This window comes from Lysinibacillus sp. NPDC097868 (assembly GCF_044761135.1).
Classification (GTDB): Bacteria; Bacillota; Bacilli; order Bacillales_A; family Planococcaceae; genus Lysinibacillus.
On sequence record NZ_JBIWBS010000007.1, the window covers coordinates 18,258 to 75,928 of the forward strand.

Annotated in this window: 50 protein-coding genes (1 of these 50 only partly in view); 33 read left to right on the plus strand and 17 right to left on the minus strand. The window is 37.4% G+C overall.

Going from position 1 to position 57,671, the window contains the following annotated elements:
- Positions 1-564: 564 nt before the first annotated feature.
- The 8 genes from ACIQXJ_RS22415 to ACIQXJ_RS22450 all read right to left on the minus strand — a co-directional run bounded on the left by ACIQXJ_RS22415 (position 565) and on the right by ACIQXJ_RS22450 (position 11,118).
- Positions 565-1,512 (minus strand): N-acetylglucosamine kinase, encoded by a 948-nt coding sequence (locus ACIQXJ_RS22415; RefSeq protein WP_403057995.1) that lies wholly within the window; start codon positions 1,510-1,512, stop codon positions 565-567.
- Positions 1,509-3,023, minus strand: a complete 1,515-nt coding sequence (gene argH / locus ACIQXJ_RS22420; protein WP_403057992.1) for an argininosuccinate lyase — start codon at positions 3,021-3,023, stop codon at positions 1,509-1,511. Before argH ends, ACIQXJ_RS22415 begins: the two co-directional genes overlap by 4 nt.
- A 26-nt stretch (positions 3,024-3,049) precedes the next feature.
- Positions 3,050-4,771, minus strand: coding sequence for an ABC transporter permease (locus ACIQXJ_RS22425; RefSeq protein WP_403057989.1), 1,722 nt, complete (start codon positions 4,769-4,771; stop codon positions 3,050-3,052).
- A 12-nt stretch (positions 4,772-4,783) separates the two neighbouring features.
- Entirely contained in the window at positions 4,784-5,854 is a 1,071-nt protein-coding gene (locus tag ACIQXJ_RS22430; RefSeq protein ID WP_403057986.1) for an ABC transporter ATP-binding protein, read from the minus strand.
- Between the two features lie 67 nt (positions 5,855-5,921).
- A complete protein-coding gene (locus ACIQXJ_RS22435) occupies positions 5,922-7,709 on the minus strand; it encodes an ABC transporter ATP-binding protein (protein WP_403057983.1) in 1,788 nt (595 codons plus the stop codon).
- 643 nt (positions 7,710-8,352) lie between these two features.
- The gene (locus tag ACIQXJ_RS22440) at positions 8,353-9,459 is read right to left on the minus strand and encodes an extracellular solute-binding protein (protein ID WP_403057980.1); all 1,107 of its coding nucleotides are present in this window, start codon (positions 9,457-9,459) and stop codon (positions 8,353-8,355) included.
- Between the two features lie 180 nt (positions 9,460-9,639).
- Positions 9,640-10,536: an EamA family transporter gene (locus ACIQXJ_RS22445; protein ID WP_403057977.1), complete on the minus strand. Its 897-nt coding sequence runs from the start codon at positions 10,534-10,536 to the stop codon at positions 9,640-9,642.
- 18 nt (positions 10,537-10,554) lie between these two features.
- Positions 10,555-11,118, minus strand: a complete 564-nt coding sequence (locus ACIQXJ_RS22450) for a GNAT family N-acetyltransferase (RefSeq protein WP_403057974.1) — start codon at positions 11,116-11,118, stop codon at positions 10,555-10,557.
- 356 nt (positions 11,119-11,474) lie between these two features.
- Here ACIQXJ_RS22450 and ACIQXJ_RS22455 point away from each other — a divergent pair, with 356 nt between their 5' ends.
- The 6 genes from ACIQXJ_RS22455 (at position 11,475) to ACIQXJ_RS22480 (ending at position 16,261) form a co-directional block, all read left to right on the plus strand.
- On the plus strand, positions 11,475-12,425 hold the full coding sequence (locus ACIQXJ_RS22455; protein ID WP_403057971.1) for a carbohydrate kinase family protein: 951 nt from the start codon (positions 11,475-11,477) through the stop codon (positions 12,423-12,425).
- Between the two features lie 18 nt (positions 12,426-12,443).
- Positions 12,444-12,878 (plus strand): protein-tyrosine phosphatase family protein, encoded by a 435-nt coding sequence (locus tag ACIQXJ_RS22460; RefSeq protein ID WP_403057968.1) that lies wholly within the window; start codon positions 12,444-12,446, stop codon positions 12,876-12,878.
- Positions 12,879-13,236: 358 nt separating this feature from the next.
- The gene (locus ACIQXJ_RS22465; RefSeq protein ID WP_403057965.1) at positions 13,237-13,437 is read left to right on the plus strand and encodes a PLDc N-terminal domain-containing protein; all 201 of its coding nucleotides are present in this window, start codon (positions 13,237-13,239) and stop codon (positions 13,435-13,437) included.
- Complete coding sequence (locus tag ACIQXJ_RS22470) at positions 13,434-14,327, plus strand: ABC transporter ATP-binding protein (RefSeq protein WP_403057962.1); 894 nt, start codon at positions 13,434-13,436, stop codon at positions 14,325-14,327. Before ACIQXJ_RS22465 ends, ACIQXJ_RS22470 begins: the two co-directional genes overlap by 4 nt.
- Complete coding sequence (locus ACIQXJ_RS22475; protein WP_403057959.1) at positions 14,324-15,106, plus strand: ABC transporter permease; 783 nt, start codon at positions 14,324-14,326, stop codon at positions 15,104-15,106. The genes ACIQXJ_RS22470 and ACIQXJ_RS22475 overlap by 4 nt, the downstream gene beginning before the upstream one ends.
- 441 nt (positions 15,107-15,547) lie before the next feature.
- Positions 15,548-16,261, plus strand: a complete 714-nt coding sequence (locus ACIQXJ_RS22480; RefSeq protein ID WP_403080891.1) for a CBS domain-containing protein — start codon at positions 15,548-15,550, stop codon at positions 16,259-16,261.
- Positions 16,262-16,279: 18 nt separating this feature from the next.
- Here the strand turns inward: ACIQXJ_RS22480 and ACIQXJ_RS22485 are convergent, their stop codons facing one another.
- Positions 16,280-17,005 (minus strand): YetF domain-containing protein, encoded by a 726-nt coding sequence (locus ACIQXJ_RS22485; RefSeq protein WP_403057953.1) that lies wholly within the window; start codon positions 17,003-17,005, stop codon positions 16,280-16,282.
- A gap of 115 nt (positions 17,006-17,120) precedes the next feature.
- On the opposite strand from ACIQXJ_RS22485, the gene ACIQXJ_RS22490 reads away from it, so the two are divergent.
- Entirely contained in the window at positions 17,121-18,326 is a 1,206-nt protein-coding gene (locus tag ACIQXJ_RS22490; RefSeq protein ID WP_401013902.1) for an MFS transporter, read from the plus strand.
- A 170-nt stretch (positions 18,327-18,496) separates the two neighbouring features.
- On the opposite strand, the gene ACIQXJ_RS22495 is transcribed toward ACIQXJ_RS22490, so the two are convergent.
- Complete coding sequence (locus tag ACIQXJ_RS22495; RefSeq protein ID WP_403057951.1) at positions 18,497-19,183, minus strand: histidine kinase; 687 nt, start codon at positions 19,181-19,183, stop codon at positions 18,497-18,499.
- A gap of 651 nt (positions 19,184-19,834) precedes the next feature.
- Between ACIQXJ_RS22495 and ACIQXJ_RS22500 the strand changes: the two genes are divergently transcribed.
- The 19 genes from ACIQXJ_RS22500 (at position 19,835) to ACIQXJ_RS22590 (ending at position 40,533) form a co-directional block, all read left to right on the plus strand.
- Positions 19,835-22,246, plus strand: coding sequence for a Na+/H+ antiporter subunit A (locus ACIQXJ_RS22500; protein WP_403057948.1), 2,412 nt, complete (start codon positions 19,835-19,837; stop codon positions 22,244-22,246).
- Complete coding sequence (locus ACIQXJ_RS22505) at positions 22,236-22,658, plus strand: Na(+)/H(+) antiporter subunit B (RefSeq protein ID WP_403057945.1); 423 nt, start codon at positions 22,236-22,238, stop codon at positions 22,656-22,658. Before ACIQXJ_RS22500 ends, ACIQXJ_RS22505 begins: the two co-directional genes overlap by 11 nt.
- 3 nt (positions 22,659-22,661) lie before the next feature.
- Positions 22,662-23,000: a Na(+)/H(+) antiporter subunit C gene (locus tag ACIQXJ_RS22510; RefSeq protein ID WP_139860092.1), complete on the plus strand. Its 339-nt coding sequence runs from the start codon at positions 22,662-22,664 to the stop codon at positions 22,998-23,000.
- Complete coding sequence (locus ACIQXJ_RS22515) at positions 22,993-24,498, plus strand: Na+/H+ antiporter subunit D (RefSeq protein WP_403057942.1); 1,506 nt, start codon at positions 22,993-22,995, stop codon at positions 24,496-24,498. Before ACIQXJ_RS22510 ends, ACIQXJ_RS22515 begins: the two co-directional genes overlap by 8 nt.
- Positions 24,498-24,980 (plus strand): Na+/H+ antiporter subunit E, encoded by a 483-nt coding sequence (locus ACIQXJ_RS22520; RefSeq protein WP_139860088.1) that lies wholly within the window; start codon positions 24,498-24,500, stop codon positions 24,978-24,980. The genes ACIQXJ_RS22515 and ACIQXJ_RS22520 overlap by 1 nt, the downstream gene beginning before the upstream one ends.
- Entirely contained in the window at positions 24,980-25,264 is a 285-nt protein-coding gene (locus tag ACIQXJ_RS22525; protein ID WP_403057939.1) for a Na(+)/H(+) antiporter subunit F1, read from the plus strand. The genes ACIQXJ_RS22520 and ACIQXJ_RS22525 overlap by 1 nt, the downstream gene beginning before the upstream one ends.
- The gene (locus ACIQXJ_RS22530; protein ID WP_340821371.1) at positions 25,242-25,604 is read left to right on the plus strand and encodes a Na+/H+ antiporter subunit G; all 363 of its coding nucleotides are present in this window, start codon (positions 25,242-25,244) and stop codon (positions 25,602-25,604) included. Before ACIQXJ_RS22525 ends, ACIQXJ_RS22530 begins: the two co-directional genes overlap by 23 nt.
- 559 nt (positions 25,605-26,163) lie before the next feature.
- A complete protein-coding gene (locus ACIQXJ_RS22535; protein ID WP_403057936.1) occupies positions 26,164-26,958 on the plus strand; it encodes a transporter substrate-binding domain-containing protein in 795 nt (264 codons plus the stop codon).
- A gap of 80 nt (positions 26,959-27,038) precedes the next feature.
- The gene (locus ACIQXJ_RS22540; protein WP_340821369.1) at positions 27,039-27,698 is read left to right on the plus strand and encodes an amino acid ABC transporter permease; all 660 of its coding nucleotides are present in this window, start codon (positions 27,039-27,041) and stop codon (positions 27,696-27,698) included.
- On the plus strand, positions 27,691-28,413 hold the full coding sequence (locus tag ACIQXJ_RS22545; RefSeq protein WP_403057933.1) for an amino acid ABC transporter ATP-binding protein: 723 nt from the start codon (positions 27,691-27,693) through the stop codon (positions 28,411-28,413). The genes ACIQXJ_RS22540 and ACIQXJ_RS22545 overlap by 8 nt, the downstream gene beginning before the upstream one ends.
- A 539-nt stretch (positions 28,414-28,952) precedes the next feature.
- Positions 28,953-30,089, plus strand: coding sequence for a hypothetical protein (locus tag ACIQXJ_RS22550; protein ID WP_403057930.1), 1,137 nt, complete (start codon positions 28,953-28,955; stop codon positions 30,087-30,089).
- 1 nt (position 30,090) lies between these two features.
- A complete protein-coding gene (locus ACIQXJ_RS22555; RefSeq protein WP_403057928.1) occupies positions 30,091-30,486 on the plus strand; it encodes a hypothetical protein in 396 nt (131 codons plus the stop codon).
- Positions 30,487-30,506: 20 nt separating this feature from the next.
- Positions 30,507-30,968, plus strand: a complete 462-nt coding sequence (locus ACIQXJ_RS22560) for a GNAT family N-acetyltransferase (RefSeq protein WP_403058041.1) — start codon at positions 30,507-30,509, stop codon at positions 30,966-30,968.
- 21 nt (positions 30,969-30,989) lie between these two features.
- Complete coding sequence (locus tag ACIQXJ_RS22565) at positions 30,990-31,502, plus strand: phage tail protein (RefSeq protein ID WP_403057925.1); 513 nt, start codon at positions 30,990-30,992, stop codon at positions 31,500-31,502.
- A 15-nt stretch (positions 31,503-31,517) separates the two neighbouring features.
- Positions 31,518-32,018, plus strand: a complete 501-nt coding sequence (locus ACIQXJ_RS22570; protein ID WP_403057922.1) for a phage tail protein — start codon at positions 31,518-31,520, stop codon at positions 32,016-32,018.
- A 12-nt stretch (positions 32,019-32,030) separates the two neighbouring features.
- Positions 32,031-32,570, plus strand: a complete 540-nt coding sequence (locus tag ACIQXJ_RS22575; protein WP_403057919.1) for a phage tail protein — start codon at positions 32,031-32,033, stop codon at positions 32,568-32,570.
- 5 nt (positions 32,571-32,575) lie between these two features.
- On the plus strand, positions 32,576-36,079 hold the full coding sequence (locus tag ACIQXJ_RS22580) for an InlB B-repeat-containing protein (protein ID WP_403080893.1): 3,504 nt from the start codon (positions 32,576-32,578) through the stop codon (positions 36,077-36,079).
- Between the two features lie 296 nt (positions 36,080-36,375).
- Positions 36,376-38,085: an RTX toxin gene (locus tag ACIQXJ_RS22585; RefSeq protein WP_403057910.1), complete on the plus strand. Its 1,710-nt coding sequence runs from the start codon at positions 36,376-36,378 to the stop codon at positions 38,083-38,085.
- 54 nt (positions 38,086-38,139) lie between these two features.
- Positions 38,140-40,533, plus strand: a complete 2,394-nt coding sequence (locus tag ACIQXJ_RS22590) for an S-layer homology domain-containing protein (protein WP_403057907.1) — start codon at positions 38,140-38,142, stop codon at positions 40,531-40,533.
- A 499-nt stretch (positions 40,534-41,032) separates the two neighbouring features.
- Here ACIQXJ_RS22590 and ACIQXJ_RS22595 read toward each other — a convergent pair whose 3' ends face one another.
- Together ACIQXJ_RS22595 and ACIQXJ_RS22600 are read right to left on the minus strand one after the other, a co-directional pair.
- Positions 41,033-41,734, minus strand: a complete 702-nt coding sequence (locus tag ACIQXJ_RS22595) for a response regulator (protein WP_401013955.1) — start codon at positions 41,732-41,734, stop codon at positions 41,033-41,035.
- A gap of 4 nt (positions 41,735-41,738) precedes the next feature.
- On the minus strand, positions 41,739-44,777 hold the full coding sequence (locus ACIQXJ_RS22600; protein WP_403057904.1) for an ATP-binding protein: 3,039 nt from the start codon (positions 44,775-44,777) through the stop codon (positions 41,739-41,741).
- 270 nt (positions 44,778-45,047) lie between these two features.
- On the opposite strand from ACIQXJ_RS22600, the gene ACIQXJ_RS22605 reads away from it, so the two are divergent.
- The gene (locus ACIQXJ_RS22605) at positions 45,048-45,863 is read left to right on the plus strand and encodes a metallophosphoesterase (protein ID WP_403057901.1); all 816 of its coding nucleotides are present in this window, start codon (positions 45,048-45,050) and stop codon (positions 45,861-45,863) included.
- A gap of 452 nt (positions 45,864-46,315) precedes the next feature.
- Here ACIQXJ_RS22605 and tatC read toward each other — a convergent pair whose 3' ends face one another.
- Genes tatC through ACIQXJ_RS22625 form a run of 4 tightly spaced genes read right to left on the minus strand, consistent with a single transcriptional unit; the run spans position 46,316 to position 49,894 of the window.
- Positions 46,316-47,155 (minus strand): twin-arginine translocase subunit TatC, encoded by an 840-nt coding sequence (gene tatC, locus ACIQXJ_RS22610; RefSeq protein ID WP_403057898.1) that lies wholly within the window; start codon positions 47,153-47,155, stop codon positions 46,316-46,318.
- Positions 47,156-47,165: 10 nt separating this feature from the next.
- Positions 47,166-47,369, minus strand: coding sequence for a twin-arginine translocase TatA/TatE family subunit (gene tatA, locus ACIQXJ_RS22615; protein ID WP_139860418.1), 204 nt, complete (start codon positions 47,367-47,369; stop codon positions 47,166-47,168).
- Positions 47,370-47,421: 52 nt separating this feature from the next.
- Entirely contained in the window at positions 47,422-49,134 is a 1,713-nt protein-coding gene (locus tag ACIQXJ_RS22620) for a GMC family oxidoreductase (RefSeq protein ID WP_403057895.1), read from the minus strand.
- Between the two features lie 19 nt (positions 49,135-49,153).
- Positions 49,154-49,894 carry a gluconate 2-dehydrogenase subunit 3 family protein gene (locus tag ACIQXJ_RS22625; protein WP_401013969.1) on the minus strand — a complete coding sequence of 247 codons (741 nt, stop codon included), beginning with the start codon at positions 49,892-49,894 and terminating at the stop codon, positions 49,154-49,156.
- Between the two features lie 311 nt (positions 49,895-50,205).
- Between ACIQXJ_RS22625 and ACIQXJ_RS22630 the strand changes: the two genes are divergently transcribed.
- Positions 50,206-52,218, plus strand: a complete 2,013-nt coding sequence (locus tag ACIQXJ_RS22630) for a methyl-accepting chemotaxis protein (protein WP_403057892.1) — start codon at positions 50,206-50,208, stop codon at positions 52,216-52,218.
- Positions 52,219-52,488: 270 nt separating this feature from the next.
- On the opposite strand, the gene ACIQXJ_RS22635 is transcribed toward ACIQXJ_RS22630, so the two are convergent.
- Positions 52,489-53,673 (minus strand): alanyl-tRNA editing protein, encoded by a 1,185-nt coding sequence (locus ACIQXJ_RS22635; protein ID WP_403057889.1) that lies wholly within the window; start codon positions 53,671-53,673, stop codon positions 52,489-52,491.
- A 161-nt stretch (positions 53,674-53,834) separates the two neighbouring features.
- Here ACIQXJ_RS22635 and ACIQXJ_RS22640 point away from each other — a divergent pair, with 161 nt between their 5' ends.
- The 5 genes from ACIQXJ_RS22640 to ACIQXJ_RS22660 form a co-directional block, all read left to right on the plus strand.
- Positions 53,835-54,122: a DUF6509 family protein gene (locus ACIQXJ_RS22640; protein ID WP_340821346.1), complete on the plus strand. Its 288-nt coding sequence runs from the start codon at positions 53,835-53,837 to the stop codon at positions 54,120-54,122.
- Between the two features lie 366 nt (positions 54,123-54,488).
- Entirely contained in the window at positions 54,489-55,823 is a 1,335-nt protein-coding gene (locus tag ACIQXJ_RS22645; protein WP_403057886.1) for an FAD-dependent oxidoreductase, read from the plus strand.
- Positions 55,824-55,849: 26 nt separating this feature from the next.
- Complete coding sequence (locus ACIQXJ_RS22650; protein ID WP_403057883.1) at positions 55,850-56,323, plus strand: glutathione peroxidase; 474 nt, start codon at positions 55,850-55,852, stop codon at positions 56,321-56,323.
- Between the two features lie 433 nt (positions 56,324-56,756).
- Positions 56,757-57,524 (plus strand): ABC transporter ATP-binding protein, encoded by a 768-nt coding sequence (locus ACIQXJ_RS22655; protein WP_401013985.1) that lies wholly within the window; start codon positions 56,757-56,759, stop codon positions 57,522-57,524.
- Positions 57,511-57,671: the start of an FtsX-like permease family protein gene (locus tag ACIQXJ_RS22660; RefSeq protein ID WP_403057880.1), read on the plus strand. 1,708 nt of this gene lie beyond the right edge of the window; only the first 161 of its 1,869 coding nucleotides appear in the window; it begins with the start codon at positions 57,511-57,513; the stop codon falls past the right edge of the window. Before ACIQXJ_RS22655 ends, ACIQXJ_RS22660 begins: the two co-directional genes overlap by 14 nt.

Genomic DNA, 57,671 nt, shown 5'->3' on the forward strand with positions numbered 1-57,671 from the left:
TGATTTCCGCTATGGGCGGACGCTTTCCGCGGGCACATTGTAAGCCGCAACCCTCGCTGTCGCGCGGATTGTTGCGTCTTACGTTTTGTGCGTTCCCCCAGGAGTCGCCGCCCTCCGCTCCAATCAACTGAATGTCTTGGTAAATATATTCTATTTAATGACCACGAAGAGAGTAAATCCCAAAAGCTAGGGCTATATCGCCTATAGTTACAGTCTTGTTTTATATAAAATAAATATAGATGACTACTACCGTTGATTTCCGCTATGGGCGGACGCTTTCCGCGGGCACATTGTAAGCCGCAACCCTCGCTGTCGCGCGGATTGTTGCGTCTTACGTTTTGTGCGTTCCCGCAGGAGTCGCCGCCCTCCGCTCAAATCAACTGAATGCCTTGGTAAATATATTCTATTTAATGACCACGAAGAGGATAAACCCCAAAAGCTAGGGCTATATCGCCTATAGTTACAGTCTTGTTTTATATAAAATAAATATAGATGACTACTACCGTTGATTTCCGCTCCAATCAACTGAACACGTTAGTAAATCCACAAAAAAGGCGTATGACATTAACGATTGTCAAACGCCCTTTTTGTTCGATTAATAATGTAATGTATAGGCTGCTGCTGACACAAAGAAACTTGAATTTGTGGGTACATTGAGGTCATTTCCTGGGAAAATGTTTTTAAAATTAGCGGGTTATGCTTTATAGCACCACCATTACAATAAAAGTGAAATGGCTCGCCTTGATAGCCAATTTTCTTTAGTACCGCACAAGCGAGAAGCACTAACTCATGAGCAGCCTGTATAGAAATATGAGTAGCACAAGCATCTTTCTTAGCAACTGCATCGGCTAAAAATGCACCCATTTTTGCTAATTGTGCATTCGTATAAGATGGGCGAAATAGCCATGCGGCTAGCTCCGTGACATCTTGAATACGTAAATAGTTATAGACGGCATCTTTTAATATCGTCGCCTCTCCTCGTCCATCCTCCATGCGAAAAATGGCTCGTAGAACTTCCTGCCCTAGCCAATAGCCACTACCTTCATCGCCTGCACGATGGCCCCAGCCACCAGAACGTGCGATATGGATACCATCGAATGCATATGCAATTGCACCAGTTCCAGCTATGAGTAGTGCGCCTGCTTGTCCAGCAGTGACACCTAATAAGGTAGCTTCAGCATCATTTTCGATAATAAGCGTCTGGATATGTAGCTGTGCCGCTGTAATTGCATCATGGACAATTTCCGTAACATTTTTATGATCATTGGGTGAATCAATCCCGGCCATAGCAAACGTGGCGACAGCGATTTTTGAGTTAGCTTGCGCTTGTAAAAATACACGAGCTTTTGCTAATAATGTTCGTAATATATTCGTAGCAGGCTCCACTCCTATAGCCTGGTAATTGGATCCTCCTAAAGATGTTGTATATTGTATTTCACCTGACTCGGCATGTACGATTGCACATGCCGTTTTAGTTGCACCACCATCAATAATTAACAGCCATTCATTCATTGATCCCATTCCTCTATAAACGAAATTAATTGCTTTTCCGCCTCCGTAATGGCGGATTCCTTTTGCTGAACCCATTCAAATAGGGTGTCTGCCTTTACCTTTGCTCGTTCAATTGATGCTCGCATTGTTTCAGGCGAAGGACCACCTAATAATGTTCGTACACTTACAAAAAACTCGGGTTTTAAGGTGTGATAGAAATCATCTTCAGAGATAATTAAAGGTTTGCCAGTAACCAACTTGGATTGTGTATTAGCTAGCCCCCATGTCAGACTAGCGAGCGATTCTTCACCGTGAGCAAGCAATACTTTAATGCACTTACTGACGATACTATGGGCTTGGCGGAATGAAATATCTTCGGAGCGGACTAATGTATCAGCGAGTTCTGTTACATTTGCAAAACTGTTTTCCGCGCGGTTTCGGAGCTTCTTCTTGTTTACATCCATTGTGACAACGAGTGAGCCAAATAATTTGTAAATACCTATTAATCGATCTATAGCTCGCCATAAATATGGTTGCATATCGTCCTCTGTGTCTACGATATCACCAAACGGTGTATTATGTACCATTTGTAGAACTGTACTAGCGTCTCCGACTACTGCAGATAGTAATGAGCGTGTATGTTCAATGGACACAGGGTTACGTTTTTGCGGCATAATCGAGCTAATTTGAACGTATGGGCTAGCTAGTGTAAATGCGTTAAATTCCTGTGTAGCCCATAATAAAAAGTCCTGAGATGTACGACCGAGGTTAAGGGCGGCAAGCTGTACAATACTTGCTGCTTCAGAGATATAGTCAGCACCAGCAACCGCATCCCAGGCATTTTCGATAATTTCATCGAAAGCTAATAAGTCTCGCATGCGCTCACGGCTAATGTTAAAGCCTGTAGTCGTTAAGGCAGCTGCTCCCATGCTACTACGATTAACTGTTTGATAGCAATGCTGCATGCGCTCAAAATCTCGATCGAGTTGATCGATTACGGCTTTTAAATAATGTGCAAAAGTGGTTGGTTGTGCTTGTTGCGTATGTGTATAACCAATCATAATTGTATCGATATGTTCCTCAGCTGAAGCAATTAAATCACCACGTAATTTAAGTAATTCCCCCATAAGCATTAATAACTTCTTGCGCAATGTCATTCGGTAAATAGCGATACCCATATCATTACGACTTCTACCAATATGGAGATTTCCAGCAACGTCACCAGCAAGTTCTATTAGTTTATTTTCAATGCGGAAAAATAAATCCTCGTATTGCGGGCTATAATCTTCTATTCGATAATAGTTCAAGTCTAGTTTTTTTAGCGCCATAGCAATTTGTTTCGCTTCTTCTTTTTTTACTAGTCCTTGTTCTTCTAACATTTTTAAGTGAGCAATATTAATTTGAAGCATAATCGTTAAAAAGTTTTTCTTCGCTTCGTCATAAGCTGGTTGCAAAACAATTTTCCGATAAATATTTGAAGGGAAAGTCATTCCATCCTCCTGCTGGATTTTGTTGCGGAAATCTTCAAACATATGAATGGCCTCCTATAGGATGACAGTTAGATGGCTGTGCCAGCACTGCCCTTTGATAGCTTTTCGGAAATAATGAGCACAATTAATATTAAGAAAATCTGTAAAACGCCATAAGCACATGCAGTTCCAAATTTAAAGGCATATAATTTTTGAAATATAGCAACAGAAAGCGGGATTGTAGAAGTACTGTAAATAAGAATAGAGGCTACGAACTCACCTAAACTTTGAACAAGTGCTAGCAGAGTTCCAGCTAATATTCCCGAAAAAGTAAGCGGTAGTACGATACGTCTAAACGTATACCACCAATTTGCACCTAGACTTCGCGATGCCTCCTCGATAGACTGATCTAATTGTACGAGGGAAGCTGATGTGGAACGAAAAACGAGTGGTAAATGTCTAATAAAATAAGCTAATGGTAAAATCCAAAATGTACCGATAAGTACTTGGTTAAAGGCGAAAATATTTTCAGTACTAAAGGCGGCAATTAAATTGACAGCAACTACAGTCCCAGGCAATGCCCAAGGAACCATAATTAAAATATCAAGCAATGTTTTACCTTTAAAATTTAGGCGAACCATCGCATAGGCAGCTGCAACCCCGAAAATTACATTACCGAACGTTGCGACGATGCCCATTTGTATAGAGTTCCAAATAGGTCTCCATGTTCGTTCGTCAGTAAATAGCGCTATATAATGGTCGAGTGTGTAGTCGGTGGGGAGAATTTGAGTTTTCCATGCACCATCTACTGAAAAGGAAATTAAAATAAGCACTAATATTGGTAAAATTAAAATAAGCGTACCGCCAAAGGAAGCAATTGTAGCAATCATTTTCATCCATTTTGAGGATACTTCAGAGCGATGAACGCTAATTCCTTTACTCAAATTTTGATAGTTTCTCCGATTTTGGTACCAGCGCATAATGATTAAAAATGAAATGGACACAAAAGATAAAATCATTGATTGTGTAGCGGCCATCCCCAAATTACCATTTGTTCGTGATAAGTATATTTGCATGGTCATTGTTCGTTCTACACCAAACATTAACGGCGCAGTATAGGATGCCATAGATATCATAAATACAAGTAATGCAGATGCAATGATAGAAGGTGTTAGCATCGGTAATATAACCTTTGTCCATACACGAATACGCCCTGCGCCTAAACTAGTTGCAGCTTCCTCTAATGATGGATCCAATCCTTTAATAGCAGCCGAAGCGGTTAAATAGAAGTATGTGTACATCGTAAATGTATGTACAACGATTACACCCCATATGCCTTTTAAAGAAAAGGGTACTTGTTGTAGTCCAAAAAAATGTTGAATCGCACGTGGGAAAATTCCACTCTCTCCGTAAAGAAAAGTAAATGAAAGTACGCCAACAAGCGGTGGAAGAGCCATTGGCACTAATACTAAAATGGATAGTATCCGTCTCCCAGGGAAATTATAGCGTTCCAATAAAAAGGCCATTGTAACGCCAACAATTGCACAGCAAATAACACTAATAATAGATATATATAAACTAGTCCAGAGCGCCTCGAGATTCGCAGGGCTAGCGAGACTAAAAAACTTTTGATAATGAGTAAGTGCATTATCCTCTGAAAAGCTCTGAAGAAACGTTTGATAGAAAGGGTAAATCACATAGGCAAACAACACTAAAAACAATGGTGATATTAATATATAAACAAACCATTTCGATTGTGTTAGCCGTGTCCAAGCATTATTTTGATAAGATTGTACAGGTGGTTTTTCCATATGGTATGCCTCCTATTCTCCTAAAAAATAAAGTGATTCACGAGCTATATTTAATGTAATGTCTTCGCCAATATTTTTTAACTGAGCGTTTGTATTAATTATCATGACTTTCAACGAGAAATCGATGAAATCGACAATATAATTCACGCTTATTCCTGTAAATTCAACAAAAGAAATGGTTCCTGTTAATGTGTTTTCTCCAGGACCTTGATTGACGGTCTCTGGACGAATCGAAATAAACACATTGTCTCCAATCATATGCGTTAAATTAGGGGAGCTGTGTTGCTTTCGCCCAGTTAGCACAAGTCCGCTCTTCGTTTTTACTTGTATTTCATCATCATGAATAGCCATTGTTGTCGCTTCAATTAAATTGGTTTCCCCAATAAAATCAGCGACGAAGCGGTTTAATGGACGATTATAAATCTCCTGAGGTGTGCCAATTTGTTTCACATATCCATTATCCATCACCATAATGCGGTCCGACATAGCCATCGCTTCCATTTGATCGTGCGTTACGTAAATTGTTGTGACGCCTAACTCCGATTGAATTCTTTTGATTTCAATGCGCGTTTCCTCTCGTAATTTCGCGTCTAAATTCGACAAAGGCTCATCAAGTAATAAAATATCGGGCTCAATGACAAGTGCTCTGGCCAATGCCACGCGTTGCTGCTGACCGCCAGATAATTCATTAATTTTTCTATTTCCGTATTGTGTAAGATGCACGAGTCCTCTAATTCGATCGACTTTTTGTTTTATCTCAAATTTTGAGAACTTTCGTACTTGTAAACCAAAGGCAATATTTTCGTCTACAGTCATATGCGGAAAAAGGGCGTAATTTTGAAATACCATACCGATATTTCGTTTGTTTGGCTGAAGCAATGTCACATCACGATCATCGAAATAAATTTTCCCTTCAGTAGGGTAATAAAATCCTGCAATCATTCGTAATGTGGTCGTTTTCCCGCAGCCACTAGGTCCGAGGAAAGTAAAAAATTCACCTGTTTTAATATCGAGATTTAAATCTTTCACACCATGTACTTTCCCAAATTGCTTAGAGACATTTTCGATTTTGACATTTTTCAAATGAAATGCTCCTTTCTATTTTGAAAAGATGGGAATGCTATTGCATTCACTTTCCGCACATAAAAATCTAAGTAGAATACTTATTAGCCTGTAATTGATACAATTCTGAAAAATATCCTTTTTCATTCAATAACTCTTGCATTGAACCTTCTTCAATTATTTGCCCATGTTGAAATACAATGATTCGATCAACCATTTTTAAAGCAGATAATTTATGCGTGATTAATAATAATGTTTTTGTTGCTGAAAGGTCAGTTAATGTTTCAATCATATGGTGCTCACTCCTTGCATCGAGAGCTGCTGAAGGCTCATCTAAAATGAGAAATGCTGCATTTCGGAAGTAAGCTCTTGCAATTGCTACCTTCTGCCATTCACCGCCTGACAGTTCTGTTCCGTTATCAAAATTTTTACTTAAAATTTGCTCATACCCTTGCTCGAAACTTGCAACTAAATCATTAAGAGAGCACTGTTCAGACACGCTAGCTAACCTTTCATAATCACTAGTACTTTCCGTATGACTAATCATTATATTTTCTTTAAAAGTTAACTGATAACGGGAAAAGTCTTGAAACACAATACCGATTATTTGACGATAAGAATCAATATTATATTCTGTAATATCAATGCCGTTTAATTCGATTATTCCTTCGGTTGGCTCATATAATCTTGTAATCAGCTTAACAATCGTGGATTTCCCAGCACCATTTTCGCCGACAAGTGCGATTCTTTCTCCCATGTTTATAGAAAAATTGATGTGATGAAGTATAAATTTAGAAGAATTGGGGTATTTAAAAGATACATTTTTAAAAACTAATGTAAAATTACTTTTTTCTAAGGACAAAATCTCTTTGCCTGATTTTATATCTGATTGAAACGATGTGAATTTAAAATATTTTTCCATATAAATTAATGTGTCATATAGTAAGCTCGAATTTTCGATAAAACCCGCCAAACTTTGCCGTGCAAGTAAAACAGAAGAAGAGAAAATTAGTATATCTCCTGCAGTAAATGAGTTATTAAGTACACCAGTGATCACCCACCAAAAGCTTAAACCAATCGCGACCATGCCAATTCCGACAAATATTATTGAATAGATAGCTTGTTTATATCTGATTTTTTTTACTTCTGTATGAATTTTATTGAACGTCACCATATATTTATTAATAAAAAAGGCGGCCGTGTTATATATTTTCACTTCTTTGATGTGTTCTTTCGAAAGCATTACGGAGCTATAATATTGCATCTTTCTAGCTTCTTGACTATTCATTACAAGGGTTTCAAATGCTTCTTTTTGTAATTTATATGTAACGATAGCCTGTGGAACTATGGCAACAAAAATAATGAAAGCAATCAAAATATTAAAGTTCGTCAATAGCACCAACATAGAAATGCCAGTTATGACACTACTAATCATGCCAGAAGTAAAAACGATGAGGTTTACTGGCCTCCATGCAGCTTCTTGCTCAAGTATTTGTATATCATCATAAAATTCTGGATTTTCGAAGTAATATAGTCCCTTTATATCCGAAGATTTTTCCATTAAGGATTTATTTAAATCGGCAATTAATTTATCAGTCATTAAACCTTGAAAGGTCATTTCAATAGGACCTAATATAGCATTCATAAATGATACTATTATCCAAGATATTACAAAGAATATGATTATAGAATAAACGATAGTGTCGGTAGTAGAAATGGCATCAATTAAACCTTTTGAAAACCAAATAGTAAGAGAGGGTAGTATTGCTTGAAATGGAATTATAATTAACAAAACAATAGAATAAAACTTTGAAGCTCCCCAAAAAAGAGGGAAGGTTTTTAGGGTAAGTTTGAAATAAGAGTAGATTGTATTCATGATTCTTCACCTAATTATATAGTCTATATTTTACTTATATTCCTATTTAATTTAGCGTAAGTGTATTAATCAATTGGCAACGGACTGCAAAGAAATAAGGACGAGTTTTTTAGGCAACCTAAATGAAATGTGCCTCATTTAACAAAGGGTGTAAAAAGTTGAAAATCTCGAGATAAAATAAAAAATCCCCTTTAAGAAATTATAAAAAATAATGTAATATTTACATTTATAAGTTCTAAAAGAGGATATTAAATTACTTAGTTTTAAATCCAATGCTTAGGATTCATAAAATTCATTGCTATAAACCACTATATGAAATCCTCCTTTATTTAGGGTTAAATTATAATTATTATAAACTGAATAATCAGAAATAACAAATTATTATAAAATTAGACAAGGTCAAAAATTTTTAGCAAACTTCCGTTTACTAAAATAAATTATAGTGTAATACTGCTGTTGATTTACGTTGCGTGTGGACGCTTTCCGCGGGCACACTGTAAGCCGCAACCCTCGCTAACGCACGGTTTGTTGCGTCTTACATTCTGTGCTGTTCCCGCGAGAGTCACCGCTCGCCACTCCAATCTACTGAATAGGTAAGGAATTGTTTGAGAAGTGTTTGAGTGCCTGGCACTATTTTTTTCCTCTACTTATTCCCTCTACCTTTAATATTCGTATCCCAGTGCTCCATCCATTCTGCTTCTTTTTCCGACATTAGTTGCCAATCAATATCAAATGTTTTTAAGTCTAATTCTTGGTACCATTCTGGCATTGTCGCCTGATCGATGTCGGAGCGTGTTGGAATTTGGTAGTAATCATTCGCTAATTTCGTCACCATTTCCTTTTCAAATAAAAACTCTACGAACAATTTTGCATTCTCCAAGTTTTTAGCATTGTTAACAACGGCAACACCATCAACTAAAATTGGTGCACCGCTCTTCGGATAAATGTAATCGAACGGATAATCAGTTGTATATTTCTTTAATAAAATATCTTGCAAATTCCATAAGGAAACACTGCCTTCTTGACGTGTGAGCTTCAAATAAAGTGCATTTGGGTCTTGTGTATATTCTTTCGTGTTGGCATCTAATTTTAATAGCCAATCGTAGCCCTTATCAGGTGTAGTGGCATCTTGACGAACAATCATTGAGGAATAAATAGTACGCATTGTTCCCGAAGCTAATACACCACGAATTAAAATTTGATCTTTCCACTTTGGATCTAATAAATCATCCCAATCTTGCGGGCCAGTTTCTTTTGTTAATAAGTCACTATTAATCATGATGACTTCAGGTAATAACATTTCACCGAACCAGCGACCATCTTGATCTTTATAGTTTGCATCAATCGTCCCGATAAAGCTCGGTTGCCAAGCATGTAGTAAATCTTCGTTAGCACCAACCATTAATGCAGATTGTGTACCACCCCACCAGAAATCTGCCTGAGGATTTGCTTTTTCACCGCGTAGACGCTCTAATATTTGCTGAGCACCCATTGTTAAAAATTCCACTTCAATGTCCGGGTACCTCTCATTAAACTGATCGATTACGCCTTGCACCATTTCCTCATCACGTCCTGTGTAAATGACCAGTTTGCCAGATGGAGTTGTACTTTCATCTGCTTTTTCTGAATCAGATGCTTTGTCACCGTTTGTGGCATCTTTTGACGAATTTTTATCATCAGTGTTGCTACAAGCAGCTAAAACGATAAGCATCAGCACAAGAAAAAATCCGAAAATACGTGTTTTTTTCATAATCATCTTCCCCTTCCTTTAGTGAGTTGCTTACATAGTGCAGTATAATACTTAAATAAAGTATTAATGTTAGAATAATTAAAATATTCTAACGTTATTATTATCATAATCCAAAAAAATGACGATTATCAACGATATATATGAAAAATAAAAACTCCTTAAAAATGGCTAAACCCATTTTTAAGGAGCTGTTATTTTTCGGTTAGCAAGCATATTAGGCAGCAACATGCCTAGTATAACGAGAATTATGCCTACAACTTGTAATAAAGTGAGTGATTCGTGCAATACAATAACGGAAACAGTTACAGCAACAGGTAGTTCGATGGCGCTTAATATAGACGCCAGTGCACCACCAACCTTTGGTACTGCAATTGAAAATAAATAAATCGGTAAGATAATACCGAAAAGTCCAAGTGCTAGTCCGAATTTCCATAGCCCTTCAGTGAACAATTTGCCGTTCCATGCAATTTCAGGGTTTAAGAAAATACTGATCATAATAAGTGCAACAAAGGAAACAATTAGAACTCTTGATGTTGTTGTAATCCCTTCCACGGGGCGAGAGTTAAATTGGATAAAGCATGCAAAGGTAAATGCAGCAGCAAACCCAAATAGCCAGCCTTGTATTGCAATGCCACTTAAATCGACATTCAGTACACCAGCTGCCAAAATAGTACCAGCAAATAAAACGATTATCGAAATTACTTCTGGTCTACTTGGTAGTCGTTTATGGAATATGCAGTCTAACAATAAACCAATCCATGTAAATTGAAAGAGCATGACGACGGCAAGAGATGCAGGTAAGTATTTTAATGATTCCCCGTAGACAATACCAGTAATGCCTGTGAAAATCCCTGCACTGACTAAAATAAGCAAGCCATTCTTTGAAAGTTTCGGTAGTTGTCTTTGCGTTATGATAAAGATTGTTGCGACTAGCATAAAGCCAATAATATATTGGCTTGATACTGCCTCTGATGTTGTAAAGCCATGCTGCATAGCTACTTTGACAATTGTTGATAAAATGCCATAGCTACTAGAAGCGATGACTATCAATAGAGGGTAAATTAAATTTGTTTTCATGCTTATTTATTCCACATCCTAAATCTGTTTCACCATATGATGAAAGGGTTCGTCTATGATGGACCATGGTTCAGTAATGACAAAGCCCATACGTTCATATAAGCGACGAGCATCTTCTTTCTGTGTTTCTACATTTAATGATAACTTTGTAAATCCTCGATTTTGCGTTTGCTCGATAGCGAATTGAATTAACATTGTACCGATTCCTTTACCACGAGCCTCTGGCGAAACACAAACTGTATCGATATAGTATTCATCTTCATGAGCCTCTTTATCGATGGTAATAGAAGGGGCATTTTTCTCTTCAAGCCATTTTACGAGATTAGCATCCATTTGAATTGCCTGTGCACCATTGTAGTAAACAAGTGTGCCTAATATTTGTTCACCTTCAACCGCCACAAAAGTATTTAAATAAGAGTGTCTGTTATCTTCACGTTTGAAGAGCACTGTCAGTTCCTGTTCAACTTTTGAAGCTGTTTGTTCACCTGTTAAACGGTTGGCAATATCACCAATCGCATCAATAATTAGTGGAATAACGGCATAAGCATCCTGAGGTTGCGCTTGTCGAATTGTTATACTCATTGTCAAAATCCCTACCTTTCTATAGGCAAGTATAACAAAGATAGATGATGTCTCAAGCTTTTGAAATATTCACTACTTTACTTTTTTAGAATAAGTATAGAGACTATTACGGTTCGTTTAATATTAGAGGACTAATGCTGTTGATTCTTTTTGTGCAGTTGCTTTCTTTGAGGACCTCCTTAGGATGACCATTTTATTAAGCGATATGAATAAAAATTGTTCAACGAAATTTGGCGATTAAGGTCGAAAAAAACCGTGTGTGCTAATACTTTTATTATTTTTCCGAAAGTTTAAAACTTTATAGAAAATCAACTTTCATGTTAATCTATAATGAATAGATTTTCGGGGGGACAACAATGACAAAGGAAGATAAGGATTTTATTTTAGTCTACGGAGATGCTTTTATTGACTATATTGCTGATGATGTAACGAATACATCTTTTACTAAATATATGGGTGGCGCAACGGTAAATGTAGCTGCTGGCATTAGCCGTATTGGTGCTCCGTCTGCACTAATTACGATTACTGGAGATGACGAAGGTTCGCAATTTGTTCGAGATGGTCTTGCACAAGAAGGTGTGAACCTTGACTTTGCGGTATTTGACCCTGTAAAACGGGTAAGTGGCGTTTACGTGCATTTAACTGAAGCTTGCGAGCGAATTTTCAAAGATTATGTCGATGAGACGCCAGATTTACAAGTTGATGCTACTCAATTAGATGATGCTGCCTTTAAACATGCTTCTGCATTAATTGTGTGCTCAGGTACAATGTTTCATCCAACTGCTTTAGCAACTACGAGAGCTGCTGTCGAAAAGGCAAAGGAAAAAGGTGCAATTATCGCAATGGATGCCAATATTCGCCCATTACGTTGGAGCAGTGAAGAAGTTTGTAGGGAGACCATTACTTCATTTTTTGAGAATGTAGATATTTTGAAAGTAACTGATGATGAATTATTTTTCTTAACAGAGACAACTAATTTAGAAGATGGGATTGATCAGTTAAACAGTTACTTAGTACCGATTATTTTAGTAACAGTTGGTGAAGAGGGCACATATGCCGTATTAAATGGGGAAGTTATCCATGTACCAACTGAAAAGGTTGTCCCAGTAGACACTACGGGTGCAGGAGATGCATTTATGGCCGGTGTATTACGCGATGTCCATTACAACGGTTTACCGACAACTGTAGAAGAGCTAGTACGCTGTGTGAGCTTTGGCAATCGATTAGGTGCCCTTGCGGCAACGAAGGCAGGAGCACTAACCGCGCTACCTTATTATGATGATATCAAACATTTATTAGAGAAATAAAAGTTCGGAGCGTGCATGATGGAAAAAAACTATGATGTGTTAGTAAAAGATCGATTATTTTTTGGTGGTGCGCAAGATGCAGATGCTGCTTATGTAAATGAGCAGGTAGATGTTGTAATTGATGTTCGAGTGAATGGATTAACAGCACAAGAACAGCAAGCAGCACACTATAACTATAACCATATGCCTATCGCTGATGAAGAAGCAGAAGTAGCTCATTCTATTGACAAAGTAGCGAAAGAAATAGTCTCTGCATATGAATCAGGGCAGAAGGTTTATTTCCACTGTGGTAGTGGCGGTGGACGAGCTGGAGTAGCAGCGACTGCTGTGTTAATGGAACTCGGCTTAGTAAATTCGCTAGAGTCAGCAGAATCAACCGTTAAAAAAGCACGCTCACAAGTATTAATTCGTCCAAATATGGCAACTGCTTTAAAGAAGTTGTACGAAAAGTAATGCTATTAATAACATGTTACCTCGGTATGTAAATAAGTCTTTATGAAACAATTCTATATGAAGTACGTAGCCTGCCATGTCCTTTGGTGGGCTTTTTTAAATTTATGGAAACGAGTATGGACAGTTTCTTGGCGTTGCCTAGCACATACTATGCAGCAGCTATACAAGGTGGTTTTTGAAGAAAATGTGTTCTCCTACAGGAACAGCACGAGTAAAAGGTTGCGCCGTGACTGCTAAAAGGAGAGCGACTTGAAGGGAACTAAATACCTTGTTATGATTTAGCTTTTGAATTTTGTTCTATACATATTAGAACAAAGTTGTTATAGTAAAGTTAGAACAAAAAGGCGAGGTGTTTTAAATGGAAGAGTTAGCAAAAATCCCTTGGGCGGTTATAGCGCCAATAATCGGAGTACAAATTATTTTAATGATTATTGCTTTATTTGATCTTCGAAAAATCCATGCAACGAATGGACCGAAAATTTTATGGGTATTTATTATATTATTTATTAATCTACTTGGACCTGTTGCGTATTTTATCGTTGGGAGAAAACAATCATGACAACATTACTACAAGTAACGGGTTTGACGAAGCGTTTTGCCGAAAAAACAGTAGTGGATGCAATTGATTTTACATTAGAAGAACACACGTCCACAGCATTAATTGGACCAAATGGTGCAGGGAAGACAACGACCTTATCGATGTTAACAGGCTTATTAAAGCCATCTTTAGGTAGCGTTAAAATGTTGGGTGGAGATTTACGAACAAATATTGGGTTTTTACCTCAATATCCGCAGTTTCAGCCTTGGCTAAGTGCGCTAGAGTTTACTGAAATGGCCGCAAAGTTAAGCGGTGTACCTGCTAAAAAGGCGAGGATAGAGGCTCAAAAAACATTAGAATTTGTAGGCTTAGGAAGTGATCTTCATAAAAAAATTGCAACGTTTTCAGGTGGGATGAAGCAACGTCTTGGTATTTCCCAGGCAATTGTTCATAAGCCTAAATTACTGCTGTTAGATGAACCTGTATCTGCTTTAGATCCTGTTGGACGTAGAGAAGTACTTGATTTATTGAAAGGTTTACAGCAGGAGACGACAATTTTGTATTCAACACATATTTTAAATGATGCTGAGGAAATGACTGACCAATTATTATTTTTGCGGAATGGTCAACTTGTAGAACAGGGAACATTACGAGAAGTGCGCCAACGTTTTGATGAGCCAGCTTATGTCGTAGAATTTAGCACGGTGGAAGAAGCGCAGCATTTTATTAGTCACTCTACATTTAAGTGTACAGTTAACGGTTGCTATGTTTACGTCGACATTCAAGATGAAGAACCGAGCATGCAACAAGTACTTGAACGCCTTACTGCTTATCCATATTTAGTGCGAAACGTAGCACGTCAAACGGCGTCGCTAGAGGATATTTTCATGAAGGTGGCGAAAAGAGCATGAATGGATTTAACGTACTACTTCAAAAAGAATTTCGTGACGCGTGGCGCAGTAGAAAGTTTTTATGGATTCCGCTTGTTTTCGCACTTTTAGGTATGAGTGAACCACTAACCAATTATTATATAAAGGATATTCTAGAGGCTGTTGGCAATATGCCTGAAGGTTTTGAAATGTTGATGCCAGAATTAGTACCTGCAGATCTAATATTAGCTACAATTAGTCAGTTTCAATTAATTGGGTTACTCGTGCTTATGGCTTCTTTTGTAGGATCTGTTAGTAAGGAACGCTCAAATGGTTTGGCTACCTTATTGTATGTACGACCTATTTCATTTGGAGCATTTTTTATAAGTAAGTTTTTAGTTGTCAGTACAGTAGGCTTTGTAAGTATAGTAGCAGGATTTACGGCAAGTGTTTATTATACGGTTGTGTTGTATGGAACATTTGAGGTAGGGACTCTTTTAGCAAGTATTTTTACGTATTTTATATGGGTGTTATTTGTTTTAGCAGTAACACTCATGATGAGTGCGATGTTTAAAACAGTAGTTGCAACAACATGCGCATTTATTTTAATTTTTGTAGGCCAAATTATTGATGGGCTTGTAGGTACATTTTGGACAATTTCACCGTGGAAGTTACCGCTATATGGTGTTCAACTAATACGTGAGACAATGGAGATGTCTGATTATTGGTGGAGCCTAGTTATTACTGTAGTTCTTATATGTGTTTGTATTACTATCGGCGTTTTTTCAATGAAGAAAAACGCTTCAATGGCTAAAATATAACAAGAAAAATCCACTTAGACTTCTGCGGCTTACCCTGTGCCTGCGGAAAGCGAAGTGGATTTTTCCGCAAAAGGAAGCCGATATATGCATAAGAGCGACATACAGAACCACCCTTATATGTGTCCAAATGGCACAGCTAGGAGGGTGTTTTTTATATCCAGTAAAAATCCACGAAGACTCCTGCGGGAACGCACGCAATGTAAGACGCAACAAACCGCGCGCAAGCGAGGGTTGCGGCTTACAACGTGCCTGCGGAAAGCGAAGTGGATTTTTCCGCTTTAGAAAGTCAGATATTTTGAAGCAACAGCTTTTTATATTTTGTATGATGAACCATGTTGTACGAACTTTTCTTGGAATATCCATAACTTAGGAATATAATGTAGCTATAACTTCTGATTTGTCAAATAACTCGAAAAATATAAAATCTTGCTATGAGAGTAGGTGATAAGATTGGCTACACAAAATTCCGATCGCTTTCTCACGGCCTTTAATCGAATCGACCATCGGCTAAGGGATATTATCGGTGCGAAAGATTTTATGCCTTTTTACCGTCTCGTGGACCAGGCGAAAAAAAAGGACGTTTTAGTACGTAAATATGAGGATGATTTACGCTCCTATGCAGACTTACGCAATGCGATTGTCCATCATCGTACATCTATGGAGTATGTAATTGCAGAACCACACGTAGATGTAGTAGAGCGCATTGAATATATGGACGCTACTCTTGCAAAGCCCACACTAGTGGGACAAATGTTTAGAAAAAGGGTGCTTGTATTCCAAGAAAATGATTCATTAAAGCATGTATTAAAGGTTATTCGTCAACGCAAGTTTACACAGTTTCCTGTTTATAATAAAGACCAATTTAAAGGTCTTGTGACGACTGTTGGTATTACGAATTGGCTTGCATCTGTAATGGGAGGCAACCATGTGCCGAAACACGTTCCTACATTGCATGATATATTATTGCACGAAAAAAATAGAGTGAATTACAAATTTGTGAGTAGATACATAACGATTTATGAGGCGGAAGAAATATTTAAACAGGGTGTGGAAAGTGGAAAGCGTTTTGAGGCGTTATTGATTACGGAACATGGGAAAACACAGCAAAAGCTGATTGGCATAATTACACCGTTAGATATTATGAAAATAGAATAGGCAAGACGATACAAGCTGTTAAGGGCTTGATCGTCTTGCTTTATCTTTTAGGCTAATGTATAAGGAGCCATTCGCTTGAACTTGTGCAAAGTAGACATCTTCATAGGATTGGACATTTTGTTTTTTTAGCTTTTTCATTACCCAATCTTCAGTCAATTCAAGTTCCACAATATTTTCTTTAATAAGCTGTCCATCGGATATTACTTCTGTTGGTAAATAAGTAGGAGGAGTGACATCGGCTTTTATATCTTGTTTCGTTGAGGGCTGTTCTGTTGGCTTCAGCAATACGCTTAAATTGCCGGTTGTTTCTAATAAAGCGTATTGTACATCCTGAACGGAAAATACAGATTGTTCACGTAACATCATCGTTAACTCATCCATGTGCAAACGATTTTTCTTTAGTCCTGATTCTAAAATAAGACCATTCTGAATGACAATGGTTGGTTTATCGTCAATCAGCACGCGCGCTTTTTTAGATTTAATGGTAACAATGGTCATGAGATACGTTAAAATGCTCCACCAAATTAATGCTATGAGTCCTTCTAAAAAAGGTGTCTCAGAATGTGCAGCAATTTCTGCAGCGATGGAACCAAACGCGATACCTGTTGTATAGTGGAAAAATGTAAGCTGACCTAACTGTTTTTTGCCAAGTAATCGTGTAACAATAAGTAGTGCAAAAAAGGCAAGGGATGCTCTAATAATCATTTCCCAAAAATTAGCGTGAAAAAATTCATCTACAGTCATACAAATCAACTCCTTAGAACTGCTATCGAGAAATAGCTTGTGCAAAAAAAGGAATTGTATGCGACAATCATTTATAAATTAGGATTTTGAAAAATTAAGGAAGTGTGGTGATAGCATGAACAAACAAATAGAGAATTCTAACAACCCTGTTTTTCCGATTATGATTGCTATTGCCGTTGCCCATCTTATCAACGATACGATGCAATCAGTTATACCTGCGATGTTTCCAATATTGAAGAGTGAGCTCGGTTTGACCTTTACGCAAATCGGGCTTATTTCATTTGTATTAAACATGTTTGCCTCAGCTCTGCAACCTGTTGTAGGCTATGTCAGCGATAAAAAGCCAATGCCATATGCCTTACCTATAGGAATGATTAGCTCATTTATAGGGATTGCCATTTTAGCTTTCACAACGCAATACTGGGTAATTATTATAGCTGTATTATTTTTAGGACTTGGTTCAGCGATATTTCACCCGGAAGGTTCACGCGTTTCATTTATGGCAGCTGGTTCTAAAAGAGGGCTTTCACAATCAATTTACCAAGTTGGCGGGAACTCTGGACAAGCGCTTGCGCCATTAATCAGTGCTTACATTTTGGATATTTTCGGACAGCGTGGAGCAGCTTTTGTGCTAATTGCGACAACGATAGGAATTATATTGTTGAGTAAGATTGCCGGATGGTATAAAAAGCAATTGGAGCTAGAACGTCTATCAAAGAAAAAACGAACTTTAGTATCATCTTTGCCACCACTGACAAAGAAACAAGTGGGAATCGCTTTAACATTATTATTTACTATTATTTTTGCACGATCATTTTATACAACGAATATAACAAGTTTTTATGTTTTTTATTTAATGGATCATTATAATGTTAGTCTGCGACTTGGACAAATTTTGATTTTTACTTTTATGGCTTTTGGTGTTGTTGGCACGTTTTTTGGGGGATCATTATCAGATCGTATCGGTAGAAAAAATGTAATTTTACTTTCAGTTGTTGTGCCAATGCCATTCTGTTTAGCATTACCATATGTACCGTTATGGACAGCAGCAATATTTTTAGTTATTATCGGAACATTAATTATGATTAGCTTCTCTGTAACAGTTGTTTATGCACAAGAACTTGTACCAACTAAAATTGGTACAATGGCAGGGTTAACGACTGGCTTTGCATTTGGTATGGGGGCAATTGGAGCAATTGTAATTGGTGTATTAATGGATCATAAAGGTATTGATTTCACAATGTTGATTGTTTCATTACTGCCATTATTATTACTAGTAGCATTTTTCTTACCGAAAGATAAACCTGCATCTGCTTTGTAAGAAAAAAACACGCCTCTACACTGGAGGCGTGTCGGCTAGGTTTATAATTAAAAAGAGAAGAATGCCGTTTAACGGCTTCCTGCCTTCACATCAATCTAGTCACCGCCGCAATAGAATCAATATTGCTCAAAAAGTAGTAGTAATTAGCATTTTAAATGCGTGATTACAAACTATTGCCGTAATGGAGATGTAAATTCTGCCGGTAACTTTTCTATATCATTTACCAAGCCCTCAGTAATATGGATTTCATGCATTTTATCGTTGTAAGTAAATTTAAATATCCCATTATCAAAATCAGTGCCAATTTCTTTGAAGAAAATACCTTCAATTGAAACATACCGTGGACAAGTAAAGGCTATTTTAAAATTGTCCTGGTCTTTAATCAAATAGGCACGTACACCTTTTTCGTATGTATCATAGGTGTCATCTTCAGTTGGACGTTGGACAGCTACAATGTGGAAATCTACAAAAGGAACCTCTTTTAATAGGACATTCAGGAATGATCCCTTTGTTATTTCTTCCCAACGGCTTTGTGCACTTTGACCGACGATGATTTGAGAAATGCCGTAATTTTTTGCTACTTCAGCAATGACCTTTTGGATAGGACGTTTTTCGTTATCTAGTAAAATGAATTTTTCAACATCAAGTTCTTCGGCTAGGTCTTTCCACTGTTCGATGTAACTAGATTTCTCAGCATCAAAGGCATCGAGGGGTTGTGAATCGACCGAAAGAATATAGAGTGGGCAATCGAGCATCATGGCCATTTTATGACCTCGACGAATTAAGCGTTCCCCATTTAGCCCATAGTAGACACAAACTAAAATACTTTCGTCTAATCTCCCTTTAACATGCTTCATTAAAAAAATACACCTCTTTATCCTATTGTTATTTTGTTATTTGTACTGCAAATTATGAAAAAATTATCCTAAAACAGCTAAAATGAAGGCTGTTACAGTGCATTATGCTTATTTATATTGTATACTTTAAAGTGAATAAAAGTTAATGACGATATACGGGAAACCCTTAAGGAATTCGGCTTATTGCCATGTTCTAAGATTGTTTTGTTTATGCATAATGTGCATTTAAATGGATAGCTTCCATATGCCACATTATTATGCAGTGAGTTAAATAGATAGTCAAGTGTTGATGCAATTAAACATTTATCCAGTGCCTAAGGTTCGATACATGTTCGCTATCCACATCGATTAGTACAGGTAAACATCCAAATTTAGAAGATTTCTGATATATTCATTCAACTTTTTGTCTACTATGTACCTTCTTTCAAGAAGGGGTATAGCAGGCTTGTATTTTACAGTAGTTATTCAAACGCTGCTGAATAACGTTAAAGCACCGGCGGATGTCAAAGATTTTGTAAGGAATAATTTAGGAGCTAGTTTATAGTATGCATTTATGTACTATCAGCTAACTGACCTGTATCATGCAGGCCTAAAAATACAAAATATCAGGCGCAAATTTGCTGGACGAATTTGATTGTAGGAGGTTTTCATTTGGTTACAGTTCTCATTGCGATACTTTTACCATTTGTATGTGCCGCTCTAATCCCTTTGCTTTATAGGCGACTAAGGCGTGTTATACATTTAGGCTGGTTTGTTTTATCCGTTCCAATCATATTGTTTATTTTACTCGCACGGTACATTCCTCAAATTGCCGAGGGTAAAACATTTATTCATACATATGAGTGGATTCCCTCTTTTGATATAAACTTCACGACATATCTCGACGGGCTCAGCATCATTTTTGGTTTGCTGATTACAGGTGTAGGTAGTTTAGTTATTTTATATTCAATTTTTTATTTATCAACGAAAGAATCTCTTCATCATTTTTACTGCTACTTATTACTATTCATGGGCGCTATGCTCGGCGTCGTCTTTTCAGATAATTTAATGATGCTGTATACATTTTGGGAATTAACAAGTGTGTCTTCATTTTTGTTAATTGCATTCTGGCATCATCGTAAAGCTTCACGTGCTGGTGCACGAAAAGCAATGACTATTACTGTTTTCGGTGGTCTTTCCATGCTTGCGGGTTTCCTAATGCTATATGTAGCTTCGGGAACATTTAGTATTCGCGACATAGTAGCTAACGTAGAGGTAATACGAGAACATTCACTATTTGTTCCAGCGCTATTGTTAATTTTAGTAGGTGCTTTTACTAAATCCGCACAATTTCCTTTTCATATTTGGTTGCCTGATGCGATGGAGGCCCCAACTCCTGTTAGTGCCTACCTCCACTCGGCTACTATGGTGAAAGCTGGGATTTATTTAGTTGCGCGTTTTTCTCCAGTATTTGGTGGTGAGGCTATTTGGTTCTGGTTAGTTAGTGGAATTGGCCTTTTAACATTGTTCTGGGGCTCCTTCAATGCAGTACGTCAAACAGACTTAAAGGCGTTATTAGCGTTTTCAACAGTTAGTCAGCTTGGGTTAATTATGAGTTTATTTGGCCTTGGCTCCGTAGGGCATTATTTTGGATATGCTGAAAGTTCAATCATATATACACAAGCGAGTTTTGCCGCATTGTTCCACCTTATTAATCACTCCACATTTAAAGGTGCGTTATTCATGATGGTCGGTATTGTTGACCATGAAGTTGGAACACGTGATTTACGTCGTCTCGGTGGTTTAATGGCGTTAATGCCGGTGACATTTACGATAGCTGTAATAGGCGGATTATCAATGGCGGGATTACCTCCATTTAATGGTTTCCTAAGTAAGGAGATGTTCTTTACTGCAGTGTTACAAATTCGTGAGGTCAATATCTTTTCTATGGATAGTTGGGGTGTTTTATTCCCTATTGTGGCATGGGTCGCAAGTATTTTTACGTTTGTTTACAGCATGATTTTAATTGCACATACATTTTTCGGTAAATTGCAACCTGCTAAGTTGGATAAAAAACCCCATGAAGCCCCGATTGGCATGCTCATTTCGCCAATAGTACTTTGTTTATTAGTAGTGGCAATTTTCTTCTTTCCAAATGTCCTTGGCCATTATATTTTAGAGCCTGCAATGGCTAGTATTTACCCAACATTTCCATCTGCTAGTGAATTAACACCACATATTTATGCATGGCACGGTGTTAATCCTGAATTGTTAATGACCATTGGCGTAATAATTATCGGCATTATTTTATTTAAAACATTAAAAAGCTGGAAGCCACTATATCGTGTTTTTTCACAAAACTATACGTTTAATACCTACTATAATCGCCTTATAGAGTTTAGTGAAAAAGGCTCTATGAAGTTCACTAATCGTTATATGTCAGGCAATTTAACACATTATTTTGTCTATATCTATGTGTTTTTTGTCGCGCTCATTGCAGGATATTTTATATGGTCTGATGCCATGGCATTTGATTTTGCAAAGGATTCACCAGTAGAGTCCTATGAGCTCATTTTAGTGTTTGTTATGATGTTTGCTGCAATATGGATGATTTTCGCAAAGGGACGAATCACGGCTATGCTATTGAACGGCGTTCTCGGCTATTCAATCGCATTCTTCTTCGTAATTTTCCGAGCACCTGATTTGGCTCTTACGCAACTAGTTGTTGAATCCGTGACAACAGCATTGTTCCTGTTGTGTTTTAAATATTTACCGGATTTAATGCCTGAAACCTCACGCAAAAGAGTGAAGTTGTCAAATGCTGTTATTGCCATTTTTGTAGGTGCAACGGTGACATTAGTTGGTTTAGCTGTCGTGCACTATGACCGCTTTGAGACGGTCGCGCTGTACTTTAATGATGCGTATGACTTAGCAGGCGGATCAAATATTGTTAACACTATTTTAGGGGATTTTCGTGCGTTTGATACGATGTTAGAGGTTGTCGTTCTTTTAATTGCTGGCTTAGGCGTGTACACGCTGACAAAGCTCAAGCCACGAAAGAAGGAGGCAGACCATGAAAATTAATGACGTTATTTTACGTACTATTACAAAGGCTGTCGTATTTACTATTTTAACGCTTGGTATTTACTTATTCTTTGCAGGACACCATGCTCCTGGTGGAGGCTTTATAGGTGGTCTCGTGCTTGCTTCCGCCATAGTACTGCTTTATTTAGCTTACGATATTGAAACAGTGCACAAAGGGATGCCGTTTGATTTTAAAAAGGTAGCAGCACTGGGCGTATTATTAGCGACAGGTACGGCCATCGGTTCACTGTTTTTTGATGTACCATTTTTATCACAAACATATACGTATATCGATGTGCCGATTTTTGGAAAAATGGGGTTCTCGACAGTTACTATTTTTGAAGCTGGCGTGGCGTTAACAGTTGTCGGTGTTGTTGTGACAATTATATTAAGTATAAGTGAGGATGAATAGCCAATGGAGTCTTTAATACTAATATTAATTGGTGTGTTAGTTGCTGTAGCGACGTACCTAATCCTCTCAAAGCAATTATTACGTGTGATTCTAGGAACAGCAGTACTTTCACATGCTGCGCATTTACTTATTTTAACGATGGGGGGCCTGAAAAAAGGGGATGTGCCACTCATTGGTGAATCGCCAGGTCCATACGCAGATGCGCTTCCACAAGCATTGATTTTAACGGCTATCGTGATTAGCTTTGCAGTGACGGCATTTGTGCTAGTTCTCGGCTATCGTGCCTATAAAACAAATGGCACCGGGGAATTTGATGAATTGAGAGGTACGTCTGATGAGTAATATGATCGTTTTACCATTAATCGTGCCGGTTATTACGGCTATTTTGTTAGTGTTTTTAAGAGAAAATGTGTTGTTACAACGCATTCTGAGCCTGTGTACATTTGGCTTCGTTGTAATCATAAGTGTCGTACTTTTGTTAGAGGTTCATCAACAAGGTGTGATGCGTATTGATTTTAGTGGCTGGTTACCGCCATTCGGGATATTATTTGTTGCCGATTCCTTTGCAGTACTACTTGTTTTAGTAGCGAATATTGTCGCAGCAATTTGTTTATTATACGCTATCTTCACAATTGGCGAGCACTACGAAAAAATGTATTTTTATCCTTTTGTGCTCTTAATGGTTGCGGGGGTAAATGGGTCGTTTCTAACAGGAGATATTTTTAATTTATTTGTATGCTTTGAAGTGATGCTACTTGCCTCTTATGCACTTATTAGCTTAGGTGGTGGGAAGATACAGCTGCGAGAAGCGCTGAAATATGTACTTATTAATATTGTTGCTTCATGGGTTTTTTTAGTGGCATTAGCATTTTTATATGGAACGATCGGGACTTTAAATATGGCCCATATTTCCTTACGTGTTATGGAAGCTGGAGCTGACCCACTCATTACAACAGTAGGACTTGTGTTCCTGATTGTTTTTAGCTTAAAAGCTGGTTTACTTCTATTCTTCTGGTTACCAGGTTCATATAGTGTGCCACCAACTTCCATTGCTGCATTATTTGCCGCTCTATTAACTAAAGTTGGTATATATGCACTTGTTCGTACATTTACATTATTATTTACAACGAATACAGAGGTAACACATACAATCCTCGGTGTAATGGCAGGATTAACTATAATTGCTGGTTGCATGGGCGCACTTGCTGGCAGAGATGTAAGGACAATTGCTTCTTACAATGTCCTAATTGGTGTAGGTTTTATTGTTGCTGGACTTGCTATCGGTACGGAGTCTGCCCTGCAAGGTGTAACGTACTATTTAATGCATGATATGGTAGTAAAAGCTATGCTGTTTTTAGCGGTAGGGATGATGATTTACGTAACTGGTGAAACCATTATAGATAAAATGAGTGGACTGATTCGAAATTATCCCTTTTTCGGATGGCTATTCTTTATAATGATGTGTTCGCTCGCTGGAATTCCACCATTAAGTGGATTTTTAGGCAAAGTGTTAATTGGACAAGGGGCTATTGAAGGAGGGAATTTTGTGCTACTAGGATTAGGTTTCCTTTCTAGCTTAATAGTTCTCTACTCTCTACTACGCATTTTCCTTTCTTCCTTTTTTGGTGAAACCATTATTAGTATTGAGGATGAAAAACCACTACCGAAGCGGGTAGTGTTACCATTGACTTTACTAACTGTTTGCACACTCGTTTTAGGCATTGGTGCTGAGTGGATGGCACCGTATGTTAAGGATGCGGCAGAAACGCTTCACACACCCTCTATTTATATTGACGCAGTGTTGAACGGCGAACAATGGCAAGGTGAGGTGAATAAGTAATGGCTATGCAGTTTATATTAAATTTATTTATTGCCACTTTATGGTTATTGCTACAGGATGAAATCACGCCCCAGTTTTCCACATTTTTAATGGGCTTTATCGTTGGTATTGGAATTTTGTATGCAATGCATCGTTTTTACGGTACTCAATTTTATTTGCGCCGTGTTTTTTCTATTATTAAACTACTATGGCTTTTTAACTGGGAGCTATTACTCTCGAGCTACAATGTGTTAAAACAAATAACAACACCTAAGTTGAATATTACACCAGGCATTTTTACGTATAAAACGGAACTGAATGGAGACTGGGAAATTACAGCTCTTGCACTATTGTTAACGCTGACACCTGGTTCAGTTGTGATGGAGGTTTCTGAGGATGGAGATATGTTCTATATCCATGCGATGGATATAGAGCAATCAAAAGACGCCGTAGTTCGCTCCATAGGGAAATTTGAAAAAGCGATTATGGAGGTGACACGCTAATGGTAGAAAAAGTTTTACTAGTAGCACTTGCGTTTTTTAGTGTGTCGATAGCGTTGTCGCTATATCGTGTCATAAAAGGCCCATCTATGCCTGATCGTGCGATAGCGCTTGATACGATAGGTATCAATCTACTCTCTGCAATAGCTATCGTATCAATCGTTTTAAAAACTAAGGCATATTTAGAAGCAATTTTAATTTTGGGTATATTGGCGTTTATCGGTACAATCGCCTTTACAAAATATATTGAAAGAGGTGTGATTGTTGAACGTAAATCAAATGATTGAGTGGGCGGCAGTCATCCTAATACTTGTCGGTTCTATCGTTAGTGTTATTAGTGCGTTTGGTATGATTCGCTTGCCTGATGTCTATACACGGTCACATGCAGCGACGAAAAGCTCAACATTGTCTGTATTAAGCTGCTTGTTAGGTGCATTTGTCTACTTTTGGATACACGACGGCTATGTGAGCGTTCGATTAATTTTAGGGATTCTCTTTGTATTTGTAACAGCACCAGTAGCAGGGCATTTAATATGTCGAGCTGCATATCGATCTCGTGTGCCTTTAGCAGAGGGATCAGGAGAAGATGAATTAAAAGCAAAGCTATTTATGGACAAAGACGAATAAATAGCGAAGCTTTTCGTAAGGACACTGAGACATTACTTTAGGAATGGGTAATTTTTTCAATTGTTATAAAGAATATCTTAGCTATTCTTTCTTTTGCAATAGATAAATGAAGAAGATGACATTGGTTGATGGTAGTAAGCCGCTGACTCCAACTGAAGCATCCACCGCAGACTAAAAAATGGAAAAGAGTTAGATTGACTGTAATCAATCTAACTCTTTTTTATTTTGTCCAGCGTCTTTTTCAATATTCATTCATTTTGACAGATGTCCTATGTTTTACAGGCATAAATGATGACAAGAATGAAAATAGTAATGTAATACGTTTGAGAGCAATTAAAAAATAACGATAAAATATAAAAACATTGATTTATTAGAAAATTCTGTGTAAAATATTTTGTTAAAAAATTTCGTGTATAGCTTGAAAATTATTTTGAAAGAGTATATCTTAATTAGCAGATAGATTTTTTATTCTTCTCTATGAATAAATATCCAATCGCTATTTTCGAGACGCAAATGTCTCATATACAATAAAAAATGAAAAAAAAGGAGAAATTAGAATATGAAGAACAAAATTTTCATGCTTATGCTCGTTCTAGTAATCGGTGTACTTGCAGCATGTGGTACTAAAGAAGATAATGCAACAAATTCAAATACGGGTTCAGATACAGCAGAGAAACAAGTACTAAAAGTAGGTACATCAGCAGACTACGCACCATTTGAATATGTTGACGCTGCTAAAGGTGAAGAAATTATTGGTTTTGATATTGATTTAATTAAATTAGTCGGTGAAAAACTTGGTGTAGAAATGCAAGTTCAAGATATGGACTTTAACAGCTTAGTTCCTGCTTTACAGGCAGGTAAAGTAGATGTTGTTATTTCGGGGATGACACCAAATGAAGAGCGAGAAAAGGTCGTAGATTTCTCTGACAAATACAATCAAACAGAACAAGTTATCGTAGTTAAAAAAGATAGCGGTATTAAAAAAGAAGCGGATTTAGCTGGTAAAAAAGTCGGTGTACAAACTGCTTCAATTCAAGAAAATTTAGGTAAAGCTATTGCTGAAAAAGTAGATGTATCGATTGAAGGGCGTACACGTATTCCTGAAATTGTCCAAGATATGATGTCAAAACGCTTGGACGGAGCAATTATGGAAGGTGGCGTAGCTAAAGGTTATCTAAAAACAAACGATAAATTAGCGGCGTTCCCAGTAGAAGTACAACCAGAAGACCATAAAGCAATCGCTGTTCAAAAAGGTAGCGATTTAAAAGATAAAATTAACAAAGCATTAAAAGAACTAGCTGATGAAGGCAAAATTCAACAGCTTGAAGAAAAATGGTTAGAAAAAGCTGAATAATTCATTTGAAATGCGATAGCTCTATTTAGGGCTATCGCTTGTCCATTTCACTAAAAGGAAAAGAGAAAGGAGGGGACGCTGTGAATCTAGATTTTACAGCAATCATTCCCTCTATTCCTTATATATTAAAAGGAATAGGTGTTACACTTCAAATTGCAATCGGTGCATCCATCATCGGTTTTATCGTGGGTATATTATTAGCATTATGTAAAATAGGGAAAGTAAAAATTCTACGATGGCTTGCGGATTTCTACACGTCCATTTTCCGCGGTACGCCACTTGTACTACAATTATTAATTATTTACTACGCAGTTCCACAATTATTAGATATTCAAATTGAGCCAATTCCAACAGCAATCATTGCTTTCGGGTTAAACTCAGGTGCTTATATTTCAGAAATTATCCGTGCCGGAATCAACGCCGTGGATAAAGGTCAAATGGAAGCAGCTCAAGCATTAGGTATACCGTATTCAAAAATGATGAAAGATATTATTATTCCACAAGCAGTAAAAAATATTTTACCTTCTTTAGTAAATGAATTTATTACTTTAAATAAAGAAACAGCTGTTGTAACGGTTATTAGTGCACTTGATATTATGCGCCGTGCCTATATTGTGGGGGGTTCAACGTATCGTTACCTTGAACCTTTACTATTTGCTGGGGTAATCTACTATATTATGACGCTTGTCTTGACGTTCCTTGGTAAACGAATCGAGAAAGGAATGAGAAAAAGTGATTAAAATTGAAGATTTACACAAATCATTTGGACAAAATGAAGTACTAAAAGGTATTTCAACTGAAATAAAAGAAAAAGAAGTAATTGCTATTATTGGACCATCAGGCTCTGGTAAGTCTACATTCTTACGTTGCTTAAATTTATTAGAAGAGCCGACGAGTGGGAAGATTACAATCGCTGGAGATAACCTTACTGATAAAGGAACAAATATTATGAAGATACGTGAAGAAGTCGGCATGGTATTTCAGCATTTTCACCTTTTTCCACATAAAACAGTTTTAGAAAACTTAACTTATGCACCCATCAATGTAAAGGGGATGGACAAGGCAACAGCAATTAAAAATGCTGAAGATTTGCTAACGAAAGTGGGCCTTTTTGAGAAGCGTAATGAGTATCCAAGTCGCCTTTCAGGTGGACAAAAGCAACGTGTAGCAATTGCTAGAGCACTTGCGATGGACCCAAAAGTGATACTGTTTGATGAGCCTACTTCTGCACTTGACCCAGAAATGGTTAAAGAGGTGTTAGCAGTTATGAAAAACTTAGCAGATTCAGGGATGACGATGTTAATCGTAACGCATGAAATGGGCTTCGCGCGTGAAGTGGCAGATCGTATTCTATTCCTTGACGGTGGAAAGCTTATAGAAGATACACCGCCAGAAGAGTTTTTCTCTTCACCCTCTACACAACGTGCAAAAGACTTTTTAGAAAAAGTTTTATAAATTATGAAATGCATTTAGTCTCGTTTATATTAGAGGCTAAATGCGTTTTTTGTTTTAAATGAAAGAAGAATCATCAAATTGTTCTATAAATGCATCAAGCTTGAATAACTCCTCTATATGATAGGTTCCTAATGGATGCTCTTTTTCTAAAAGCTCAGAAGCGACGGCTGCAGTAATATTCGCTGTAACTAATGATTCATCATTAGCAACAAAGGATAATGATATGTATCGTAATGAATTAACATGGAAGATACTCACTCGTTTTAATTAAATAAAATATCCCTATAATCTGTTTATGTTCATCTATGGGAGCATGAGCAGATTTTTTTGCATTATTACAAGATAGTAGGCAGAAAGGTTAAGAAAACTTAACTTAAATTTCGTAGAGGAAAATAGGGAATTTATAATATAATGAAAAACAGTAAGAGAGTCCTAAGAAAATACAATATTCGACACCGTTTTTTAGGTAGTAAGAGATAGCAATTAAATATAAATATGTATTTATTGTTCGGAAAATTCTGATATTAGGAGGAGTAGCGATGGCATGGACTTTTTATTTAAATGTCACAAATGATACAGATCGAGATTTAGAGCTAGTAGAATCGCAATTACATTGGGGCTATTGGAATACAGATGGTGAAGAGGATAAAAAACCTCAAACTATTAAAGCGGGGCAAACAATTCAAGCTGTTGGCGCCAAATCAGCATTTGGACCAAATGGTTATGAATTTTCTTGCTCTTGGAAAGATAAAAATAGTGAAATGCAAGCACCGTACGGGGTAATAAGTCTTTATGTGAATGTTCCTTATAATGATCCTAATGAAGCTAGATGTCGAGCAAATGGATATTTTGAAGTAGCTGAGTGGAAAGACATTACACATGATGGCCATAGCTTTGTTCGAAATATCCGAATTTCTAACAAGCTAGATAAATTGAAACAAAATGAAATAAGAAACAATCTAGAAACAGATTGGTCCAAAATTAACGCATTAGTTGAAATCGAAGATGTGAGAGATATTGATTTAAATCAATATATTCCTAGTGGTGTTCATTTTGAAAAGATGTCGTTATACAAAACACCTATCTTTACTATTTCAAAAAGATTATTTGATGGGGTCAATGATTTAACGTTTGATAGTCTTTATTTAAAGCAACGTGAAGTGCAACAGTATTATTCCGTAGAAGTGACTAGTTTAAGAGCAGATGCGTCTAAAATCGAAACTGTTACGAAAAAAGGGAAAATTACAGTAAAAGATGAGTTTGGATTATCTACTACAAGTAAAGTGGTGGAAGAGAAAGTTAGTACCATTGAAACAGCCTTTAAATTTACTGAAAAGATCTCTGTTTCTGATGAAAAAGTGGTAAAGGCAAGTGTGGCACAGGAACTACAGGCGGAATTAAAAGCGAAGTTTAATATATTAAATGCTGTTACAACAGAGCAACAGCAAACTGAGAAAAAATCGAAAGAAAGAGTTTTTGAAGCCCCGAGTGATAAAGATATGGACGTTGTACCTTGGATTTTTAGTAAAATGATTCTTCTTTATCGAACGGATAACAATAATGTAACAACGTTAATTGGTGCTTCTGAATGGGATTATGCCGTATTACATCGTACGCATCTATACGATGTAATGGATAATACGAGAAATAAAGTAACGACAGGAGGAGCGCACTAAAATGGCGACTTGGACATTTTCACTAATGATTACAAATGCAACAGACCGTGAGCTTGAAGTTTTTCAATCGCAGCTAGCGTGGGGTATCTGGAATACCGATGATATGGAAGACAAGAAGCCGGTAAATATTCCTCCAAACACAACATTACAGGCATTGGGAATAAAAGCATCCACAGGTCCCAATGGATATGAATGCTCTTGCTCATGGCGAGATATAGTCCCACAAGGCGAAAAATCATATGGCACAATCTCGATAGCGCTAGACGTTCCACAAAAGAGCAAAAATCGAGCTGAATGCTTAGCTGATCATCAATTGCACGTCGATAGTTGGGAAGACTTGCCTGACAAAGGACATAACTTTGTACGATCTATCATTGTGACCAATAAGAATGCCTAAAAGAAAGTGGAACATATTTGATGAAAATAAAGCTTAAATCTATCACAAAGGAAGATGAAGCATTTCTCTACGAAATCTATACTTCTACAAGAAATCAAGAAGTAGATTCATGGGGATGGTCAGCTGAACAAAAAGAAGATTTTTTAGCAATGCAATGGAGCGCGCAACAAGCTTCATATAAACGGCAATTTCCAAAGGCAAATCATTGGATTATTGTCGCAGATGCTAAATGTGTTGGTAGGATTCTCACGGAAGAACTACCTGAATACCATCATCTTATAGATATAGCTATATTGCCAAACTACCAGGGAAGATGTATTGGGACATATATTATTGTTCAACTGCAGAAAAAGGCAAAAGTACAAAGAAAAGCAGTTGTATTACACGTTCATAAAACTAACATAGCAAGATATCTCTATGAAAGATTAGGGTTTCAAGTTATTCAAGAAGACGAGATTTATATGAAAATGTTATGGAAATAAAAAGAGAAGGAGTGTGTTGGTATGTCAGATGCGTACCTAGGTGAAATTCGTATGTTTAGTGGTAAGTATGCTCCAAGGGATTGGGAGCTATGTAATGGACAATTATTATCAGTTAATGAGTACCAGGCTCTTTTTTCGTTAATAGGAAATAAATATGGTGGGGATGGGGTAACAAATTTTGCGTTACCTGATTTACGTGGAAGAATCCCGATACATAAGAGTCCCGAATATCCTATTGCAAGTAAAGGCGGAGTGGAGACAGTGACATTAACAGAAGCCAATTTACCAGCTCATACGCATATTGTTACTGCAAATAATGAAAAAACAGAAACAACAGAAAGTTCACCGGCTAATAATGTTTGGGGAGTAGCTGATTTAAAGAATTATCAAACAAGTACAACTAGTGATATTGTGCAGATGGATAGCAATTTAGTGTCGTCTGTAGGTGGCAATCAGCAACATGAAAATGTCATGCCTTCATTGGTTATTAATTTTATTATTGCAACGCAGGGTCTGTACCCATATTTTTCTTAAAAGGGAGGAAGTACATTGGCAGAACCGTTTGTAGGAGAAGTACGACTTTTTAGTTTCGACAGAATACCTCAAAATTGGTTACCGTGTGATGGACGCCTATTGTCGGTAAATCAATACATAGCACTTTATTCTTTGATAGGAAATAAATACGGAGGAGATGGTAAAACAACATTTGCCTTACCCAATTTGCAAGGTAAAGTACCGTTACATAAAAGTGACGAAATTGCCTATGCATCAACAGGTGGTGAAGCAACACACGCATTAACGATAAATGAAATGCCTAATCATACTCATGAAGTTTATGCTAATGAGGATGAAACAAATAAAGCAACACCAAAGAGTAACGTATGGGGAAAAGTGAATGGTAATAATATGTTTGCTAGTAATCTAAATACTGCAATGAGTGCAACAGCGATGACAGTCACTGGACAAAATCAGGCACATAATAATATGCAGCCTTATCTAGTCGTATCGTTTTGTATTGCAACAATGGGGATTTTCCCACCACGAAGTTAGGGAGGAACGAAAATGGCAGAAGCCTATACAGGAGAGATTAGAATATTCGCTGGCAATTATGCACCAAGTGATTGGGCTTTTTGTGATGGAAGTACATTACTTGTTAATCAGCACCAAGTGTTATTTTCAATTATTGGTAATAGATTTGGTGGCGATGGCAAAACAGACTTTAAGTTGCCAGATTTAAGAGGTAAAGCGCCCATGCATTACGGAACGGGCACAGGACTTACAACAAGGGAATTTGCCACAGAAGTAGGTGAAGTAAGTGTGTCATTAAGTAGTGAGCAAATGCCTGCTCATAAGCATGAAATGCAAGGGAGCACAAAAACAACGGGTGGAGTTAGTAGTCCCGAAGGTGCTGTTTGGGGCGCTATAGGAGGATTTAATCCAAAGAAGATATATAAAGAATTTACACCAACTACAAAAGTAAGTATTCATCAGCAAGCGATTGAACCAACTGGAGGAAATATGCCGCACAATAACATGCAGCCATATGTAGCATTAAACTTTATTATTTGTTTGTATGGTGAATACCCAGTGAAAGAAGGGTGAGATAGATGAGAAACTATAAACGGATAAATGTTGTACTTATGTTGTTTGCAATGTTACTCATCATTGTACAACCATTTTTAGAAATACAAGTTGCGAGGGCAGCAATTCCAGCTATTGAACCTATTAATATTGTAACGGGAACTGTTTCTAAAGATATACCAAATAAAGTTGACATAATGATAGGCGATGTGATGGCGGCTGGTGGTTGGGATTCAGGTGATAAAATATACACTACTTATTTAAAATTTAGCTTACCATCTGGTTCTGACTATTCTAATGCTAAGTTAAGTCTTACGCCAATGAATTATACGGGTGGGGGAGATATATCCTCTTTGACAATTAATATTGGTAGCTCGGACGATTGGACAGTTACTGAAGGAGATGGATATCCCCTATCTGTTTTTCCGAGTAAATATGAAGGTGTCGAGAAGGGTTTTTCTAAACCATCTTATATATTTAATAAATTCGAAATACCTATTCTGTTACCCATCGGTGACTTACTTACTGAACAGAATATAAATGATATTGGTAGTGAAAATATTATTACATTAATTCTTTCTTCGCCAAATATGATAGATGACTATGCAGTTTTTGGAGATATTTCATTAGTTGATTTTAATACCTCCCCCCCTGTAGAAGTGAAGCATAAAGTCAGCTTTGATGTAGATGGGGGGAGTCTAGTACCAGATCAATCCATCGCACACGGAGAAAAAGCAACTGTGCCAACAGCACCAACAAAAGCAGGATACACATTTGAAGGCTGGTATACAGATGATGAGGGAACGGAACAATTTGATTTCACCAACAATGTCATTACAGCCAATACGACACTTTACGCGAAGTGGCAACCAGTTGGTTACACAGTGAATTTTGAAGTAAACGGTGGAAGTGTAGTACCAAGTCAATCTGTAGCACATGGCAAAAAGGCAACTGTGCCAACAGCACCGACAAGAGCAGGATACACATTTGAAGGCTGGTATACGGATGATGAGGGAACAGAACAATTTGATTTCACCAACAATGTCATTACAGCCAATACGACACTTTACGCGAAGTGGGAACCACTGAAGTATACTGTTAGTTTTGAAGTAAACGGTGGAAGTCTAGTACCAAGTCAATCCGTAGCACATGGCAAAAAGGCAACTGTGCCAACAGCACCGACAAGAGCAGGATACACATTTGAAGGCTGGTATACAGATGATGAGGGAACAGAACAATATGATTTCACCAACAATGTCATTACAGCCAATACGACACTTTACGCGAAGTGGGAACCAGTTGGTTACACAGTGAATTTTGAAGTAAACGGTGGAAGTGTAGTACCAAGTCAATCCGTAGCACATGGCAAAAAGGCAACTGTGCCAACAGCACCGACAAGAGCAGGATACACATTTGAAGGCTGGTATACAGATGATGAGGGAACAGAACAATATGATTTCACCAACAATGTCATTACAGCCAATACGACACTTTACGCGAAGTGGGAACCAGTTGGTTACACAGTGAATTTTGAAGTAAACGGTGGAAGTGTAGTACCAAGTCAATCCGTAGCACATGGCAAAAAGGCAACTGTGCCAACAGCACCAACAAAAGCAGGATACACATTTGAAGGCTGGTATACAGATGATGAGGGAACGGAACAATATGATTTCACCAACAATGTCATTACAGCCAATACGACACTTTATGCGAAGTGGGAACCACTGAAGTATACTGTTAGTTTTGAAGTAAACGGTGGAAGTGCAGTACCAAGTCAATCCGCAACATACGGAAAAAAAGCAAGTAAACCAACGCCAGCGCCAACGAAAGCGGGCTATACATTTGGAGGTTGGTACACAGATGTAACGCTTACAGAAACTTATGATTTCAACAATGAAATCACAGCCAATACGACACTTTATGCGAAATGGAAACCGGTTACTTACATGGTTAATTTTGAAGTGAATGGTGGGAGTCTAGTACCAAGTCAATCGGTAGCACATGGACAAAAGGCAAGTGAACCAACGCCAGCGCCAACGAAAGCAGGCTATACATTTGGAGGTTGGTATACAAGCAGTACACTGGAAAAGCTATTTGACTTTAATAGTAGTTCCATAACAAGAATTGTTACAATTTATTCCAAATGGATTAGAGTTGTATCACCACCTACTAATAATGATAGTAACGAAAGCTCTACACCATCAACAAATACTGAACACATTGTTGTGAATGTTGAAGGAGAAAATGGTGTGAATTTAACGAAAACACCAATTATTCGTACGACGATGCCAGATGGAGTAATTAAAGATCATGTTTCGATGTCGGAGGATATCGCTAAGGAAACAATTGAAAAAGCAAAACAACTGGGTAATGATACTGCACGTATTATTATTCCTGATGCAAACGATAAAGTAAGTGAAGTTGTCGTTGATATTCCTAAATCTTCAGTAGCTCAAATAAATGCTGGAAACATAAATTTGGAAATTGCAACTATGAATGCTATAATTTCTATTCCAAATGTATCTATGTTGAACTTTAGTAATGATTTATACTTCCGTTTGGTGCCTATCAAGTCATTGGAACAGCAACATCAAGTGGAGGAAAGAATACTAAAAGAGGATATAATTAAGGATACATTACAAAGTGAAAAAGTGAATTTAATAGGTCGTCCAATGACGATTGAAACGAATATGCAGAATCGTCCTGTGACTTTAACATTGCCATTACCGAAGAATATAACACAAGAACAACTTGATAATTTAGCAATTTTTATTGAGCATAGCGATGGTACAAAAGAGTTATTACGCGGCAAAGTTGTAGATTATCAAAAAGATATGCTAGGTGTACAATTTGAGGTTACGAAATTCTCTACTTTCTCGATTCTCTATTTACCAGTAGATGAGGAACCAACGACTGACGATATTACACATACACCGTATATTCAAGGCTATGCAGATGGCACATTCCGTCCGAATGCATCTGTAACTCGCGCACAGATGGCAAGTATGTTCGCTCGTCAATTAACAGGTAATGCAATTCCGCAAGCGCAGGCAACGTATACAGATACAATGCAACATGACGCAAAAGATGCCATAGAATTTGTGAAGGATGCAGGTTTATTTAATGGTGTTACGGAGACAAGCTTTAATCCAAATGGCTTCATTACGCGTGCCCAAATGGCGGCAGTAGCCGCTCGTTGGATAGAGAAGCAGTGTTCGGACAATCCAAATGCAGAATTTTGTAAAGCAACCTCACAAGATATAGATTTCAAAGATGTGAGTAGTAGCCATTGGGCTAATAAAGCAATTGCTACTGTGAGTGCATTGAGAATTATGACTGGGACGACGGCAGACACATTTAATCCAGATGGTAATTTAACTCGTGCACAAGCAGTGAAGGTACTAAATCACTTGTTTGAGCGTCAAGCGCCAACAGAGCATCAAAGTCCAATTTTTAAAGACGTCCAAAGTAATCATTGGGCATTTTATGAGATTCAAGAAGCTGCAGTAAAACATACTCATAATAGATAATGAATTAGTTAAAAAGGCTGAATGAAAGAATTTTTGCCAATGAAAATCCCGAACTTTTTTGAAAACACTCTAATTTAGTGTTTTGTAATAGTTCGGGTTTTTTGTTTTGCCGTTTAGTAAATTTCAACTATATAACAGATAAAATAAATTATGTAATTTCCACTTTTATATCAAATAAAGGTTAAGAAAAATTAACTTTTGTTATTGTGATATGTCGTAGTTAGGATTTTAGTACTGATATATAATGAGGGGTGAGTTATAAGTCATTACATAATTTTTAAAAAGGAGGGGTCACTTTGTATCGAAAAAGAGAATGTCTTATGATAGCCATTTTACTAACTTTAATCTGTAGTTTTTGTGTTCAAGAAAAATCAGCCTATGCAGCTTCTGGTAATCATCCACCTGTTGTTGTAGCTTCTGAAATAATTCCAAAGCAATCAATGACACTTGGACAAGGAAAAATTGTTATTGATTTAAGTAAGTTATTTTATGATGCAGATAACGATCAGTTAATACTTAAAGCTATTACTGAAACTGTAGGTATTGTAACAGCAGATTTAAATTCAAATTTATTAACGATTGAGGTACTTTCACCTGGGAAGACACGAATAAAGATTAGTGCTGATGATCGAAAGTTAGGGAGAGCAAGCAGTAGTTTTGAAGTAGAAGTCTTACCTACGTTGAATAACATACCAATAGTTACTCAAGTAATAAATGATCAAACTGGGCATGTTGGAGATGCGCCAATTCTAGTTGATGCAAGTAATGTTTTTGCTGATGTAGATAATGATATTTTAACGTTAGAAGTTAGTTCCAGTGATGAATCTGTTGCTACAGCTCAATTAAATTCTCAAATGATTACTATCGTACCTGTAGGCATAGGTCAAAGTATAATTTCAGTAAAAGCGGATGATGGTAACGGGGGTAGTGAAACTACAACATTTGCTGTTACCGTAACTAGTCCACCGAACCAATCTCCCGTGGTTGCGCAATCAATTAGTAATAAATCAGGAATAGTGAATGATGTCATCACTATAGACGGTAGTGGTGTTTTTTCAGATGCAGACAATGACGTTCTTACGATAAATGTTAATTCTAGTGATGAATCTATTGCTACAGCTCAAATTAATGGACAAACAATTACTGTTTTGCCGATAGCAGCAGGCGTAAGTACTATTACAGTCCATGCAGATGATGGAAAAGGTGGGCAAGTATCTACAAGTTTTATAGTTACTGTATCTAACCCAACGTTTAACCATGCCCCAATGGTTGCTAAAACAATTAGTAATCAAAGAGCAACAATAGGAGGAAAGCCTTGGGAGATTATAGTAAGTGATGTGTTTACAGACGATGATAACGATACTTTAACGTTAACTGTAAGTTCTAGTAATAGCGGAGTAGCAACTGCTAGTCTGAATGGTTCGTCTCTTAAAATTACACAAAATGCATTGGGTACAAGCGTAATTACTATTTCAGCAGATGATGGAAAAGGTGGACTAGTATCAACAAGCTTTCTTTTCAGTGTAGAAGCCCCAGGACTTTTTATATCGGATTTTGTGCAAAATGGAGAATATAATGATGTGCTAGAAATATATAATGCAACAATGGTTCCTCTATCAAATTATAAAATAGAAATTCAGCAATATAATTTAATTTTAAAGCAGCATAGTATCAAAACAATAAATATACCTTTAGTTTATCCAAACACAAACTTTGTGTTAATCCATACTTATTTTTATGACTTTTTTGATATTACTACTTCACAATACTTCAATGATGATTTTATTTTTAGAGATGCCTCTAAAATAACGGTTTCAATTACATTAAAAGACAGTAATGGCATTGTAGTAGATACGATTGGGCTTAGGGATTCAATCATCCCGATATTGGAAAGTAGCGGTGGTTATATAAGAGATAAAAGGCTACAATCTGGTTCATCAATTTTCAACAAATCAGAATGGATATTATTACCTAAAAACGATTATTCTACAATTGGTCACTATTAAAAAGAGAGGGCGATTTTTATTCAATATTCTATAAGAAAAGTAATAAATTTATTTATGCTAACTATCTTAGTAATTATTATGATGCCTGTGACTTTTGTAGCAGCGAAAAGTGATTTTTATTCATTTAATACCGCAACTAATAAAGAAGAAATGAAATTGGCAATGACTACGGATTGGAGTGTAGTACATTACTCAGCTCAAGGAAATGATTTATTTCAAAATTTTAAAGTAGCAGATCAAAATTATTTGGCAAATAAATTATTAATTGAGCGACCACAGACAGGGTATACTTCTACAAGTACTTTACGGCAAGTATATTTAAATGCTGTCAATGATCGATCCTATCTTATAAATGTTAACAATGCGACAGATGCACTTACACTATGGACAATTTTTATGGATGATTATCATTTAAATTATAGTAACTTCAATGGCCTGACTATAGAAGATCAAGATAAAGTCTGTCAGCAAATTATTATGGCACGTCCTAGTCAAGGTTTTGATTCTATAGAAACTTTACAATCTGTGTTTGACAGTGAAGTTAATGGTATTTTTATTAACAAAGTACAACTTGATAAAGATGCTCTTACTATTCAATATGCTCAAGATGATACTTCAGAAAATGTAACGAAAAATCTTGTTCTACCTATTATTGGAGATAATGGTGCATCAATAACTTGGTCATCTGACAAGCCAGAGGTAGTTAAAGGGAATGGCGAAGTTATACGCCCATCTGCAGGCAAAGGAAATGAAAAGGTTACATTGACTGCTAAAATTTTCATCGGTGACTATGTGGAAACTAAAGTCTTCTCTATTAATGTAAAAGCATTTTCACCGAGTCAAAATGCTTTTTTAAAGGAGTTAACGATTTCATCGGGCAACTTCAATACACCATTTGATAAGAAGATAATGTCTTATACGGCCAAAGTTCCACATATAGTAGATAGTGTAAATATTAGAGCTATAGCTGAAGACGATAAAGCAAATGTAACAATAAATAGTAAGACAAGTACTGAAGCAATAAAGCTAGTAACAGGTATGAATACAATAAAGATTTTAGTGACTGCTGAAGATGGTAGCCCTAGGGAATATACAATTTTGGTTACTAGGGAAAATGCTCCTATTAATAGCGGGGATACAACTGTCTCTGAATCTACAGAAAGTTTTACTGTGAATATAGAATCAAGTAGTGGAGAAGCTGTTTCTAAAACGACAATTAAACGAATAATTAGTGAAGATGGATCGATGAAAGATGAAGTGGTTTTAACAGAAAAAAGTGCATTGGAAACTATTTCTAAGTTGAAAGAAGTAGGTTCAGATCAAGCACGTATTGTTATTCCAGATTCACAGGACAAAGTAAAACAGGTTGATATATCAATACCTAATAATATTGTTAGCCTGTTGAAAAACAATCAATTAAATCTAACTATCCAGGCTTATAATGTAAACATCGATGTTTCAAAAGATTCATTGGCAACATTTAATGATAATTTATATTTCCGACTAATACCTTTAAATGAACAAAACGAGCAATTAAAAATCGAAGAGCGTGCGAAACATGAATTGATTGATAAAGATATAACTGATAGTTCAATTAGTAAGTTAATAGGGCGTCCAATGAAGATTGAGACCAATATGCAAAATCGCCCAGTAACATTAACCTTACCTTTGCCTAATAATTTATCCCAAGAACAGCTTAATAATCTAGCTATCTATATCGAGCATAGCGATGGAACAAAAGAGTTATTACGCGGGAAAGTTGTAGATTATCAAAAAGATATGCTAGGCTTGCAATTTGAAGTGCAGAAATTTTCTACTTTCTCCATGCTCTATTTGCCAGACAAGGGTGACGATGTTAAATATACACCTTATATTCAAGGCTATGCAGATGGTACATTCCGACCGAATGCATTTGTAACGCGCGCACAGATGGCAAGTATGTTTGCCCGACAACTAACTAGTAATGCGATTCCAAAGTCTAATGCGACATTTACAGATACGGCTCAACATGATGCAAAAGATGCAATCGAATTTGTGAAGGAAACAGGTTTATTTAAAGGTGTTACGGAGACGAGCTTTAATCCGAACGGTTCCATTACACGTGTACAAATGGCAGTAGTAGCAGCTCGTTGGATAGAAAGACAGTGCAAAGAAAATCCTAATGCAGATTTTTGCAAACCAACATCAGAAGGTATCATTTTCAAAGATGTTAGTGATAGTCATTGGGCTGTAAAAGCGATTAATACTGTCAATGCATTAGGCATTATGACTGGCGTAACGGTAGACACATTTAATCCTGAAGGTTATTTAACACGTGCCCAAGCGGTGAAGGTTCTAAATCGTCTGTTTGAACGGCCAGTAACAACAGAACATCAAGAGCCAATATTTAAAGATGTCCCAAGTAATCATTGGGCATTTTATGAGATTCAAGAAGCGGCAAAAAAATAAAGCGAACGGGTACCAAAAGAGAAAAAGTGTTAGATTGACCGCAATCAATCTAACACTTTTTACTATGTCGTTGATGTCCGCTATGGCGGTTGCTTTCCGCGGGCACACCGTAAGCCGCAACCGTCGCTGTCGCGCCGCCTGTTGCGTCTAACGTTTTTTGCTGTTCCCGCAGGAGTCACCGCCTTCGCTACCATCAACTAGTGTATTCTTCTAATCTTTAATTATGCATAGTAGTAATTTGCTAACAACTTTGTCCGTTTTTAAAGTTATATCTCATTCTCTGTTTGTGATTACGTTGATGTCCGCTACGGTGGATGCTTTCCGAAGGTTTACGGGCGATTTGCAGAATGTTAGCGGCGATAACTGCTGACGTACAGGCGATTCACGGGCTTTTGCCTGCGATTTCTCTAGGTATACCGTAAGCCGCAACCATAGCGCGTGGTGCCCTTGTCTTACGTTCTAAGCAGGGGGCACCGCATCTGCTACCAAAAAGAAAGAATTACTCAAATAGGAATTGATAACCAGAACCCCTTACAGTTACGATTTTAGCACGATGGCCAGAGATGGATTCCAGTTTTTTTCGCAAATTACTGATATGTACTTTTAACGCCTGTGTTTGTCCGATACTATCTTCCGCCCAAATGAGCTTATACAGGTCAGATGGATGGAAAATTTCCCCTGGACGCTGTGCTAAAAAGTACAGTATATGAAATTCCTTAGTGGATAAAATTAAAGCTATCCCATCGATGTAAACTTTTCCTGAGTGAACATGGAAGTGAATATTATCAATGACTTGAACATCCTCATTGCGTATATTTCCGTCTGTTAATTGCATATTTCCCTTCCGAAGAGAAATTCTTTCAATTGTTTTCATTAAGCGAGCTTTATCAATGGGCTTCAAAATATAATCAATAGCTTGAACAGAAAAGGCATCAATTGCATAATGCTCATACGCAGTTACAAAAATAATATCCAATACATGTGTTAAACCTTCTAATTTACTAGCAACATCAATCCCATTCATCTCTGCCATCTCAATATCTAAAAAAAGAATATCTGGTTTGAGTGCGGGGATGTTTGCTATTGCGTCTAAAGGGTTTAGAAATTTTCCGATAACGTTAATTGTTCCATTGTCCTTTAACATCGTCTCTAGTAAATTGATTGCTAAAATTTCATCGTCAACAATGATAGCTTTTAACATTCCTTCACCTCTTTTCATCCAAAAATAGCGGAAATTTTAGTATCACGGTCGTTCCCTCACTAACAATACTTTCAATATGGAAAGTAGTCTTCTCGTATTTTTTTAAACGTTTAGTGATATTGCGAATCCCGACGCTCTGATGAGCGGATGGCTCTCCCGATAAAATGTTTTCTATTGTTTCTTGTGTCATACCTATACCGTTGTCCTTAATTTTAATAACAATCATTTGTTGATCTTTTTTAATAGTCATTGTTACTTTTCCATTTACTCGCTTGTTTTTCAAGCCGTGAAAAAGAGCATTTTCTACTAAAGGCTGAAGTAGCAGAGGGGGGATTAGTATATTTAAAGGCTCCTCCATCTGAATTTCCCATTCAAGCTGATCTGGATATCTAGTCTGGTGAATATTGACGTAAGATTGAATTAACATGAGCTCCTGTTCTAGAGGAATAAGGCTATTTGTATTCTCAAACGAGAAGCTGCTTCTTAAAAATGTAGCAAAATCTGTTATCATAATACGGGCTTTATCCAAGTCTAAATAGCTTAGCGATAAAATCGAATTTAAAACATTGTAAATAAAATGGGGTTTAATTTGTGCTTGTAAAAATGCAGTCTCCATTTTAATTGCAGTTTCAGCCGATTCCTTTAGTAAGATAAGATTTCGTACCCTTGTCTTCAATTCAGCAGTATCTAATGGCTTGTGTAGAAAATCATTCGCCCCAGATTGGAATGCTGCTAGCATATCCTCAGGACGGATGGCTGCTGTAAGCATTAAAATCGGTAACTCTGCAGAAGAATAGTTTTTCCTAATTTGTTGGCAAACTTCATATCCAGAAAGGTTTGGCATCATAATATCTAAAATCAATAAGTCTATATCTGGATGCACTTGTAATTGTTCGAAAACCTGCTGACTATCATCAACAGCGATAATAGAATAGTTCTCTTTCGCAAGAATATCGATTAGTACTTTGAGGTTAATATGATCATCATCAGCAATCAGTATTTTTTTGCCCATTTTTCTTTCCTCAAAATAAGGAAATGTTATCGGCAAATAATCTTTAGTTAATGTGATTTTATTCCGTTGTTGTTTATCTTGCTGGACTTTCTTTATTGTCTGCAAAGGTAATTTAACAAAGAAAGTTGTTCCCTGATCAATAACAGAATGGACCGTAATTTCGCCACCATGCAACTTCACAAGCTCTTTCGTCACATTTAGCCCTAGCCCCGTTCCTTTACTTGCGTCTTCTAACTGTCGGAATGGTTCAAATATCGACTCCAAATGTTCTGGAGCTATGCCTCGCCCAGTATCACTTACTTCAATAGTAAGGAATCCTTGTTCTTCGTAGCATGAAATTTCTACTTTTCCATGCCTAGTATACTTAACAGCATTTTCTATTATGTTATAAAGAATTTGACGCAGTCTATCCTCGTCAGCTACTATAAATTTTCCTCGTTCAATGTAATTGTAAATCTTTACGTCTTTATTTCCGATGTACGACAATATTTCAACGATGACATGGGTCACAGAATAAAGATCAACGTTTGTAAGACGAAGCTTTAGTTCGCCTTCTTTTAACTTTGAGAAATCTAGAATGTCATTCACAAGATGTGATAACTTTTCTGTAATATTAAATATGAGCGATATTTTTTCTTTTTGTTCCATTGTTAATGTAGAGCTTTCTTGAGGCTCTAACATGGAATGAGATATGGCAATCACACCGTGTAACGGAGTGCGAAATTCATGTGAGGTTTTTGCAAGAAAGTCATCTTTTAATTTATCCACTCTAATTAAAGCATTTGTTAATCTACCTTTTTCTAAATAAGAATCTGTAAAACGATGAGAAATATAAAGAGAGAGCATCGTTAAACAAATAAAAGGAAGCAAGGGAGGTAAAGAGTAAATTTCTAGATTAATATTGAGATTTAAGGTAGCGACAACCATATAGATAAGAATAGCCATAGTACTAAGCCATAAATAAATAGCTCCTATTAATCGTTTAAAGATTGCAATCGTTTGAATATAAAGCAAATAAAAGATATTTATTAAAATATAAATAGAGTGTACTGTTTGTAAGTATGAGCTAATGGATATTGGGAGCATTACTGTAGCTAATAATATAATGCCAATAATACAAAGTGCTTTCACAAACTTTTTATGTGAAAATTGCTGTAGGGCATGGTAAAAATACAGTAGCATAAAGATACCCGAACCGATACTTGAAATGATTTGGACTCTTATCAGGAATTCATAGCTAATAGGGAGTAATGACATTAATATTTTTTCTCCATGAGATAGACTGTATAAACCAACCATGAAGCAGAATAAAGAAAAGTAGAGCTGCTCAATTTCGAGCTTGGCATATAGATAGGAACCAGCAAAATAAATAAACATTGTAAAAAAAGCAGCAAAGGTTATTAAATCATAGAAACGTGAACCTTCTCTTAATTTACTAATACTCGCTTGATCCCCGATAAAGATGGAACCAATAATTCCTCCGCCTGATGCATAATCAAAATTAGCTACATGAATGATGAGGTCAAGTTCATTATTGTCAGGTGAGAAATATGCAACATACGGTACATTCTGTTGAATATACGTCGAATCTTCTGCAGGCTCTCCACTTTGTCCAATACGTTTTTCATTTATGTAGATAGCATTCGACATCCGAATATTACCTGTTTTTATGCCCAATATAGTATCTGTATCATTAATTAAAATTTTTAAACGATAGGTACCGCTACCCAGTGTAGTAAAATTTTGATCATCAAGCTTGTACTTAGACCATAGTGATGGGACATTTACTGAATAAGAATGAGAGTTGAATAATTCAGAATTATTCAACAATTTATCGGGGACAAAATCCCATTCTCCATCCAAGCTTACGGTGTTTTTGTGCAAATCATACTGTCTAAGATCTATTACTCCTGCAACGGCTTTAGGAGCATTTTGGCTTTCATTATTGAGTAATCGAGATGTCATCCCAATCATCATAATACTAATAATGACCATAAAAATAAGTAATAACTTTCTCATTCTCACTTTCATTCTTGTTCTCTCATTCTTATATTATTTTAAGGTATTGATATTAAAAGCGTAGTAAATGAATATGAAATTATACCCATATTATATCATGTGAAAGTTGACTAAGAATAGATGAAATGCACATGATTTCCTATAAAAGATGGATGAGCATGGTTGGATTTTGTGCATTTTGTGTAATTAAAGCGCATCTACTTACAATCGCTCTGTTTTTTGCTTATAATAGAAGGGTAAGAAGTTTTTCTGAAAAAGTAGCCACAAAGTGAGCGATTGCGATTGAAAAAATTATTATACGTAGTATTTTTTCTTGTTTTTATAGTCATTTTTTTGTACGTAAACAATCACTGGCTGGTTGTAAGTAAGCATGTATATGAATCTGAAAAAGTGCCTGTCAGCTTCGATGGACTACGCATTGTACAAATATCAGATTTACATGATGCACTCTTTGGTAATAACCAACAGAAACTCATTGCAAAGGTTAAGGCTACAAATCCAGATTATATATTTATTACAGGCGATGTTATTGATAGTAATCGCTTTAATTTGGAGCAGAGCTTACTGGCGGTGAGAGGGTTAGTCGAATTAGCGGATGTTTATTATGTACTTGGAAACCATGAAGTTGCGACGAATAAGGTTAGTGAAATTTATGAGGCGCTGTCATCGTTAGGTGTACATGTGTTGGCCAATGAATCGACCGTGTTAGAGCGCGACGGGGAGCGCTTGGCGATTGTTGGTATTGAAGATCCGTTAATGGGTAGATCAACTGAAGAAATGCTGGACATGGCGACTGCTTATGTTCCAGAGGACATGCTAAAGCTGTTGCTGGCGCATCGACCAGAAGTGTTTAGTACGTATGTAAATCAAGAAATAGATTTAGTATTCTCAGGCCATGCACATGGTGGTCAGGTTCGAATTCCTGGCATGGGAGGGCTTGTCGCTCCAGGACAGGGACTGTTTCCGAAGTTCACGGCTGGTGTTTACGAGGAAGGCAAGACCAAGATGGTAGTTAGTCGAGGGTTAGGGAATAGTAGTGTGCCTTTTCGAGTTTTTAATCTACCAGAAATTATTGTTATGGATTTAAAGAGAAAATAAACACTGGGTCCTAGTTGCCCAGTGCAAAGAGACGTTGACAAAAGGCAACAAGAAGTTCACTCTTGTTGCCTTTTGTCTTTTTTTATTCTTTTGATGGTCATAAAGTGGAATTTCTCTGCAAACATGTCCAGTTGAATTGGAGCGGATGGCTGGTGCCGAGGGCCGGTGCCAGGCACGCAAACAATTTACCTTGCATTTCATGAATTTTAAGACTATCCCAGGAAAAATCCACGAAGACTCCTGCAGGAACGCACGCAGCGTAAGACGCAACAGGCGGCGCGTCAGCGACGGTTGTGGCTTACGTCGTGCCAGCGGAAAGCGAAGTGGATTTTTACGATTTTAGGAGCCGAAGTGCCAGGCACTAAAACAATTTACTCTAGTTGATTGGAGCGGAAAGCGTCCGCCTGCAGCGCAAATCAACAGCAGTAGACTCTCTAATCACAGCGTCTTAGCTAAGCAGTGCTTTCTATTTGTTTACGTTCCATACGTTTAACAAGATGAATACTTATTTCATATAAAATAATCATCGGTATTAATACGAGTAACTGACTAATAAAATCAGGTGGGGTAATGACTGCTGAGCCTACGCCCATTGCGATATAGGACCAGCCGCGTATTTTTTTCATGGATTCAGCAGTAAGTACACCAATGGACGATAAAAAGAGCGCAACGATGGGTAGCTCAAATAATAATCCAAGTGGCACAGTTGTCATAATTAAAAAATGCATATATTCACTGGCAGAAACCATTACATCAAAATTAGCTGCACCTAAGCTTACTAAAAATGAATAGCTAAGTGGATTCACAACAAAATAGCCGAATGCTACGCCCAGTAAAAAGAGCATAAACATAACGGGTGCATAGAGCCCGAGAAAACGGCTCTCCTCTTCTTTTAAGCCAGGTTTAACAAAGCTCCAAAGAAAGTGAACGAGAAAAGGCATAGAAAGACCGAATGCTAAAGTAGTGGAAATGGTCATATAAAACTTAACGACCTCAAGAGGCCCTAAAATAATGAGTGAATGACCACGCGTAACATACGGAAACCAAATATTAATGGTAGAGAATGCGACAATAAAAAATAAAATAAAGACGACAAGTCCTTTAATGATTTGTTTCCTTAGTTCTGCAATATGCTCAAATATTGAATCTAAAGGAAGGAGCGGTTTATCCTCAACTACTGTCTGTTCAATATCATTGAGAGTAATTTCAACAGGAGCCTCCCGCAACGATGGAGGCTCCTCTTGTTTTTTATCAAGTGGACTTAAATAATTTTTTTCTTCATAAGGATCCATAGGAAACCTCCTACGAAACGTCAGATTTTTTTTCTATTTTTTTCGCAGGCTCTTCGTCGTCATCCATTAACCCTTTTGTTGACTTTTTAAATTCTGCGAACGTCTTTCCAACTGCACCACCAATTTCTGGTAATTTTTTTGGACCAAAAACGATTAGTACAATAACCAATATAATAATTAAACCAGGAACTCCGATTGCTCCAAGACCGCCCATGGCGTCATCCTCCTATTAAATATAATTTTTCTGTTGCATTAAATGACAAACATTACACTAAAGAACCACCTGATTTGCTATATTTCAAAATACCTTCTGCACAGCGATAAGCTAGTGCGCCAAGTGTACCTGTTGGATTGTAGCCACTATTGTGAGCAAAGCTTCCGGAACTTAAAGCGAAAAGATTTTCTACGTCCCAATGTTGTAGATAGTTGTTCACAACGCCCTTATCAGGTGTTGTGCTCATCACTGTACCACCAGTATTGTGTGTCGTTTGATAAGGTACGATGTTGTAATCTGTAATTTCCGCATTTGGTACAATTGTTTTGGCACCCATCTCTTTCATAATGTCAGCAGCGCGAGCTGAAATAAATTTATGAAGCGCTCGATCCTGATCAGTGAAGTTGTATGTTAATTGTAAAAGCGGTAAACCGTACGCATCTTTGTAATTAGAATCAAGTGATAGGAAATTTTCTTTATGTGGCATGGATGCCCCTTGTGCACCAATACCGAACGAACGTGTATAGAAATGAATAGACTGCTTTTTAAACTCCGGTCCCCATGTTGGCGTATCAGGAGGTGTTGGATTTGAACCAATAGGGCGTGCACCTGTTTGAGTGAGTGCGATATTGCCACCATGGATAAAATCTAATTCACTGTGGTCAAAGTTATCTCCGTTGTAATCATCAATACTCATACCGAGAGAACCTGCACCCATAAATGTATTGTATTGGTCATCAAAGAATCCTGTAGCACCAGGTAAAATTTGATAGCAATAATTTCGACCTAATGTTCCTTTGCCTGTTGTTGGATCATATAGTTGACCAATGTTAGAAACCATTAGTAGTTTGGCATTGTTAAAGACATAGCTTGTTAATACGACAATATTCGCAGGTTGAATAAATTCCTCTCCAGATATCGTGTCGATATATCTTACGCCAGTTGCTTTGTTACCTTGTTTTAAAATCTCTACAACGTTTGAGTTGTAACGTAAATCAAAATTTCCAGTTTTTAATGCAGTAGGTACTACAGTAACTTCTGCGGAAGATTTTGCACCATATTCACAACCAAAACGCTCGCAGAAGCCACAATATTGACAAGCATTAATTGTTTCACCGTCAGGATTTTTATAGACTTCTGATAAGTTAGCAGAAGGGACCATATAAGGTGATAATTTCAGATTTTTTGTTGCTTTCTCAAATTGTTGTAGCATAGGCGTCATTTTCATAGGAGGAGTTGGATAAGCGCTTGAACGTTTCCCGGCAAATGGATTTTTATCATCGCCTGAAATACCTGTTGTTTTTTCGAATTTATCAAAATAAGGCTCTAATTGATCGTAATTTAATGCCCAATCCTGTAGTAAATAGTCCGGTCCTAATTTGTTAGCGCCATAACGCTCGTCTGTCATCGTTTTAATTTGGAAATCATATGGTAAAAATCGGAAAGTCATGCCGTTCCAGTGTGTTCCAGATCCACCTAGCCCCTCACCTAATAAAAAGGAACCTAGTTGACGCATTGGTAAAGCTTGCATTTTACGATTATTACGGAATGTAACAGTTTCTTTTGAAAGGTTTTGCATTAAATCATAGCGAATTGCATAGCGATACTCGTCATGAATATTTAAAAAATCCTCCGTGCCACGCTTCTGACCTCGTTCTAAACCAACTACCTTTAATCCAGCTTTCGAGCACTCAGCAGCGACAATGCCACCTGTCCACCCTACACCTACTGTTACAACGTCTACACTTGGTAATGTTGTTGCCATTTATAAAACCCCCCTTAAATTAATGGTTGCCTAATTGATTTGGTTCAATTTTTTGGAACTTAGGATCTTCAATCATTGTGATATACGCCATCTGATGACCAGGGAAGCTCTTCATGCGCCAGCCTTCCATGTTGCGGTTTCCGCCATATAAAGGATCTGAATATGCCCCCTCTAAAGTAGCAGCACGTAATAAAGTGAAGAAGAAAGCTGATGTTACTCCATACATTTGGACTTCACCTTTTTGAAAGGCTGTTAATATTTCATCCATTTGCTTACCCTCTAACTCGTTAAAAGGTTTTTTGAAGCGACTTTGAGCTTCTGTCTCCATTAAAGTAACGCCTTGTTTGAAAATCTCTGCACGAGTTAAACGACTTTGATAACCTTGTGTTGGGGCACCCTCCCCAAAAGGACCATGCATATATTCCTTAGAGTTACTACCATATTGTCCAGCTAACTGATGATCAATAAAGTAAGGAACATCTAAATCAATAGCACCTGGACCTAAATCATCTTTAGGGAAAATGCGCTCAGTAGCATTCGATAAAATACTAAAATCGCGGTCGTTCATGAAAAACATTTTTGCTTTAGGTGCAGCAGCTTCATTTGCAGTCCCGTTACCATGCTCTAATGTAGAAGTACCTTTACCGTTAATGTTATAGCCAACAAGACCACCTATTAATCCACCACCGACTAATGTACCAGCTGCAATACCTGTTGTTTTTAAAAAATCACGACGTGAGACATTATTATCTGTACTCATAAAAATCCTCCCCTCCAAGAAGTAAATAGATTGTGTTCTATCTTTTATAATCAGCAAAAAAACCAAATTATAATCAATTTGCCATGGAAAAAGTTTTAATTTAATCCACCGAAATAGACTAGTAAATAACAATTTAGAAAGAGTGTGGATAAAATGTATTAGACTATAAGCACTATGCTTATGATGAAAAATACAATTTTAAACAATTTTTATTGTTAATGGAAAAGTTTTGTTGACTTCTAGTTTTCGTGACCTTACTCTGAAGAAGGAAGGGCAAAAAATTACAAAATTTAAAACAAAAAATTGGAGAAATGAGCAAATTAAATATGTGGATTAAAGGTATAGGTGGTAAATTAGTTGTAGCAATTATCGCTTTAGTATTTGTGACATGTGGTACGCTTGGATTTTCTACCTGGTGGAATAGTACAAAAGCAGTTGAGGAACAGGTCCAAGAAAATTTAATATCACGGGCAGAAGATGTATCAAAATACATAGAAGAACACTTCCAACTAGCATTAGTGGAGGTAGAGGCCATTGCGGAGCAAGCAGCTATCCGTAATATGGACTTTGAGGAACAAAAGACATATTTAACGAAACGTTTTGAGGATAGTAAAAATTATTTAGGCTTTGGTATTATTACGTCTGATGGAATAGCTCATTATTTAGATAATACAACAGCTGATTTAGGTGATCGTGAATACGTAAAAGAAGGTTTTACAGGCAAGACAGTCATGTCGGAAATTACAATAAGCCGTGTAACGAATGAGCCAGTTATTTTAATTGTTGCACCAATTGATACAGTAACAGGGGAAAAAGCATTACTATTAGCGCGAATAGATGGTTATTACTTATCCAACATTGTAGAGGACATTAAGGTTGGAAAAAATGGTTATGCCTTAATGTTAGATGCTAAAGGTACTATTATCGGGCATAAAAATCACGCACTTGTAAAAGAGCAGGATAATGCAATTTCTGCCGCTGAAAAATCTGGTGAAATGACAGGTGAATCATTAGCCGCACAAGAAATGATTAATAATTCAAATGGATATTTTGCCTTCGATACAAAGGAAGATGGCACAAATTTAATGGGGTACCACACGTTAGATAATGGTTGGAAAATGGGGGTAGTCGCATTAGAAGATGAAATGCTCTCAGGGCTTTCACAATTGAAGACAAATTTCATTATCATGACTATTATTGTTTCGATATTGGGATTGTTGATTTCGTTTGCGATTTCGCGATCGGTAAGTAGACCGCTGCGTCATGTGCTTCGTATTAGTGAAGGGTTATCTGAAGGAGATTTTACACAAGAAATTCCTGATAAATATTTAAAGCGTATTGATGAAATGGGTACTCTGGCGCGTGCATTAAATAGAATGGCAGATAATATGCGAGAGATGATATCACAGGTTGGAAAAGAAGCAACAGCGGTAAATGAGACATCTTGTGAATTAATGGGAGATGTGCTTGATGTGACAAAGCATTCTGAGCAAATTGCAGGTGCAATAGGTGAGGTAGATCGTGGGGCACAAAGTCAAACGGCAATGGCTGAAGAAGGTGCATCAGCTATGGAGCAAATGGCATTAGGTATTCAAAATATGGCAGAGGTCGCTTCGACGATAGCCTCTAATACTGATTTTATTTCCGAGAAAATAAGTGAAAGTAATGGAGCCGTTAAACAATCTATTACCCGTATGGATGAAATACAACGAGGAACAGCGGTAGAGCTCGATATTATCCGTAAGTTAGAACAAGAATCAAAAGAAATAGAATTAATTTCTAAAATGATTACTGATATTTCAGATCAAACAAACTTGTTAGCTCTTAATGCCTCAATTGAAGCTGCACGAGCAGGGGATGCAGGTAAAGGCTTTGCGGTGGTAGCAGAGGAAGTAAGAAAACTTTCGGAGCAAACAGCGGGGTCTGCTGCGCAGATTAATGTATTAATTGATAGAGTACAAGCGTACACATTAGAGGTCGTGAAAGCTGCAGAGAGTGGCGAAGTGAATGTAGCCCGAGGATTAGTAGCTATAGAGGCAGTAGGAGAGCGCTTTGAAGAAATCGTACATGCTGTTGGTGAAATAGCAGGTCAGATTGAGGAAATGAATGCTTCAGCAGAGCAAATGTCAGCCAATACGGAAGAGGTTTCAGCTTCAATGGAAGAAATGGCGGCAACAGCACATGCTGCAAGTGATTATGTTTCTGAAGTGAAAAATGCAACATCTGAGCAAATGAAAACTGTAGAGACGATGAACGATCAAACTGTAAAAATGTCTGAAATGGCAAATCGCCTACATGGAGCAATCCAAAAATTTAAATTTTAAAATGAGTGCTAAGATGAGCCAGAATAAAAGAGAAAAAGTGTTAGATTGATTGCAATCAATCTAACACTTTTTTTATGCCGTTGCTGTCTGCTACGGCGGATATTTTCTGTTCAACGGCACGTTTTGTTCTATCCCGCAGTAGGAAGTATTCAGAATTGTTTGGGTGACTGGCACTTTTATAAATTACTGGCACAACAAATTAATATCGATGCAATCTCACAACAATTAGGTGAACCTTGCGGGTCTTGTTATGTTTCTATCCATATACACTTAATTCAGTGCTTCTTGCATAACAGTGAGCAGTTGCTCGCGGGCAATTATGCGCTCGCCACCACCTTGCACCATTTGATCACTGCCGCCACCTTTACCATTAATGAATGGCAAAACTTTTGCAGCAAGGTCTTTCATGCTTGTTGGTACTTGGGCACCACGCGTCGCAACAAACTGTAGCTTGTCTTCATTTTCTGAAACGAGTAGTGCGATTGCATCCGAACGTTCAGCCACTATAAAACGAGCCAATTTTTGAAGCTCTTGTATCGAGCGATCATTAAAGGAAGCAGAAATTGTATAGTTGTCACTAGAAGCCAACGCTTTCGCTTCAAAGGCAAGCAATTCTTCCTTTGCAGTTACAAGTGCCTTTTCTGTCTTTTTTTGAGTTGCTAGTAGCTTTGCAAGCGCAGTAGCTGCTTCAGATTCAGGTACACTTAATTGTCTAGCAACATCGGCTAGTACAGTTTTCCTCATCGCTAGCTCTGCTAAAACTCGTTGACCACATACAAAGGACACGCGCACATTCCCCTTCATTTTTTCGGTACTTAAAATTTTAATAGCGCTGACTTGCCCTGTAGATGTCGGGTGTGTACCACCACAGCCATTGTAGTCAAAATCAGGAATAATGACTAAACGAATATCTCCTGTGACCGCAACCTCTTTACGCAAGTTGTAGTTACCAAGCTCTTGTTCTGTAATCCATTTTGTCTCAATTGGACGGTTTTCTAAAATAATGTCATTTGCTCGAGCTTCAGCCGCGGCAAGCTGTTCGCTTGATAGGGTGTCGACAGCAATATCAATAGTTACCTGCTCACTACCGAGGTGAAAGCTTACTGTTTGTGCATCAAAAAGTTCAACAAATGCTGCTGTTAAAATGTGCTGTCCAGCGTGCTGTTGCATATGATCGAATCTGCGCTCCCAGTTCAACTTACCGTGCACTTCACCAGATAAAGCGGAAGCATCGCTCTCGATATAATGACGGATTTCATCATCAACCTTTTCCACATCGATTACGTTAGTATTGTTTATCGTTCCCGTATCATGTGGCTGACCACCACCAGTAGGATAAAAGGCAGTGTTAGAAAGCACAACGTACTGGCGTCCATCATCCTCTATGCCAGTACGTACAACCGTTGCTGTAAATTCACGTTGCATAGTGTCTTGATAATATAGTATCTCTTTCATTAAAAAGCCCCCTTTATGTAATTTCATTTAACTTGCATTGCTAAAAGTTTTACTTTATTGTGGCATAATTGCTTGTAGGTGTATACAGGTTTTCTAGTTGACCCATGCTGAAATTGATTTATTATAGAAAAGAATAGGTAAAGATAAAGGAGCTAGTATAAATGGATATTACACAATTTTCGATGGAAGAAATTTTAGATCCGACGAATATTATTGAAGGAAAGCGCTATGAGTTTATTTTAGATGTAGACATTGATGAAGAGGATGAGCTGTACCATGAAGCGGGTATTGAAATCCGTGTTTTAATAGGCGAAAAAGAAGGTGCGCCATTTATTTTAAATTACTTTATTATGGAAAAGGCAAAGGGAGAGTATTTAGACTTTGCGCTTGAAGATGAAGAGTTAGAAGAGATTTTAACGTTCTGCAAAGAAGAAATAGCAAAAGCTTAAGTACTTAAACAGGTAAAGGAAAACGATTGTTTTTCTTTACCTGTTTTTTGTAGAAGGAAAATAACCCGTGCCAAAAAGTTGAGTCATTTGTTCTTCTCATACCGCTTACTACCTTTAAAAAAAAGGTAGTACTGGAAACGTGCATTTGTAATTAGCTTTTTGATAACATTGATGTATTGAGTTGCAAAGTAATAGGTTTTATCGCTTGATTTACAGTGCATATCAATGGTTATAAGTAAAGAAGCGTTATGACAATTTTAAATCCTATGTGAGAGGTACTATTTGCTATGTATGTGGCGGAAAACGTCATCTACATAGTTACGAATACTGAAATTAAGTGGTAATAAGAAAAAGGGGGCTTGTAGGATGAAATTCGTAATCGTTGGGGGAGATGCGGCGGGAATGTCCGCCGCTATGGAAATTTATAGAAATGTACCAGGGGCTGAAATCACCTCTTTAGAGCGTGGGTTTATATATTCATATGGACAATGTGGATTGCCTTATGTAGTAGATGGGCGGATTTCATCAACAAAGCGCCTCATTGCGCGAGATGTTGAAACATTCCGTGATAAATATGGTATTGATGCGCGAGTAGGACATGAGGTTGAGCATATCGATGTGGAGAACCAGCTTGTTTTGGGTACGCAAGCTTCAGGTGAACCATTCGAGATTGCATACGATAAGCTTCTTATTGCTACAGGAGCGGACCCAATTATCCCTGTGCAAAAAGGTGCTGACTTAGCAGGTATTCATAAAGTTAAAACAATACCTGAATTAGAAGATTTACTTGCAGATTTAACACCAAATATAGAACAAGTGACGATTCTCGGTGGGGGCTATATCGGACTTGAAATGGCGGAAACAATTCGAGCATGTAATAAGAAAGTACGACTTATACAACGAGGCAATCAAGTCGCTAATATTTTAGATGAAGAGCTAGTTAAGCATGTTCATGAAGAGGCAAAAAAGCAAGGCATTGAGCTACTATTAAATACAAATGCAGAAGCGTTTGAAGGCACTACACGTGTTGAACGAATCCTAACAGATAAAGGAACGTTAGAAACTGATTTAGTGATTGTAGCTTCAGGTATTAAACCGAATACGCAATTTTTAGATGGGACAAATATTATATTAGCTAAAAATGGCGCAGTCGTTGTGAATCGTCATTTAGAGACGTCAGTTGAAAATATATACGCTGCTGGGGATTGTGCAACTCATTTTCATATCGTTAAAGAACGCTTAGATTATGTGCCACTTGGAACGACGGCAAATAAGCAAGGGCGCTTAGCAGGGCTTAATATGTCTGGGAAATTTGCCCCGTTTCGTGGTATTGTCGGCACCTCTATACTGAAATTTTTTGATTTAACAATCGCCACGACAGGCATCAATGAGCGTACTGCAAAAGAACTTGGATTTGAGTATGAGGCATATAAAATTTCTGCACGTCATATTGCAGGTTATTACCCAGGAGCGCAGCGGATGTTTATTAAAATTGTTGTGCGGAAGCGAGATCAGCAACTTTTAGGTGCACAAATTGTTGGACCTGCTGGTGTGGATAAACGCATTGATGTCTTTGCTACAGCTTTATACAATAAAATGACATTACCTGATTTACTCGATTTAGATTTAGCCTATGCGCCACCTTTCAATGGTGTGTGGGATCCATTACAGCAAGCTGCAAGAGTGAATGCACGTCTATAATATAATGGCAAATAGGGGGAGTAAAAATGAATATTTATGATATTAATGTAGCTTTAGAGGATGGAACAGAGTATAGCTTAGAGCGTTATAAGGGCAAGGCATTGTTAATTGTCAATACGGCAACGAAATGTGGGTTTACACCGCAGTTTGAGGAGTTAGAAGAGCTTTATAAAAAATATCATGATGAAGGATTAGTTGTGCTTGGCTTTCCATCAAACCAGTTTAAGCAGGAGGTAGCCACTGCGGAAGAAGCTGCATCACAATGTCGTTTAACATATGGAGTAACGTTCCCAATGCATGAAATAGTGAAGGTGAATGGCAAGGAGGCACATCCTATTTTTAACTATTTAACGACCCATTCTAAAGGCTTCCTTGGTAGTAGTGTGAAATGGAACTTTACAAAGTTTTTAGTAGATCGCAATGGAGATATTATCAAACGATACGGCTCAGCTGATAAGCCAAGTAGCATTGAGGAAGATATTAAAAACGTACTAGCTTAGAGCACGAAGGGGGATGGAATATCTCCGTCTGTCCACCATTGAAAAAATCAATATGGTTTATTTGCAGTAAGCAATAGAGTGTCGGCAAAAGACATCAAGAAGTTAGTTCATTCTTGATGTCTTTCGTCATTTTTAATCCTTTTAATAACCGTCAAATGGGTGACAGGCACTCAAACAATTCAGAAAAGAATACGATACTAGTTGATTGGAGCGGAGGGCTGGCGACTCCTGCGGGAACGCACGCATAGTAAGACGCAACAAACCGCGCGTTAGCGAGGGCTGGCGACTTACGGTGTGCCCGCGGAAAGCGCCAGCCCGTAGCGGAAATCAATTGCAGTAGTCATCTTTTTTCGATTTAAGGTTGTTGTAAGCTTACGACAATTTTGCTGTAAGTTTGGGGTCGTATACTGTAAACAGAAAGAGGTGAGCGTATATGACGCCATTATTAAAGGTTCAAAATGTAGGAAAAACATACGGCAAAGGCGCGAATATATTTACAGCGCTTGAAAATATAACATTCGAGGTAGAACAAGGTGAGTTTGTCGGTGTAATGGGGCCTTCCGGGGCAGGGAAATCGACGCTCTTAAATGTTTTAGCAACAATTGATACGCCAACAACAGGCGATATTGTAATAGGAAATACAAATTTAGCACATATGAAAGATACACAGTTAGCAGATTTTCGTCGTGATAACTTAGGGTTTATCTTCCAAGATTATAATTTGCTTGATTCATTAACTGTTCGCGAAAATATAGTACTACCACTTGCCATTGCGAAGGTGCCGCAGAAGGAAATTGCTGTAAGAGTAGAACGTATTGCACAGTTGTTTGGCATTAGTGATTTACTAGATAAATACCCTTATCAAATTTCAGGTGGTCAAAAGCAAAGAACAGCATCATCACGTGCGTTAGTAACAGCGCCGAAGCTTATTTTTGCCGATGAGCCAACAGGCGCACTCGATTCAAAATCTGCAACAGATTTATTGGAAAGTTTAAGTGATTTGAACCAATCTCATGCCGCAACAATTATGATGGTCACGCATGATGCATTTGCAGCAAGCTTCTGCCAGCGTATTCTCTTTATTCAGGACGGCAAGCTTTCCAAGGAAATTCATCGTGGGATACAGACGAGAAAGCAGTTTTTCCAGGAAATATTACAGGTGCTTGCAGGCATCGGAGGTGGAGTAAATGACGTTATTTAGTTTAGCGCGTAAAAATATTCAGCGTAATTTGTCGAATTATTTTTTATACATCGCCTCAATGGTATTTAGCATCGTGATTTACTTTACATTTGTGACGTTAAAATACAATGACGATCTTGCAGGCTCAACAGGTATGTCGCAGCAAAT

Coding starts and splice junctions, on each gene's coding strand:
- ACIQXJ_RS22415 (WP_403057995.1), bottom strand. CDS start 1,512: ATGAATGAATGGCTGTTAATTATTGATGGTGGTGCAACTAAAACGGCA.
- argH (WP_403057992.1), bottom strand. CDS start 3,023: ATGTTTGAAGATTTCCGCAACAAAATCCAGCAGGAGGATGGAATGACT.
- ACIQXJ_RS22425 (WP_403057989.1), bottom strand. CDS start 4,771: ATGGAAAAACCACCTGTACAATCTTATCAAAATAATGCTTGGACACGG.
- ACIQXJ_RS22435 (WP_403057983.1), bottom strand. CDS start 7,709: ATGAATACAATCTACTCTTATTTCAAACTTACCCTAAAAACCTTCCCT.
- ACIQXJ_RS22440 (WP_403057980.1), bottom strand. CDS start 9,459: ATGAAAAAAACACGTATTTTCGGATTTTTTCTTGTGCTGATGCTTATC.
- ACIQXJ_RS22445 (WP_403057977.1), bottom strand. CDS start 10,536: ATGAAAACAAATTTAATTTACCCTCTATTGATAGTCATCGCTTCTAGT.
- ACIQXJ_RS22450 (WP_403057974.1), bottom strand. CDS start 11,118: ATGAGTATAACAATTCGACAAGCGCAACCTCAGGATGCTTATGCCGTT.
- ACIQXJ_RS22455 (WP_403057971.1), top strand. CDS start 11,475: ATGACAAAGGAAGATAAGGATTTTATTTTAGTCTACGGAGATGCTTTT.
- ACIQXJ_RS22460 (WP_403057968.1), top strand. CDS start 12,444: ATGGAAAAAAACTATGATGTGTTAGTAAAAGATCGATTATTTTTTGGT.
- ACIQXJ_RS22465 (WP_403057965.1), top strand. CDS start 13,237: ATGGAAGAGTTAGCAAAAATCCCTTGGGCGGTTATAGCGCCAATAATC.
- ACIQXJ_RS22470 (WP_403057962.1), top strand. CDS start 13,434: ATGACAACATTACTACAAGTAACGGGTTTGACGAAGCGTTTTGCCGAA.
- ACIQXJ_RS22475 (WP_403057959.1), top strand. CDS start 14,324: ATGAATGGATTTAACGTACTACTTCAAAAAGAATTTCGTGACGCGTGG.
- ACIQXJ_RS22485 (WP_403057953.1), bottom strand. CDS start 17,005: ATGACTGTAGATGAATTTTTTCACGCTAATTTTTGGGAAATGATTATT.
- ACIQXJ_RS22490 (WP_401013902.1), top strand. CDS start 17,121: ATGAACAAACAAATAGAGAATTCTAACAACCCTGTTTTTCCGATTATG.
- ACIQXJ_RS22495 (WP_403057951.1), bottom strand. CDS start 19,183: ATGAAGCATGTTAAAGGGAGATTAGACGAAAGTATTTTAGTTTGTGTC.
- ACIQXJ_RS22505 (WP_403057945.1), top strand. CDS start 22,236: ATGAAAATTAATGACGTTATTTTACGTACTATTACAAAGGCTGTCGTA.
- ACIQXJ_RS22510 (WP_139860092.1), top strand. CDS start 22,662: ATGGAGTCTTTAATACTAATATTAATTGGTGTGTTAGTTGCTGTAGCG.
- ACIQXJ_RS22515 (WP_403057942.1), top strand. CDS start 22,993: ATGAGTAATATGATCGTTTTACCATTAATCGTGCCGGTTATTACGGCT.
- ACIQXJ_RS22520 (WP_139860088.1), top strand. CDS start 24,498: ATGGCTATGCAGTTTATATTAAATTTATTTATTGCCACTTTATGGTTA.
- ACIQXJ_RS22525 (WP_403057939.1), top strand. CDS start 24,980: ATGGTAGAAAAAGTTTTACTAGTAGCACTTGCGTTTTTTAGTGTGTCG.
- ACIQXJ_RS22535 (WP_403057936.1), top strand. CDS start 26,164: ATGAAGAACAAAATTTTCATGCTTATGCTCGTTCTAGTAATCGGTGTA.
- ACIQXJ_RS22550 (WP_403057930.1), top strand. CDS start 28,953: ATGGCATGGACTTTTTATTTAAATGTCACAAATGATACAGATCGAGAT.
- ACIQXJ_RS22555 (WP_403057928.1), top strand. CDS start 30,091: ATGGCGACTTGGACATTTTCACTAATGATTACAAATGCAACAGACCGT.
- ACIQXJ_RS22560 (WP_403058041.1), top strand. CDS start 30,507: ATGAAAATAAAGCTTAAATCTATCACAAAGGAAGATGAAGCATTTCTC.
- ACIQXJ_RS22565 (WP_403057925.1), top strand. CDS start 30,990: ATGTCAGATGCGTACCTAGGTGAAATTCGTATGTTTAGTGGTAAGTAT.
- ACIQXJ_RS22575 (WP_403057919.1), top strand. CDS start 32,031: ATGGCAGAAGCCTATACAGGAGAGATTAGAATATTCGCTGGCAATTAT.
- ACIQXJ_RS22580 (WP_403080893.1), top strand. CDS start 32,576: ATGAGAAACTATAAACGGATAAATGTTGTACTTATGTTGTTTGCAATG.
- ACIQXJ_RS22590 (WP_403057907.1), top strand. CDS start 38,140: ATGCTAACTATCTTAGTAATTATTATGATGCCTGTGACTTTTGTAGCA.
- ACIQXJ_RS22595 (WP_401013955.1), bottom strand. CDS start 41,734: ATGTTAAAAGCTATCATTGTTGACGATGAAATTTTAGCAATCAATTTA.
- ACIQXJ_RS22600 (WP_403057904.1), bottom strand. CDS start 44,777: ATGAAAGTGAGAATGAGAAAGTTATTACTTATTTTTATGGTCATTATT.
- tatC (WP_403057898.1), bottom strand. CDS start 47,155: ATGGATCCTTATGAAGAAAAAAATTATTTAAGTCCACTTGATAAAAAA.
- tatA (WP_139860418.1), bottom strand. CDS start 47,369: ATGGGCGGTCTTGGAGCAATCGGAGTTCCTGGTTTAATTATTATATTG.
- ACIQXJ_RS22620 (WP_403057895.1), bottom strand. CDS start 49,134: ATGGCAACAACATTACCAAGTGTAGACGTTGTAACAGTAGGTGTAGGG.
- ACIQXJ_RS22625 (WP_401013969.1), bottom strand. CDS start 49,894: ATGAGTACAGATAATAATGTCTCACGTCGTGATTTTTTAAAAACAACA.
- ACIQXJ_RS22630 (WP_403057892.1), top strand. CDS start 50,206: ATGAGCAAATTAAATATGTGGATTAAAGGTATAGGTGGTAAATTAGTT.
- ACIQXJ_RS22635 (WP_403057889.1), bottom strand. CDS start 53,673: ATGAAAGAGATACTATATTATCAAGACACTATGCAACGTGAATTTACA.
- ACIQXJ_RS22640 (WP_340821346.1), top strand. CDS start 53,835: ATGGATATTACACAATTTTCGATGGAAGAAATTTTAGATCCGACGAAT.
- ACIQXJ_RS22645 (WP_403057886.1), top strand. CDS start 54,489: ATGAAATTCGTAATCGTTGGGGGAGATGCGGCGGGAATGTCCGCCGCT.
- ACIQXJ_RS22650 (WP_403057883.1), top strand. CDS start 55,850: ATGAATATTTATGATATTAATGTAGCTTTAGAGGATGGAACAGAGTAT.
- ACIQXJ_RS22655 (WP_401013985.1), top strand. CDS start 56,757: ATGACGCCATTATTAAAGGTTCAAAATGTAGGAAAAACATACGGCAAA.